Source organism: Streptomyces cavernae (genome assembly GCF_004023625.1).
GTDB lineage: Bacteria > Actinomycetota > Actinomycetes > Streptomycetales > Streptomycetaceae > Streptomyces > Streptomyces cavernae.
In genome coordinates this window covers 1-57,326 of sequence record NZ_RPDJ01000034.1, presented here as the reverse complement: position 1 = coordinate 57,326, position 57,326 = coordinate 1, and the positions used below count along the sequence as shown (strand labels likewise).

General features: G+C 71.1%; 54 protein-coding genes (1 of these 54 running past the window's edge). 30 read left to right on the top strand and 24 right to left on the bottom strand.

Annotation, left to right across the window (positions count from 1 at the left end; translation table 11 throughout):
• From EF387_RS35975 to EF387_RS35960, 5 genes are all read left to right on the top strand, one after another.
• Positions 1-1,490 carry the 3' portion of an acyl-CoA carboxylase subunit beta gene (locus tag EF387_RS35975; RefSeq protein ID WP_128380811.1) on the top strand. It extends 109 nt beyond the left edge of the window, so the window shows 1,490 of its 1,599 coding nt (coding positions 110-1,599); its start codon lies beyond the left edge, outside the window; it ends in the stop codon at positions 1,488-1,490.
• Positions 1,491-1,507: 17 nt separating this feature from the next.
• The gene (locus EF387_RS35970; RefSeq protein ID WP_128380810.1) at positions 1,508-1,717 is read left to right on the top strand and encodes an acyl-CoA carboxylase epsilon subunit; all 210 of its coding nucleotides are present in this window, start codon (positions 1,508-1,510) and stop codon (positions 1,715-1,717) included.
• 188 nt (positions 1,718-1,905) lie between these two features.
• A complete protein-coding gene (locus EF387_RS35965; RefSeq protein ID WP_128380809.1) occupies positions 1,906-2,694 on the top strand; it encodes a DUF4142 domain-containing protein in 789 nt (262 codons plus the stop codon).
• A 111-nt stretch (positions 2,695-2,805) separates the two neighbouring features.
• Positions 2,806-2,934 (top strand): morphogenic membrane protein MmpB, encoded by a 129-nt coding sequence (mmpB, locus tag EF387_RS49505; RefSeq protein WP_274388973.1) that lies wholly within the window; start codon positions 2,806-2,808, stop codon positions 2,932-2,934.
• 66 nt (positions 2,935-3,000) lie between these two features.
• The gene (locus EF387_RS35960; RefSeq protein ID WP_128380808.1) at positions 3,001-3,618 is read left to right on the top strand and encodes a Maf family protein; all 618 of its coding nucleotides are present in this window, start codon (positions 3,001-3,003) and stop codon (positions 3,616-3,618) included.
• A gap of 29 nt (positions 3,619-3,647) precedes the next feature.
• Here EF387_RS35960 and EF387_RS35955 read toward each other — a convergent pair whose 3' ends face one another.
• Complete coding sequence (locus tag EF387_RS35955) at positions 3,648-4,127, bottom strand: hypothetical protein (protein ID WP_238431890.1); 480 nt, start codon at positions 4,125-4,127, stop codon at positions 3,648-3,650.
• Between the two features lie 390 nt (positions 4,128-4,517).
• Here EF387_RS35955 and EF387_RS35950 point away from each other — a divergent pair, with 390 nt between their 5' ends.
• From EF387_RS35950 to EF387_RS35940, 3 genes are all read left to right on the top strand, one after another.
• The gene (locus EF387_RS35950; protein ID WP_128380806.1) at positions 4,518-6,290 is read left to right on the top strand and encodes an acetyl/propionyl/methylcrotonyl-CoA carboxylase subunit alpha; all 1,773 of its coding nucleotides are present in this window, start codon (positions 4,518-4,520) and stop codon (positions 6,288-6,290) included.
• Positions 6,291-6,445: 155 nt separating this feature from the next.
• A complete protein-coding gene (locus EF387_RS35945) occupies positions 6,446-7,027 on the top strand; it encodes an effector-associated constant component EACC1 (protein ID WP_128380805.1) in 582 nt (193 codons plus the stop codon).
• 3 nt (positions 7,028-7,030) lie between these two features.
• The gene (locus EF387_RS35940) at positions 7,031-7,945 is read left to right on the top strand and encodes a hypothetical protein (protein WP_128380804.1); all 915 of its coding nucleotides are present in this window, start codon (positions 7,031-7,033) and stop codon (positions 7,943-7,945) included.
• Between the two features lie 75 nt (positions 7,946-8,020).
• Here EF387_RS35940 and EF387_RS35935 read toward each other — a convergent pair whose 3' ends face one another.
• Both EF387_RS35935 and EF387_RS35930 read right to left on the bottom strand, forming a co-directional pair.
• Positions 8,021-8,995 carry a DeoR/GlpR family DNA-binding transcription regulator gene (locus EF387_RS35935; RefSeq protein ID WP_128380803.1) on the bottom strand — a complete coding sequence of 325 codons (975 nt, stop codon included), beginning with the start codon at positions 8,993-8,995 and terminating at the stop codon, positions 8,021-8,023.
• 347 nt (positions 8,996-9,342) lie between these two features.
• Positions 9,343-10,791, bottom strand: a complete 1,449-nt coding sequence (locus EF387_RS35930) for an NAD(P)H-quinone dehydrogenase (protein WP_128380802.1) — start codon at positions 10,789-10,791, stop codon at positions 9,343-9,345.
• Between the two features lie 97 nt (positions 10,792-10,888).
• Between EF387_RS35930 and EF387_RS35925 the strand changes: the two genes are divergently transcribed.
• The 6 genes from EF387_RS35925 to EF387_RS35900 all read left to right on the top strand — a co-directional run bounded on the left by EF387_RS35925 (position 10,889) and on the right by EF387_RS35900 (position 18,027).
• Positions 10,889-11,326, top strand: coding sequence for a gamma-glutamylcyclotransferase family protein (locus tag EF387_RS35925; RefSeq protein ID WP_128380801.1), 438 nt, complete (start codon positions 10,889-10,891; stop codon positions 11,324-11,326).
• Between the two features lie 133 nt (positions 11,327-11,459).
• The gene (locus EF387_RS35920) at positions 11,460-11,753 is read left to right on the top strand and encodes a type II toxin-antitoxin system RelE family toxin (protein WP_128380800.1); all 294 of its coding nucleotides are present in this window, start codon (positions 11,460-11,462) and stop codon (positions 11,751-11,753) included.
• A 229-nt stretch (positions 11,754-11,982) separates the two neighbouring features.
• Positions 11,983-12,807, top strand: coding sequence for a purine-nucleoside phosphorylase (locus EF387_RS35915; RefSeq protein ID WP_128380799.1), 825 nt, complete (start codon positions 11,983-11,985; stop codon positions 12,805-12,807).
• A 162-nt stretch (positions 12,808-12,969) separates the two neighbouring features.
• Positions 12,970-14,616, top strand: coding sequence for a phospho-sugar mutase (locus tag EF387_RS35910; RefSeq protein ID WP_128380882.1), 1,647 nt, complete (start codon positions 12,970-12,972; stop codon positions 14,614-14,616).
• 455 nt (positions 14,617-15,071) lie between these two features.
• The gene (locus EF387_RS35905) at positions 15,072-16,496 is read left to right on the top strand and encodes an FG-GAP-like repeat-containing protein (RefSeq protein ID WP_128380798.1); all 1,425 of its coding nucleotides are present in this window, start codon (positions 15,072-15,074) and stop codon (positions 16,494-16,496) included.
• 91 nt (positions 16,497-16,587) lie between these two features.
• The gene (locus tag EF387_RS35900; protein WP_128380797.1) at positions 16,588-18,027 is read left to right on the top strand and encodes an FG-GAP-like repeat-containing protein; all 1,440 of its coding nucleotides are present in this window, start codon (positions 16,588-16,590) and stop codon (positions 18,025-18,027) included.
• Between the two features lie 285 nt (positions 18,028-18,312).
• On the opposite strand, the gene EF387_RS35895 is transcribed toward EF387_RS35900, so the two are convergent.
• Positions 18,313-18,975, bottom strand: a complete 663-nt coding sequence (locus tag EF387_RS35895; protein ID WP_128380796.1) for a PH domain-containing protein — start codon at positions 18,973-18,975, stop codon at positions 18,313-18,315.
• 380 nt (positions 18,976-19,355) lie between these two features.
• Here EF387_RS35895 and deoC point away from each other — a divergent pair, with 380 nt between their 5' ends.
• From deoC to EF387_RS35880, 3 genes are read left to right on the top strand one after another with little or no spacing between them, the layout of a single operon-like run.
• The gene (gene deoC, locus EF387_RS35890) at positions 19,356-20,312 is read left to right on the top strand and encodes a deoxyribose-phosphate aldolase (RefSeq protein ID WP_128380881.1); all 957 of its coding nucleotides are present in this window, start codon (positions 19,356-19,358) and stop codon (positions 20,310-20,312) included.
• 5 nt (positions 20,313-20,317) lie between these two features.
• On the top strand, positions 20,318-21,769 hold the full coding sequence (locus EF387_RS35885; RefSeq protein ID WP_128380795.1) for an aldehyde dehydrogenase family protein: 1,452 nt from the start codon (positions 20,318-20,320) through the stop codon (positions 21,767-21,769).
• The gene (locus tag EF387_RS35880; RefSeq protein ID WP_128380794.1) at positions 21,759-22,661 is read left to right on the top strand and encodes an aldehyde dehydrogenase family protein; all 903 of its coding nucleotides are present in this window, start codon (positions 21,759-21,761) and stop codon (positions 22,659-22,661) included. Before EF387_RS35885 ends, EF387_RS35880 begins: the two co-directional genes overlap by 11 nt.
• A 105-nt stretch (positions 22,662-22,766) precedes the next feature.
• On the opposite strand, the gene EF387_RS35875 is transcribed toward EF387_RS35880, so the two are convergent.
• Positions 22,767-23,501 carry a TetR/AcrR family transcriptional regulator C-terminal domain-containing protein gene (locus tag EF387_RS35875; protein ID WP_238431889.1) on the bottom strand — a complete coding sequence of 245 codons (735 nt, stop codon included), beginning with the start codon at positions 23,499-23,501 and terminating at the stop codon, positions 22,767-22,769.
• Between the two features lie 123 nt (positions 23,502-23,624).
• On the opposite strand from EF387_RS35875, the gene EF387_RS35870 reads away from it, so the two are divergent.
• Together EF387_RS35870 and EF387_RS35865 are read left to right on the top strand one after the other, a co-directional pair.
• Entirely contained in the window at positions 23,625-24,221 is a 597-nt protein-coding gene (locus EF387_RS35870) for an NADPH-dependent FMN reductase (protein WP_128380793.1), read from the top strand.
• Positions 24,222-24,253: 32 nt separating this feature from the next.
• Complete coding sequence (locus EF387_RS35865; protein WP_238431888.1) at positions 24,254-25,783, top strand: MDR family MFS transporter; 1,530 nt, start codon at positions 24,254-24,256, stop codon at positions 25,781-25,783.
• A 105-nt stretch (positions 25,784-25,888) separates the two neighbouring features.
• Here the strand turns inward: EF387_RS35865 and EF387_RS35860 are convergent, their stop codons facing one another.
• Positions 25,889-26,296 carry a hypothetical protein gene (locus tag EF387_RS35860; RefSeq protein ID WP_128380791.1) on the bottom strand — a complete coding sequence of 136 codons (408 nt, stop codon included), beginning with the start codon at positions 26,294-26,296 and terminating at the stop codon, positions 25,889-25,891.
• 128 nt (positions 26,297-26,424) lie between these two features.
• Between EF387_RS35860 and EF387_RS35855 the strand changes: the two genes are divergently transcribed.
• Positions 26,425-27,054, top strand: coding sequence for a uridine kinase family protein (locus tag EF387_RS35855; protein ID WP_128380790.1), 630 nt, complete (start codon positions 26,425-26,427; stop codon positions 27,052-27,054).
• 299 nt (positions 27,055-27,353) lie between these two features.
• Here the strand turns inward: EF387_RS35855 and EF387_RS35850 are convergent, their stop codons facing one another.
• Positions 27,354-28,097 carry a SigE family RNA polymerase sigma factor gene (locus tag EF387_RS35850; protein ID WP_128380789.1) on the bottom strand — a complete coding sequence of 248 codons (744 nt, stop codon included), beginning with the start codon at positions 28,095-28,097 and terminating at the stop codon, positions 27,354-27,356.
• Between the two features lie 306 nt (positions 28,098-28,403).
• Between EF387_RS35850 and afsQ1 the strand changes: the two genes are divergently transcribed.
• The 5 genes from afsQ1 (at position 28,404) to EF387_RS35825 (ending at position 32,281) form a co-directional block, all read left to right on the top strand.
• Positions 28,404-29,081, top strand: a complete 678-nt coding sequence (afsQ1, locus tag EF387_RS35845) for a two-component system response regulator AfsQ1 (RefSeq protein WP_128380879.1) — start codon at positions 28,404-28,406, stop codon at positions 29,079-29,081.
• Entirely contained in the window at positions 29,078-30,625 is a 1,548-nt protein-coding gene (locus EF387_RS35840; RefSeq protein ID WP_128380788.1) for a sensor histidine kinase, read from the top strand. The genes afsQ1 and EF387_RS35840 overlap by 4 nt, the downstream gene beginning before the upstream one ends.
• Positions 30,622-31,221, top strand: a complete 600-nt coding sequence (locus EF387_RS35835; protein WP_128380787.1) for a hypothetical protein — start codon at positions 30,622-30,624, stop codon at positions 31,219-31,221. Before EF387_RS35840 ends, EF387_RS35835 begins: the two co-directional genes overlap by 4 nt.
• A gap of 154 nt (positions 31,222-31,375) precedes the next feature.
• Complete coding sequence (locus EF387_RS35830; RefSeq protein WP_128380786.1) at positions 31,376-31,954, top strand: VanZ family protein; 579 nt, start codon at positions 31,376-31,378, stop codon at positions 31,952-31,954.
• Between the two features lie 126 nt (positions 31,955-32,080).
• Entirely contained in the window at positions 32,081-32,281 is a 201-nt protein-coding gene (locus tag EF387_RS35825) for a PspC domain-containing protein (protein WP_128380785.1), read from the top strand.
• Positions 32,282-32,373: 92 nt separating this feature from the next.
• Here the strand turns inward: EF387_RS35825 and EF387_RS35820 are convergent, their stop codons facing one another.
• A complete protein-coding gene (locus EF387_RS35820) occupies positions 32,374-32,805 on the bottom strand; it encodes an ATP-binding protein (RefSeq protein ID WP_128380784.1) in 432 nt (143 codons plus the stop codon).
• A gap of 139 nt (positions 32,806-32,944) precedes the next feature.
• Positions 32,945-34,090: an adenosine deaminase gene (locus EF387_RS35815; protein ID WP_128380783.1), complete on the bottom strand. Its 1,146-nt coding sequence runs from the start codon at positions 34,088-34,090 to the stop codon at positions 32,945-32,947.
• Positions 34,091-34,203: 113 nt separating this feature from the next.
• Between EF387_RS35815 and EF387_RS35810 the strand changes: the two genes are divergently transcribed.
• The gene (locus tag EF387_RS35810; protein WP_128380782.1) at positions 34,204-34,965 is read left to right on the top strand and encodes a dienelactone hydrolase family protein; all 762 of its coding nucleotides are present in this window, start codon (positions 34,204-34,206) and stop codon (positions 34,963-34,965) included.
• A 64-nt stretch (positions 34,966-35,029) separates the two neighbouring features.
• Here the strand turns inward: EF387_RS35810 and EF387_RS35805 are convergent, their stop codons facing one another.
• Positions 35,030-35,974 carry an alpha/beta hydrolase family protein gene (locus tag EF387_RS35805; protein WP_238431887.1) on the bottom strand — a complete coding sequence of 315 codons (945 nt, stop codon included), beginning with the start codon at positions 35,972-35,974 and terminating at the stop codon, positions 35,030-35,032.
• A gap of 134 nt (positions 35,975-36,108) precedes the next feature.
• Between EF387_RS35805 and EF387_RS35800 the strand changes: the two genes are divergently transcribed.
• Positions 36,109-36,699, top strand: a complete 591-nt coding sequence (locus EF387_RS35800; RefSeq protein ID WP_128380780.1) for a TetR/AcrR family transcriptional regulator — start codon at positions 36,109-36,111, stop codon at positions 36,697-36,699.
• A 414-nt stretch (positions 36,700-37,113) separates the two neighbouring features.
• On the opposite strand, the gene EF387_RS35795 is transcribed toward EF387_RS35800, so the two are convergent.
• Positions 37,114-38,112: a LysR family transcriptional regulator gene (locus EF387_RS35795; protein WP_128380779.1), complete on the bottom strand. Its 999-nt coding sequence runs from the start codon at positions 38,110-38,112 to the stop codon at positions 37,114-37,116.
• 63 nt (positions 38,113-38,175) lie between these two features.
• On the opposite strand from EF387_RS35795, the gene EF387_RS35790 reads away from it, so the two are divergent.
• Both EF387_RS35790 and EF387_RS35785 read left to right on the top strand, forming a co-directional pair.
• Positions 38,176-39,480 (top strand): MFS transporter, encoded by a 1,305-nt coding sequence (locus EF387_RS35790; RefSeq protein ID WP_128380778.1) that lies wholly within the window; start codon positions 38,176-38,178, stop codon positions 39,478-39,480.
• Positions 39,481-39,699: 219 nt separating this feature from the next.
• Positions 39,700-40,698, top strand: a complete 999-nt coding sequence (locus tag EF387_RS35785; protein ID WP_128380777.1) for a sigma-70 family RNA polymerase sigma factor — start codon at positions 39,700-39,702, stop codon at positions 40,696-40,698.
• Here the strand turns inward: EF387_RS35785 and EF387_RS35780 are convergent.
• Positions 40,600-40,986 (bottom strand): STAS domain-containing protein, encoded by a 387-nt coding sequence (locus EF387_RS35780; RefSeq protein ID WP_128380776.1) that lies wholly within the window; start codon positions 40,984-40,986, stop codon positions 40,600-40,602. The two genes, EF387_RS35785 and EF387_RS35780, sit on opposite strands and share 99 nt — an antisense overlap.
• Before the next feature lie 19 nt (positions 40,987-41,005).
• Positions 41,006-41,590: a Uma2 family endonuclease gene (locus EF387_RS35775; RefSeq protein ID WP_128380775.1), complete on the bottom strand. Its 585-nt coding sequence runs from the start codon at positions 41,588-41,590 to the stop codon at positions 41,006-41,008.
• Positions 41,591-41,808: 218 nt separating this feature from the next.
• On the opposite strand from EF387_RS35775, the gene EF387_RS35770 reads away from it, so the two are divergent.
• Positions 41,809-42,747, top strand: coding sequence for an AEC family transporter (locus EF387_RS35770; RefSeq protein ID WP_128380774.1), 939 nt, complete (start codon positions 41,809-41,811; stop codon positions 42,745-42,747).
• Between the two features lie 12 nt (positions 42,748-42,759).
• Here EF387_RS35770 and EF387_RS35765 read toward each other — a convergent pair whose 3' ends face one another.
• The 11 genes from EF387_RS35765 to EF387_RS35715 all read right to left on the bottom strand — a co-directional run bounded on the left by EF387_RS35765 (position 42,760) and on the right by EF387_RS35715 (position 57,033).
• Entirely contained in the window at positions 42,760-43,944 is a 1,185-nt protein-coding gene (locus tag EF387_RS35765; RefSeq protein ID WP_128380773.1) for a serine hydrolase domain-containing protein, read from the bottom strand.
• A 135-nt stretch (positions 43,945-44,079) separates the two neighbouring features.
• Positions 44,080-44,751, bottom strand: coding sequence for a response regulator (locus EF387_RS35760; protein ID WP_128380772.1), 672 nt, complete (start codon positions 44,749-44,751; stop codon positions 44,080-44,082).
• The gene (locus tag EF387_RS35755; RefSeq protein ID WP_128380771.1) at positions 44,748-45,893 is read right to left on the bottom strand and encodes a sensor histidine kinase; all 1,146 of its coding nucleotides are present in this window, start codon (positions 45,891-45,893) and stop codon (positions 44,748-44,750) included. The genes EF387_RS35760 and EF387_RS35755 overlap by 4 nt, the downstream gene beginning before the upstream one ends.
• Positions 45,894-46,074: 181 nt before the next feature.
• The gene (locus tag EF387_RS35750; RefSeq protein ID WP_128380770.1) at positions 46,075-47,358 is read right to left on the bottom strand and encodes a thymidine phosphorylase; all 1,284 of its coding nucleotides are present in this window, start codon (positions 47,356-47,358) and stop codon (positions 46,075-46,077) included.
• A 107-nt stretch (positions 47,359-47,465) separates the two neighbouring features.
• Positions 47,466-47,891: a cytidine deaminase gene (locus EF387_RS48755; RefSeq protein WP_274388972.1), complete on the bottom strand. Its 426-nt coding sequence runs from the start codon at positions 47,889-47,891 to the stop codon at positions 47,466-47,468.
• A complete protein-coding gene (locus EF387_RS48750; protein ID WP_128380768.1) occupies positions 47,888-49,150 on the bottom strand; it encodes an ABC transporter permease in 1,263 nt (420 codons plus the stop codon). Before EF387_RS48750 ends, EF387_RS48755 begins: the two co-directional genes overlap by 4 nt.
• Positions 49,147-50,274 carry an ABC transporter permease gene (locus tag EF387_RS35735; RefSeq protein WP_128380767.1) on the bottom strand — a complete coding sequence of 376 codons (1,128 nt, stop codon included), beginning with the start codon at positions 50,272-50,274 and terminating at the stop codon, positions 49,147-49,149. Before EF387_RS35735 ends, EF387_RS48750 begins: the two co-directional genes overlap by 4 nt.
• Positions 50,271-52,022: an ABC transporter ATP-binding protein gene (locus EF387_RS35730; RefSeq protein WP_128380766.1), complete on the bottom strand. Its 1,752-nt coding sequence runs from the start codon at positions 52,020-52,022 to the stop codon at positions 50,271-50,273. Before EF387_RS35730 ends, EF387_RS35735 begins: the two co-directional genes overlap by 4 nt.
• A 183-nt stretch (positions 52,023-52,205) precedes the next feature.
• On the bottom strand, positions 52,206-53,264 hold the full coding sequence (locus EF387_RS35725) for a BMP family lipoprotein (RefSeq protein ID WP_128380765.1): 1,059 nt from the start codon (positions 53,262-53,264) through the stop codon (positions 52,206-52,208).
• 1,248 nt (positions 53,265-54,512) lie between these two features.
• Positions 54,513-55,601 carry a BMP family lipoprotein gene (locus EF387_RS35720; protein WP_128380764.1) on the bottom strand — a complete coding sequence of 363 codons (1,089 nt, stop codon included), beginning with the start codon at positions 55,599-55,601 and terminating at the stop codon, positions 54,513-54,515.
• 211 nt (positions 55,602-55,812) lie between these two features.
• The gene (locus EF387_RS35715; protein WP_128380878.1) at positions 55,813-57,033 is read right to left on the bottom strand and encodes a M20 family metallopeptidase; all 1,221 of its coding nucleotides are present in this window, start codon (positions 57,031-57,033) and stop codon (positions 55,813-55,815) included.
• Positions 57,034-57,326: the final 293 nt, after the last annotated feature.

The window sequence follows — 57,326 nt, the reverse complement described above, 5'->3', positions numbered from 1 at the left end:
CGGTGGAGAAGCAGCACGCGAAGGGCAAGCTCACGGCGCGCGAGCGGATCGAACTCCTGCTGGACGAGGGTTCGTTCGTCGAGCTGGACGAGTTCGCACAGCACCGCTCGACCGCCTTCGGGCTGGAGAAGAACCGTCCGTATGGGGACGGCGTGGTGACCGGCTACGGAACGGTCGACGGGCGTCCCGTGGCGGTGTTCTCCCAGGACTTCACCGTCTTCGGCGGTGCTCTCGGCGAGGTCTTCGGCCAGAAGATCGTGAAGATCATGGACTTCGCGCTGAAGACCGGCTGCCCGGTGATCGGTATCAACGACTCCGGTGGCGCCCGGATCCAGGAGGGCGTGATGGCCCTCGGCATGTACGGGGAGATCTTCCGCCGCAACACGCACGCCTCGGGTGTGATCCCGCAGATCAGCCTGGTCGTCGGGCCCTGCGCGGGCGGCGCGGTCTACTCCCCGGCGATCACCGACTTCACGGTGATGGTCGACCAGACGTCGCACATGTTCATCACCGGACCCGATGTCATCAAGACCGTCACCGGGGAGGACGTCGGCTTCGAGGAACTCGGCGGCGCCCGCACCCACAACGCCGTCTCGGGCGTGGCGCACCACATGGCGGGCGACGAGAAGGACGCCATCGAGTACATCAAGTCGCTGCTGTCGTACCTGCCGTCGAACAACCTCAGTGAGCCCCCGGCGTTCCCGGAGGAGGCGGAACTCTCCGCCACCGACGAGGACCGCGAGCTGGACGTGCTGGTCCCCGACAGCGCCAACCAGCCGTACGACATGCACACGGTGATCGAACACATCCTGGACGACGCCGAGTTCTTCGAGACGCAGGCGCTGTTCGCGCCGAACATCCTCACCGGCTTCGGCCGGGTCGAGGGCCACCCGGTGGGCATCGTCGCCAACCAGCCGCTGCAGTTCGCCGGCTGCCTCGACATCGACGCGAGCGAGAAGGCCGCGCGTTTCGTGCGCACCTGCGACGCCTTCAACGTGCCCGTGATCACCTTCGTGGACGTCCCCGGCTTCCTGCCGGGTGTCGGCCAGGAGCACGAGGGCATCATCCGGCGCGGCGCGAAGCTGATCTACGCCTACGCCGAGGCGACGGTCCCGCTGATCACGGTGATCACACGGAAGGCGTTCGGCGGCGCGTACGACGTCATGGGCTCCAAGCACCTGGGCGCCGACCTCAACCTCGCCTGGCCGACCGCGCAGATCGCCGTCATGGGCGCGCAGGGCGCGGTCAACATCCTGCACCGGCGCACGATCGCGGCGGCGCCGGAGGAGGAGCGGGAGGCGGTGCGGGCACAGCTCATCCAGGAGTACGAGGACACCCTCCTCAACCCCTACACGGCGGCCGAACGCGGCTACATCGACGCGGTGATCATGCCGTCCGACACCCGTGCGCACGTCGTCCGCGGACTGCGTCAGCTGCGCACCAAGCGGGAGAACCTGCCCCCGAGGAAGCACGGCAACATCCCCCTCTAGGCCTGCTGGGAGTCGTCATGAACATCAGGGTCGTACGGGGCAACCCGACCCCGGAGGAGCTGGCCGCCGCACTGGCGGTGGTCAGGGCACGCGCCGCGGCGGCGAGCTCCTCGCCGTCCGGCGCGGTGCGTGAGCCGGACGCCTGGGCGGACCCGTCCCGCGTCGCCCAGTCCCGCCTGCCCGCGCCGGGACCGAAGGCCTGGACGCGGACCTACTGGCCGGGCTGAGCCTTCCCCCGACCGGGGGCCGCGCCCCCTGGGCCGGCCCCCGCCGGCCGCGCCGCCCCCGCCATCAGCTCCGCTGTGCATGCCATGACCAACGCTTTGCCCGGAGCAGAGGCTTCTGAGACCCACCGCGCCCGTACCTCCGTGCGGCGCCCCCGACCGGCGGGGCGCCCGCATGCGAGGAGGGCGCCATGCGCATGTCACGGAATAGCGCCGGAACGGGCTTGGTGGTCGGCGCCATGGCGCTGACCATCGGCGCGCTCGCCTATCCGGCGATGCTCGGAATCCAGCACACGGCGAGCACCCCGAACCGCGTCATCGCCCAGACCCCGACCGGGCCGCTCACCGAGGCCGACCGCGACTTCGTCGTCAAGGTGCGCGCGGCGGGGCTGTGGGAGTTCCCGTCCGGCCTGCTGGCCCTGCAGAAGGGCACCACCGACGCCGTCAGGACCGCCGGGCAGCATCTCGTCGTCGGCCATGCAGCGCTCGACGCGGAGGCCCGCAAGGTGGCCGCCCGGCTGGGCATCACCCTGCCCAACCAGCCCTCCCCACAACAGCAGGGCTTCGTGGCGACACTCGGCGCCGACACCGGCAAACAGTTCGACAGCGACCTCGCCAACATCCTGCGGCTGACCCACGGCCAGATCTTCCCGGTCATCGCGAACATCCGCGCCACCACGCGGAACTCGCTGATCCGCGAACTGGCCGACCAGGCCAACAGCACCGTGCTCGACCACATCACGGTGACGGAGAAGACCGGCCTGGTCGACCTCGACCGGCTCCTGTTCCGGGAGACCACCCCGCCGAGGCTGCCCGACAGCGAAGTAACCCCGCCGAACCCCCCGCCGGGAGCACCCACGGCCGAATTGTCCGCACCCCCCGGCCTCTCGGTGTCTCCAGCGTCCTCCGGGTCCTCCGGGTCCTCCGGGTCCTCCGCCTCCTCCGCGTCCTCGGAAGCCTCGGGACCCACGAAGTCGTGAACGTCCTTCGAGGCCCTCTTGACCCTCAGGGCTCCAGCGTCCTCGTCCCCGCCCTCAAGTTGAGTACGCGTACTCAGGCGTACGGGCGCCCGCGGCCGGAGGATCGTTGACATGCTGTGGTCCGATCCCGAGAACGAACCCCCGGAGGAACTCCGCGACACACAGGTGATGTTGCGACGTCTGGGGATTCTCCTCGCGTTGGCCATGGTGCTCGGGATGGTCCTCCTCGGCGTGCGGTGACGGTACCTGCCCGTCGGCCCCGGTCGGCATCGGACACCCCCCGAACGGCCCCGTTACCCTGACCGCATGACCGATCAGCCGCGCCGCCGTCTCGTCCTCGCCTCCCAGTCCCCGGCCCGTCTCAACCTGCTGCGGCAGGCGGGTCTGGACCCCGAGGTGATCGTCAGCGGATTCGACGAGGACGCCGTCGCCGCCCCGACCCCCGCCGAACTCGCGCTCGCCCTGGCCGAGGCGAAGGCCTCGGTGGTGGCGGCGCGGCCCGAGGTCAAGGGAGCGCTGGTGATCGGCTGTGACTCGGTGCTCGACCTGGACGGCGAGGCGCTCGGCAAGCCCGCGGACGCCGAGGAGGCCGTCGGACGCTGGAAGGCGATGCGCGGGCGGGCCGGCACCCTGCAGACCGGACACTGCGTGTGGGACACGGCCGAAGGGCGGTACGCGTCGGGGACCGCGTCCACCGTGGTCCGCTTCGGCGAGCCGACGGACGCCGAGATCACCGCGTACGTGGCCTCGGGCGAACCCCTCCAGGTCGCCGGGGCCTTCACGCTGGACGGCCGGTCCGCCCCGTTCATCGACGGCATCGACGGCGACCACGGCAACGTCATCGGCATCTCCCTGCCGCTTGTGCGCCGCCTGCTGGGCCAACTGGGCGTCTCGATCACCGAGTTGTGGACGCCCCCGGAGTAGTGACCGGGCGGTCCGCGCGGGCCCCCCGATCAGGTGGTTGTGGGCGTCGGCGGGGTGACGGGGGCGCCCCCGTCACCGTCGCCGCTCGCGGGGACGGCGTCCGTGGGCTCCTTCCGGGCGTCGGCGTCGTACGTCATCAGGGTGAGCACGATCAGCCCGAGCACCACCATCATGAACAGGAACGCGCCCCAGCCCACCAGTCCGACCGTGAACGCGCCCAGCAGACCGTGCACCACCGCCGCGCTGATCAGCACGATGCGCCCCAGCCCGGCCGCCGGACGGTCCCGCACCGCGACACGCGCGGCGACGAAGGCGCAGAACCCGAGATAGACACCGAAGAGGGCCCCGGCGACCCAGGACCCGATCGCCATCGCGTTCGGGTCCAGCCCGGCCAGCGACATGTCCTGGCGGTCGACGACCACACCGAGGAACCAGTTCACCAGGACGAATCCCACGGCCTCCACGAGGAGCACGGCCGCCGTCAGCCACGCCACCGGTCTGCGCACCACTGGCCCCACCTCTTCCGACTCCTGCCGCCACTCCGGCTTCCCGCGGGCGCGAGCGCCGCCACACCACGTGCGTGCGAGGACGACACGCACGCTACTAACGGGTAAACCTGGGGACAAGGGTCCACGGGCGGGCAAAGAATCGTTGGGCCATTCGTAGGGATTCCACAAAGAAACGCGACGGGCCGCTGCGTGGCCTCACAGAGACCTTGACCACATCAGGGGGCTAGGGTTCCAGGGAGGAATCCTGGGCACCTCGGTGCGACAAGGGATTTCACGGGTCGAGCAAGCCTCGAATCACGCTCCGTGTGGGCAAGCTCACCATTGGGGACGGGTCGAAAGGCCATATCGACTGTCCCTAAACTCGGCTTGTTTCAAGGAGGGAGCCTCATCGTGCGCAAGGTGCTCATCGCCAACCGTGGCGAAATCGCTGTCCGTGTGGCGCGGGCCTGCCGGGATGCCGGTATCGCGAGCGTTGCCGTGTATGCCGACCCGGACCGGGACGCCCTGCACGTACGGGCAGCCGATGAGGCGTTCGCTCTCGGCGGTGACACCCCGGCCACGAGCTACCTCGACATCGCGAAGGTGCTGCAGGCGGCCCAGGACTCCGGCGCGGACGCGATCCACCCCGGCTACGGCTTCCTGTCCGAGAACGCCGAATTCGCGCAGGCGGTGCTGGACGCGGGCCTGATCTGGATCGGCCCGCCCCCGCAGGCCATCCGCGATCTGGGTGACAAGGTCGCCGCGCGGCACATCGCGCAGCGCGCCGGCGCCCCGCTGGTCGCGGGCACCCCGGACCCGGTGAGCGGTGCCGAGGAGGTCGTGGCGTTCGCCGAGGAGCACGGGCTGCCCATCGCCATCAAGGCCGCGTTCGGCGGCGGTGGCCGCGGGCTGAAGGTGGCCCGCACCCTCGAAGAGGTCCCGGAGCTGTACGACTCGGCCGTCCGCGAGGCGGTCGCGGCCTTCGGGCGCGGGGAGTGCTTCGTGGAGCGCTACCTCGACAAGCCCCGGCACGTGGAGACCCAGTGCCTGGCCGACCGCCACGGCAACGTGGTCGTCGTCTCCACCCGTGACTGCTCGCTGCAGCGCCGCCACCAGAAGCTGGTCGAGGAGGCCCCGGCGCCGTTCCTGTCCGAGGAGCAGGTCGCCGAGCTGTACCGGGCGTCGAAGGCGATCCTGAAGGAGGCCGGGTACGTCGGCGCGGGCACGGTGGAGTTCCTGGTCGGCCTGGACGGCACGATCTCCTTCCTGGAGGTCAACACCCGGCTGCAGGTGGAGCACCCGGTCACCGAGGAGGTCGCCGGCATCGACCTCGTCCGCGAGATGTTCCGTATCGCCGACGGCGAGGAACTCGGCTACGACGACCCCGAACTGCGGGGTCATTCCTTCGAGTTCCGCATCAACGGCGAGGACCCCGGCCGGAACTTCCTGCCCGCCCCGGGCACGGTGACCACGTTCGCCCCGCCGTCCGGCCCGGGCGTGCGGCTGGACGCGGGTGTCGAGTCGGGTTCGGTCATCGGCCCCGCCTGGGACTCCCTCCTGGCGAAGCTGATCGTCACCGGCGCCACCCGTGAGCAGGCCCTGCAGCGAGCCGCCCGCGCCCTGGAGGAGTTCCAGGTGGAGGGCATGGCCACGGCGATCCCCTTCCACCGCGCGGTCGTCAAGGACCCGGCGTTCGCCCCCGAACTGACCGGCTCCGACCAGCCGTTCACGGTCCACACGCGCTGGATCGAGACCGAGTTCGTCAACGAGATCAAGCCGTTCGCCTCCCCCGCCGACGCCGAGGCGGAGGAGGAGCCGGGCCGCGAGACCGTCGTCGTCGAGGTCGGCGGCAAGCGTCTGGAGGTCTCCCTGCCCGCCAGCCTGGGCATGTCGCTGGCCCGTACGGGACTGGCGGCGGGCGCGCGGCCCAAGCGGCGCGCGGCGAAGAAGTCGGGCCCGGCCGCTTCCGGGGACACTCTCGCCTCCCCCATGCAGGGCACGATCGTCAAGGTCGCCGTCGAGGAGGGCCAGGAGGTCAAGGAGGGCGACCTGGTCGTCGTGCTCGAGGCCATGAAGATGGAGCAGCCGCTGAACGCACACCGCTCCGGCACCATCAAGGGCCTCGCGGCGGAGGTCGGCGCGTCCGTCACCTCCGGCGCCGTGATCTGCGAGATCAAGGACTGAGCTGATCAAGGGCTGAGCTCCGGCTGAAGTCCGGTCGGGGTACGGCTGAAGTACGGCCTCACGACCATGAGTTGGCCCCCGGTCACCGCCGGGGGCCGACTGCGTTGCGGGGTCTATGCTTCAGGCGTCGACCGGGCATCGAACCAGGGGAGCACGTGGAATTCCTGATATCTGTGGACGGCGTTGACACGGCGGACTCGCTGCTCGGGTGGCTCCGGTCGGAGGGGAACCAGGGCGTGGAGGTCACGCCCGTCGGCCACGCGTCGCAGGATGTACCCGGCCTCGGCCACCAGTCGCAGGAGGCGCCCGGCGTCGGCGACGCGCCGCAGGAGGTGCTGGGAGTCCGGCTGTCCGGCGGGACACAGCTGGTGCCGCTCGTCCAGGCGCTGAGCACCTGGGTCCGCGCCCGGAACGCCGGCACCACGGTCACCGTGCGGACACCGTCCGGCGGGGAACTCGTCCTCACGCCCGCCGGCGTCGACTCAGCCGAACTCCAGCGCGAGGTAGCCCAGTTGGCGCAGCGGCTCGCCGCGTCGGACGGCCCGTACTCCGGTGGTCCCGTACGCCCCGCGGACAGTCCCACCACGCCCCCGCCGAGCGGGAGCCCCTCGCCCTACGGCCACACGCCCCCGGGCCCCTGGTTGCCATCGGCCGACGACTGGCCGGCGACCAGCCACACTCCCCCCGGCCCCGTCCTCGACCCTGGCGACGACTGGCCGGACAAGCAGGAGCCGTAGCCGGTGGGAGACATCGCCAAGGGCGTGCTCGGCGGGGGCTGGGCGCTGCTCGTCGGGTGGATCCTGCCGACCGCCCTCAACCTCGCCGTGTTCGGCCTCGCCGTCGCGCCCAGCCTGCACCATCCCGGCCTGGCGGATGCGCTGCGACGGGCGTCGAACGGCGACAAGACCCTGTTGTTCCTGGTCGCCGCCGTCCTGCTCGGCCTGGTCCTCAACGCCCTGCAGACCCCGCTGTACCGGTTTCTGGAGGGGTACGCGCTGTGGCCCGCCGCGGCGTACGAGCGCGGCTGCCGGGTGCAGCGCGCCCGACGTCAGCGCACGGCCGACCGACTCGCCGCCACCACCGTCACCCTGCGACGAGCCCTGCTCAGCGAGAAGCTGAGCCGTTACCCGGTCGACGACGAGCAGATCGCGCCGACCCGGCTGGGCAACGCCATCCGCCGGTTCGAGGAGTACGGCTACGACCGCTACCGCCTGGACACCCAGGTCCTGTGGAACGAGCTGACGATCGCCGCGCCGGAGGAGACCCGCCGGGTGGTCGACACGGCCCGGACCAATGTCGACTTCTTCGTGGCCCTGTTGTACGGGCACGCGGCGGTGGCACTGTGCGCGGTGGGCGCACTGGCCGCGACCCCGTCCGACGCGCTGGTTCTGCTCGTCACGGCCGGGGTTCTGGCCGCACTGGTCCCGGTCTGGTACCGCGCGGCGGTGGCGGCGACCGACGAATGGGCCGCCGCGGTGCGGGCCCTGGTGAACCTGGGGCGCAAGCCGCTCGCCGAGGCGCTGGGTCTCATGCTTCCCCAGGAGCTGGCCGACGAGCGCACCATGTGGCAGTTGGTCACCCGAATGTCCAGGCGCCCGTACGCTCCCGCCGCCGACGCGGCGTTCGCGCCGTACCGGGCCACACCCGGCGAGTGAGCGGGAGGGGCGCGTCGGTGTCGGCGTCCCGGCACCGGCACGTGCGCCCCGGAGGCGAACCGATCAGCCGGGAGATCAGCGCCTTCTGAGGTCCGCGACCCGGGCCGCCCGCTCACCCGGCGGCTGTTCACCCAGCACCGTGGAGGCGCTGCGCAACTGTGGTGCCCCGCCCGGTACATGGCCCCGGCGCGGACCCGGCAGAGCGGAGTCCCGGCGCGCCGGGCGTCCCGCCTGGACCGCGTCGCCTCCGGCGCCGCCCGTTCCGGCCACCGCTCCGGCCACCGAGATCTGCACCCCCTGATCGGCGAGGGCCTGGAGTTCGGTGCCCGCCCGGTCGTCGTGGGCGGGTGGCTCGTCGGTGACCAGACGGGTGATGACATCCGTCGGCACCGTCTGGAACATGGTGTCGGTGCCGAGCTTGGTGTGGTCGGCGAGCACCACGACTTCCGCGGCGGCCTGCACCAGGGCTCTGTCCACGCTCGCCGACAGCATGTTGGAGGTGGACAGACCGCGTTCGGCGGTCAGGCCGCTGCCGGAGAGGAAGGCCCGGCTGACCCGCAACCCTTGCAGGGACTGCTCGGCTCCGCTGCCCACCAGGGCGTAGTTGGAACCGCGGAGGGTTCCGCCGGTCATCACGACTTCGACGCGATTGGCATGGGCCAGCGCCTGAGCCACCAGCAGGGAGTTGGTGACGACGGTCAGCCCGGGCACCCGCGCGAGCCGGCGGGCCAGCTCCTGTGTGGTGGTACCCGCCCCGACCACGATGGCCTCGCCTTCTTCGACGAAGCTCGCGGCGAGGTCGGCGATGGCCGTCTTCTCGGCGGTCGCGAGATGTGACTTCTGCGGAAAGCCGGACTCCCGCGTGAACCCGCCCGGCAATACCGCACCGCCGTGCCGGCGGTCGAGGAGTCCTTCTGCCTCCAGTGCGCGCACGTCCCGCCGTACGGTCACTTCGGAGGTCTGGACGACGCGGGCGAGCTCACGGAGCGACACGGCCCCGTTCGCTCGCACCATTTCGAGGATCAATTGGCGACGTTCTGCAGCGAACACGAAACTGACAGTAACGCGGGCGACCGTCTGGTTTCAGCAGTATGCGCCGAATTACAGAAGTTGTTCGCACGGCGATACGGGAAGTGGTATAGAAGCGGACTTGCACCGTGGGTGCCGCGCACGCAGGTCATGACGTTCCGTGACCGGAGGGGATCGCCTGTCGGCCACGCCGGACCGAAGGTGACTTCTGACCCCGGGGACTCGCCCCGGCCGCGCTCGCCCTGGCCGTACCTCCCGGCCATGCTCACCCTGGCCGTGCGGGCCGACGGCCGATTACCCGCGTCAGGCACGCCCGGCCCCGTGTTCAGTCCCCGCCCGGCCCCGCGTCGGGCGCGCCCGATTCCGTGTCAGGCCTCGCCCGTTGCCTTTCGGGTGTGCAACTGCCGTGCCACCTCGGCGATCGAGCCCGACAGGGACGGGTAGACGGTGAACGCGTTGGCGATCTGCTCGACCGTCAGGTTGTTGTCGACCGCGATCGAGATCGGGTGGATCAGTTCCGAGGCGCGCGGTGCGACGACCACACCGCCGACGACGATACCGGTGCCCGGGCGGCAGAAGATCTTGACGAAACCGTCCCGGATGCCCTGCATCTTCGCGCGCGGGTTGCGCACCAGCGGCAGCTTGACCACGCGTGCGTCGATCTTGCCCGCGTCCACGTCGGCCTGGGTGTAGCCGACGGTGGCGATCTCGGGGTCCGTGAAGACGTTCGAGGAGACGGTCTTGAGGTTCAGCGGGGCCACCGCGTCGCCCAGGTAGTGGTACATCGCGATACGGCCCTGCATCGCGGCCACGGAGGCGAGTGCGAAGACACCGGTCACGTCACCGGCCGCGTACACGCCCGGAGCGGTCGTGCGCGACACCTTGTCCGTCCAGATGTGCCCGGAGTCGCGGAGCTTGACCCCGGCCTCCTCCAGCCCCATGCCCTCCGTGTTGGGGATGGCGCCCACGGCCATCAGGCAGTGCGAGCCGGAGATGACCCGGCCGTCGGAGAGGGTGACCTCCACACGGTCCCCGATGCGCTTGGCGGACTCGGCGCGCGAGCGGGCCATCACGTTCATGCCGCGGCGGCGGAAGACCTCCTCCAGCACCGCGGCGGCGTCCGGGTCCTCACCGGGCAGCACCCGGTCGCGGGAGGAGACGAGGGTGACGTGGGAGCCGAGGGCCTGGTAGGCACCCGCGAACTCGGCACCGGTGACGCCGGAGCCGACCACGATCAGTTCTTCGGGCAGTTCGTCGAGGTCGTAGACCTGGGTCCAGTTCAGGATCCGCTCGCCGTCCGGCTGGGCGTCGGGCAGCTCGCGCGGATGCCCGCCGGTCGCGATCAGCACGGCGTCGGCGGCGAGGGTCTCCTCGGAGCCGTCGGCGGCCCGGACGATCACCTTGCGGGAGCCGTCGAGGGCCTGCATGCCCTCCAGCCGGCCGCGGCCGCGCATGACCCGGGCGCCGGCGCGCGTGACGGAGGCGGTGATGTCGTGCGACTGGGCGAGCGCCAGCCGCTTGACACGCCGGTTGACCTTGCCGAGGTCCACACCGACGACCCGGGCGGCCTGTTCCAGCGGCGGCGTGTCGTCCGCGACGATGATCCCCAGCTCTTCGTACGAAGAATCGAACGTCGTCATCACTTCGGCGGTCGCGATCAGCGTCTTCGACGGTACGCAGTCGGTGAGCACCGACGCGCCGCCGAGGCCGTCGCAGTCGACGACCGTCACCTCCGCGCCGAGTTGCGTGGCCACCAGGGCCGCTTCGTATCCGCCGGGTCCGCCGCCTATGATCACGATCCGAGTCACGTACCCCATTGTCCCGCACGCCTCGGGGTGGCTTCCGCCCGGGGCGCCCCCGATGCGCCTTTGTTACTGGAGAGACGGACGGCACGGCTGTCGTACCCTCAGTGCCATGTCGCTCTACGCCGCGTACGCCGGCAATCTCGACGCGCGGCTGATGACCCGCCGCGCCCCGCACTCGCCGATGCGCGCCACCGGCTGGCTGAACGGCTGGCGGCTGACGTTCGGAGGCGAGCAGTTGGGCTGGGAGGGCGCACTGGCCACCATCGTCGAGTCACCGGGCTCCCAGGTGTTCGTGGCGTTGTACGACATCGCCCCGATGGACGAGGACTCCCTGGACCGCTGGGAGGGCGTAGGACTCGACATCTACCGCCGGACCCGGATCCGGGTGCACACCCTGGAGGGCGAGGAGCCGGCCTGGGCGTACGTCCTGAACGGCTACGAGGGCGGTCTGCCGTCCGCCCGCTACCTCGGTGAGGTGGCCGACGCGGCCGAGTCGGCGGGCGCACCGCACGATTACGTGATGGAACTGCGCAAGCGGCCCTGCTGACCGCTCGGGCGGTCTAGCCTCGTCCACGGTGCCGGCTCCGGCTTCCGGTGCGGGCTCCGGCTGCTCCGCGCCCGGCCCGGTCAGGGCCGGCCAGGGCGGCCAGGGACGGAGCCGACCACGGACGGGAGGGTCCATGACCGGCGTTACCGGCGTAACCACGTATCAGGTCTTCTACACGGAGCAGGCGGCCGCGGCCCGCGACCGGCTCGACGACCAGCAGCGCGCCTCCTTCGACAAGGGCATCGCCCTGCTCGCCCGCAACCCGTTCCCCGATCTGTCCCGGTCGATAAGCGCCACCGGCGACGACCGGACGATCCGGCTGACGCAGAACATCCTCGTCGAGTACACCGTCAGCATGGGCCGCCTGCTGATCTTCATCGTGGTGGTCTTCAACGACCGGGACGTCCTGGTCACGGAGACGGACTGAGGCACGTACGGAGAAGCGGGCCGAGCGGGGGACGGAAGCGGACCGAAGCGGACCGAAGCGGACCGAAGCGGACCGAGTAACGGCAGGACGCGGAGTGACGCGCAAGGACGCGGTGTGGACGCGCAAGGACGCCGAGTGGACGCGGGGCCGAGAAACGACAAGACAACGATCACACTCCCCTGCCTTCGTCATCTACGCGCGTAGGGCCGAACCGGCTACTCTCATGCCCGTGAACGCATCTCTTCTTCCGGACGACATCCAGGGCGACCCCCACGCCGCCGCCGACGCCGCCGCCGGGCGGCTTCGGGAACTGACGGGCGCCGAGACCCATGACGTCGCCCTCGTGATGGGCTCCGGCTGGGCCCCGGCCGTCGACGCGCTCGGTACCCCCGAGGCCGACATCCTCGTCACCGAGCTGCCCGGGTTCCCGCCGCCGGCCGTCGAGGGCCACGGCGGCAAGGTCCGTTCGTACCGGATCGGCGCCAAGCGCGCCCTGGTCTTCCTCGGCCGCACCCACTACTACGAGGGCCACGGCGTGGCCGCGGTCGCGCACGGCGTACGCACCGCCGTGGCCGCCGGGTGCAAGACCGTCGTGCTCACCAACGGCTGCGGCGGGCTGCGCGAGGGCATGCGCCCCGGCCAGCCGGTGCTGATCAGCGACCACATCAACCTGACGGCCGCCTCCCCCATCGTCGGCGCCAACTTCGTCGACCTCACGGACCTCTACTCGCCCCGGCTGCGCGCCTTGTGCAAGGAGATCGACGCGACGCTCGAGGAGGGGGTGTACGCCCAGTTCCCCGGCCCGCACTACGAGACCCCCGCCGAGATCCGGATGGCCCGCACGATCGGCGCCGACCTGGTCGGCATGTCGACGGGCCTGGAGGCGATCGCCGCGCGCGAGGCGGGCGCCGAGGTGCTGGGCATCTCCCTGGTGACCAACCTCGCCGCGGGCATGACGGGCGAGCCCCTCAACCACGAGGAGGTCCTCCAGGCGGGCCGTGACTCGGCGACCCGCATGGGATCGCTGCTGGCCCAGGTGCTGGGGCGCATCTAGCGCAGGGCCGGGGCGCAGCCGCATCCAGAGCCGGCTGGGGGCGCATCCAGCGCTCCAGCGCCGTCGAATGCTTTCGGGGTAGGCGACTTCCGTACAGATCCCGTACGGACCCCGTACACGTACGAGAAGAGAGGCTGACCTCAAGTGCAGGACGTGCAGGACGTGCAGGACGAACTCCTCGCGCGGGCCCGGGCGTGGCTCGCCGAGGACCCCGACCCGGAGACCCGCGAGGAACTCGCGAAGCTGGTCGACTCCGCGGAGTCGGGGGACACGGCCGAGCTCGCGGCGCGCTTCGCGGGGACCCTGCAGTTCGGCACGGCTGGGCTGCGCGGAGAGCTGGGGGCGGGCCCGATGCGGATGAACCGTTCGGTGGTCATCCGCGCGGCGGCGGGCCTGGCCGCGTACCTCGAGGACCAGGGGCAGGCGGGCGGGCTGGTGGTCATCGGCTACGACGCCCGTCACAAGTCCGCCGACTTCGCCCGGGACACGGCGGCGGTCATGACGGGTGCCGGGCTGCGCGCGGCGCTGCTGCCGCGTCCGCTGCCCACACCCGTGCTGGCCTTCGCCATCCGGCACCTCGGCGCGGTCGCGGGCGTGGAGGTGACCGCCAGCCACAACCCGCCCCGGGACAACGGCTACAAGGTCTACCTCGGCGACGGTTCCCAGATCGTGCCGCCCGCGGACGCGGAGATCGCGGCGCGGATCGACGCGGTGGGCGCCCTGGACGACGTCCCGCGGCCCGAGTCCGGCTGGGAGACGCTCGACGACGGCGTCCTCGACGCCTACCTCGCCCGTACGGACGCGGTGCTGGCCGAGGGTTCGCCGCGCACCGCGCGCACCGTCTACACGGCGATGCACGGCGTCGGCAAGGACACCCTGCTCGCGGCCTTCGCGCGGGCCGGCTTCCCGGAGCCGGTCCTGGTCGCGGAGCAGGCCGAGCCGGACCCGGACTTCCCGACGGTCGCGTTCCCCAACCCGGAGGAACCCGGGGCGATGGACCTGGCCTTCGCCACGGCACGCGCCGAGTCCCCGCAGCCGGACCTGATCATCGCCAACGACCCGGACGCGGACCGGTGCGCGGCGGCCGTACGGGACGGCGCTCAGTGGCGGATGCTGCGCGGCGACGAGGTGGGCGCGCTGCTCGCGACACACCTGGTGCGGCGGGGCGCGCGGGGCACGTTCGCGGAGTCGATCGTGTCGTCCTCGCTCCTCGGCCGGATCGCGGAGAAGGCCGGGCTGCCGTACGAGGAGACGCTGACGGGCTTCAAGTGGATCGCCCGGGTGGACGGTCTGCGCTACGGGTACGAGGAGGCGCTCGGCTACTGCGTCGACCCGGACGGGGTCCGCGACAAGGACGGGATCACGGCGGCGCTGCTGATCACCGAACTGGCCTCGCAGCTGAAGGAGGAGGGCCGGACGCTCACGGACCTCCTGGACGACATCGCCGTCGAGCACGGCCTGCACGCCACGGACCAGCTCGCGGTCCGCGTCGAGGACCTGTCGGTCATCGCGGACGCCATGCGCCGGCTGCGCGAGCAGCCCCCGCAGCGGCTGGCGGGTCTCGCCGTCACCAAGGCGGAGGACCTCACCCGGGGTACGGAGAAGCTCCCGCCCACGGACGGACTCCGCTACACCCTGGAGGGAGCCCGGGTGATCGTCCGGCCGAGCGGCACGGAACCCAAGCTGAAGTGCTACCTGGAGGTCGTGGTGCCGGTCGCCGCGCACGCCGACCTCCCGGCGGCGCGGGCGAAGGCCGCGGAGCTGCTGGCGGAGGTCGAGCGGGATCTCGCGGCGGCGGCGGGCATCTGACCCGCGCGAGGCGCCTCCTCGGGACACAGCCCCACGGGAGACGCCCCGTCGCGATCCTCGCGGCATAGCCCCACGCGAGACGCCCCACGCGAGATGCCCCACGCGAGATGCCCCACGCGAGATGCCCCTCGTGGCACAGCCCCTCGTGGCACGACCTCTCGCAAGGCACGTCCCTTCGCGACACGACCGACTCGCCCGTACGAGCCCCGGTCCTGGACCGATCAGTCGGCAGTCGGCAGTCGGCCCGGGACCGGGGCTCCGGCGTACTACCGACAGAACGAGCCACACCGTGGCCGAAAAGTAACCAAACGCATGTACAACCCTTGCCCCTCGACGCGGGTCTCTTGATCGCCAACCGCACGCGAACCCCCTCCCAACCACGGGTTACGCGGGCGGGGCGCTCCCCATCGACAGGGATGTCACCCCGGACATCCCGCATGCCGCAGGAGACCCGCATGCACAAGTACCTGCGTCTCGCCCTCGCGACGGCCACCGCGACCGCGCTGGCGGGCGGCGGACTGCTGACGTTCTCGGCGGTCACGGCGACGGCCGCGACCGTGGCGCCCGACGACTTCAACGGCGACGGCTACCGCGACCTCGCGATCGGCGCGAGCAACACGGACGTCGGCGGCAGGTCGGCCGCCGGGGCCGTCATCGTGCTGTACGGCTCTTCGTCCGGCGTCTCCGCCGCCAGACGGACCGTGATCACGCAGAACTCCAGCGGTGTCGCCGGTACGGCCGAGCAAGGTGACCTGTTCGGCACCAGCCTGTCCCCCGCCGACTTCAACAGGGACGGTTACGCGGACCTCGCCGTGGGCGCGGAGGGCGAGAGCATCGGCGACCGGGACGCCGTCGGCATGGTCACCATCCTGTGGGGCAGCTCCTCCGGGCTGAAGGGCGGGGTGACGGTGCCGCAGCCGTCCACGCTCTCCGAGTACGGCGGCTACTCGATGGACCTCGCGGCGGCCGACTTCAACGGCGACGGCGCGGCGGACCTGACGGTCACCGGACAGTCCCGCACCCGGCTCTACCTGGGCCCGTTCAAGAGCGACGGCACGGCGGCGAGCGCGGGCAACGTCGGCATGATCGGCTCCACGGCCGACGTCGCAGCGGGCGACCTGAACGGCGACGGCGCGGCGGAACGCGTCTACCCGTTCCGCACCGATGCCGACCCCGGCGGTCACGTGTGGTACTACCGCTGGACCGGTTCGTCGTACGCCATCACCGACATGACCAAGGCTGACGGCGACAAGGGTGCGGTGGGTGACATCAACGGCGACGGCTACGGCGACCTCGTCCTCTCCCAGCACCAGGACCCGGACGAGAACTACCCGGTGGGCCACAAGGGCGGGCAGCTCGCGATCTGGTACGGCGGCCCCGCCGGCCCCGACCTGGCGCAGACCCCGACCGTCATCCACCAGGACACCGCGGGGGTGCCGGGGGCGGGCGAGACCTACGACCGCTTCGGCGCCACGGTGAGCCTCGGCGACATCAACGGCGACAAGTTCGCCGACGTCGCGGTGGGCGCCCCGGGCGAGGACGTCGGCACCAAGCGGGACGCGGGCTCGGTCACCGTCCTGTACGGCTCCGCCTCGGGCCTGACCACGACCGGCGCCAAGACCTACACCCAGGACACCTCGGGCGTCCCGGGCGCCGCCGAGACCTACGACGGCTTCGGCGGTGCCGTCCGGCTGATCGACCTCAACAAGAACGGCCGGGCGGAACTCGTGGTGTCCGCCCCCGACGAGAACAGCAGGGGCGCCGTCTGGATCCTCGGCGGCACGAGCGCAGGCGTGACCACGACCGGCGCGAAGAGCATCTCCGCACTCGACGTCTCCCTCACGACGGCGTCCAACTTCGGTACGGAGCTTGCGGAGTAGGCCGGAGGACGACCACCGGCACACCCCCCACCCCGCCCCACTCCTTCTCCTCGCCTTCTCCTTCGCCTTCTTCTCGAGCCCAAGGAACCCGATGCGCATCCGCTCCGCCACGACGGCCGCGGCCCTCCTCGCGGCCGTCGGGGTCCCCCTCACCCTGACCGCCTCCTCCGTCGAGGCGGCGACCCCGGCGGTCCCGTACGACTTCAACGGCGACGGCTACCGCGACCTGGCGATCGGCGCGCCGGGCGCCACGGTCGCCGGGCAGTCGAAGGCCGGTGCCGTGTCCGTGGTCTACGGCGGCTCCGCCGGCGCCGACCCGGCGAAGTACCGGCTCATCACCCAGAACACCTCCGGCGTCCCGGGCGGCGCCGAGGCCGGTGACGCCTTCGGCACGGCGGTCGCCTCCGCGGACCTGAACACCGACGGCTACGCGGACCTGGTCGTCGGCGCCCCGGGCGAGGACGTCTACGGCGACACCAACGACGGCACCGTGGTCATCGTGTGGGGCGGAGCTGCCGGCCTGTCCGGCGCACGCACCCTCGTCAACTACAACCCCAGCGACATGGACCGCTACGGCCAGGCCATGACCGCCGGCGACTTCGACGGCGACGGGGACGACGACGTGGCGGTGGGCGGCACCGGCCGCTTCCCCCTCGGGATCGTCGAGGGACCGTTCGCCAAGTCCGGCGATTTCACGGGAGGCAGAGGCACGAGCTTCTTCGACACCTCGTACGGCGTCGAGTACCTCTCCTCGGGCGACGTGCTGGGCACGGGCTCCGACGCCCTGATCATCCACAGCCGCACCAAGGGCACCGACGACGCCGTCACCGCGTTCGCCGACGCCCGGATCTCCAACTTCACCGACTGGCTGGAGTTCCTGCCCGCCGGCTACGTCTCCTCCGTCGCCGACGTCAACGGCGACGGCCACGCGGACATCGCGATCGGCAACCACCGTGAGACCTCCGCCGACCCGTCCGGCGCCCTGGGCGGCGCGGTCGCGCTCGTGTACGGGGCGCCAGAGGAGGCGTTCACCACGTCCTTCACCACCCGCACCCTGACCCAGGCCACGTCCGGAGTCCCCGGGAGCGCCGAGTCCGGCGACCGGTTCGGCAGCGGGGTCGCCCTGGGGGACCTCAACGGCGACGGGTACGCGGACCTCGCGGCGGGCGCGTCGCATGAGTCGATCGGCGGCGCGGGCGGCACCGGCACGGTGACCGTGCTGTACGGCCGCGCCACCGGCCTCACCACGGCCGGCGCGGCCACCCTGTCCCAGTCCACCTCCGGCGTCCCCGGCACCTCCGAGGACGGCGACCACTTCGGCGCCCGCGTCCTGCTCGCCGACACGTCGAAGGACTCCCGGGCCGACCTCGCCGTCACCGCACCGGACGAGAACGCGGGCGACGGCGCGGTGTGGACCCTGCGCGGCACCACGAGCGGCCCGACGACGAGCGGCGCGAAGAACTTCGGCCCGACCACGGTCGGCGTCTCCACCACCGGCTCCCCGACCTTCGGCGCGGCCCTCGGCAGCTGAGCCATCGAGCCGACCGGCCAAGGAACCCGAGCCCCTCGACGGCCGGGCCGCCGAGCCATCGAGCCGACCGGCCAAGGAACCCGAGCCCCTCGACGGCCGGGCCGCCGAGCCGGAGGCAGCGGGAACCCGAACGCCCCGGTGGCCGGGCCGCTCCACCGGACGGAGCCGAGCCCGGGCGCTCCAGTCCCCCTCCTGGGAGAGGCCGGAAGCTCCGGTCCTGGGGAAGACGGGCGCTCAGCCCCCTCCTGAGGGAGGCCCGGGCGCTCAGGCCCCCAGGGGATCCGGTCAGCCCGTCGCGATGAGGATCACCAGCAGGACCGCCCCGGCCACGGCCGGGGCGGCGACCTCGTACGCCCAGCGCACGGTCGGCTCGCCCTGCGACGTCGGCGCCGCCGCCCGGGACTCCTTCAGCTCGCCCAGTTCGTCCATGATCTGGTCCGCCTGGGCGCGGATGGGACCGTCCGCCGGGGCCATCCCGTCAGCCTCGGCCCGGTTCTGTCGGCGTGTCGCCTTCTTGCGGGCGCGCAGGGACACGGGAATGGCCCACAGCTGGTACTTGGCTCCGGCCGTGTCCAGCACCTCGTTGGAGTAGCCGGACCGGAACGACTCGACCGTGGCCCAGGGCAGCTCGACCACCCTGAAGGGGTTGCGGATGCGCAGCCGGTCCTCGTTCGCGAACACCGCCGGCCGCAGCGTGAACGCCGTGATCAGCGGCACCATCAGCAACATGGCCGCGAGCGCCAGCCACGGCACCCGCCCGTCCCCCGCGACGAGCGCGTCGATCCCGAGCCACCCGACCAGGCCGAGCAGCAGCACGCCGCCCGCGATCCCCGCGGGCGAACGGTAGATCCTGTCCCGGGACGCCGTCTGCGACGAGGACGAGGACGCCGGGGATGACGGAGAGGACGAGGAGTCCGAGGGGGGTGGCTGAGGGTCCGGGGTCGTCATGACGCCGATTCTGCCCGACGCCGGAACGGCCCCCTGCGGCAGCATCCCGCGAACCCGACCCGGCACCCGCTGCCACCGGAAGCCGTCGCCCGGCCCGGCACCCTTCCGCCGGAAGTCGACGCCCCACCCCCTTCCACCGGAAGCCGTCGCCTCCGGCCTCGTCCACCGGAAGCCGACGCCCCACCCGGCGCCCTCCACCGGAAGCCGACGCCCCACACCGCCCCCTCCACCGGAAGCCGACGCCCCACACCGCCCCCTCCACCGGAAGTCAGCACCCCCCGGCCCCCTTCCACCGAAAGCCGACCCTCCGCCCAGGCACAGCGCAGCGCAACGCTCCCCTGTACAGCCGCTACGCGCGTAGATATGCTCATCTCGTGACCATGCCCACCACTGCAAACGCAGCACCCGCTCTCGCCGACGTCACCACGTCCGACAGCACTCTGCGCCGCTTCCTCCACGGACTGCCCGGCGTGGACGCGGTCGGGCTGGAGGCGCGGGCCGCCTCGCTCGGTACCCGTTCGATCAAAACCACGGCCAAGGCGTACGCCATCGACCTCGCCATCTCGATGGTCGACCTGACGACGCTGGAGGGTGCGGACACCCCCGGCAAGGTTCGCGCGCTGGGCGCCAAGGCCGTCCACCCGGACCCCACGGACCGCACGACGCCCGCCACGGCGGCCGTCTGCGTCTACCCGGACATGGTGGCGACGGCCAAGGAGGCCGTGGCAGGCTCCGCCGTCAAGGTCGCCTCCGTCGCCACCGCGTTCCCGGCCGGCCGCGCGCCCCTCGGGGTGAAGCTGGCCGATGTGCGCGAGGCGGTCGCCGCGGGTGCCGACGAGATCGACATGGTCATCGACCGCGGCGCCTTCCTCGCGGGCCGGTATCTGAAGGTGTACGAGGAGATCAGGGCCGTGAAGGAGGCGAGCGGCGCCGCCCGCCTGAAGGTCATCTTCGAGACCGGTGAGCTCTCCACGTACGACAACATCCGCCGCGCCTCCTGGCTCGGCATGCTCGCCGGGGCGGACTTCATCAAGACCTCGACCGGCAAGGTCGCCGTCAACGCGACCCCGGCGAACACCCTCCTCATGCTGGAGGCGGTGCGCGACTTCCGTGCGCAGACCGGCATCCAGGTGGGCGTGAAGCCGGCCGGCGGCATCCGCACGTCCAAGGACGCGATCAAGTTCCTCGTCCTCGTCAACGAGACGGTCGGCGAGGACTGGCTGGACAACCACTGGTTCCGCTTCGGCGCGTCCTCGCTGCTGAACGACTTGCTGATGCAACGTCAGAAGCTGGCCACCGGCCGCTACTCCGGACCCGACTACGTGACGGTGGACTGATCCCCATGGCATCCCCCAAGGCATCCGCATTCGAGTACGCACCCGCGCCGGAGTCCCGCTCCGTCGTCGACATCGCGCCCTCGTACGGCCTGTTCATCGACGGCGAGTTCACCGAGGCGGCAGACGGCCGGGTCTTCAAGAGCATCAGTCCGAGCACGGAAGAGGTCCTCTCCGAGGTCGCCCAGGCGGGCGAGGCGGACGTCGACCGTGCGGTGCGCGCCGCGCGGAAGGCGTTCGAGAAGTGGTCGGCGCTGCCCGGATCCGAACGCGCCAAGTACCTGTTCCGCATCGCCCGTATCGTCCAGGAGCGCAGCCGGGAGCTGGCCGTCCTGGAGACGCTGGACAACGGCAAGCCCATCAAGGAGACGCGGGACGCCGACCTGCCCCTGGTCGCCGCGCACTTCTTCTATTACGCGGGCTGGGCCGACAAGCTGGACCACGCCGGTTTCGGACCGTCCCCGAAGCCGCTGGGCGTGGCCGGACAGGTCATCCCCTGGAACTTCCCGCTGCTGATGCTGGCGTGGAAGATCGCCCCCGCTCTGGCGACCGGCAACACGGTGGTGCTCAAGCCCGCCGAGACGACGCCTCTGTCCGCGCTCTTCTTCGCCGACATCTGCCGTCAGGCGGGCCTGCCCAGGGGTGTCGTCAACGTCCTTCCGGGATACGGCGACACGGGTGCCGCGGTGGTCGCGCACCCGGACGTGAACAAGGTCGCCTTCACCGGTTCCACGGCCGTCGGCAAGGAGATCGCGCGGACCGTCGCGGGCACCCGCAAGAAGCTCACCCTGGAACTCGGCGGCAAGGGCGCCAACATCGTCTTCGACGACGCCCCCGTCGACCAGGCCGTAGAGGGCATCGTCACCGGCATCTTCTTCAACCAGGGCCAGGTCTGCTGCGCGGGCTCCCGGCTCCTGGTGCAGGAGTCGATCCACGACGAGCTGCTGGACTCCCTGAAGCGCCGCCTGTCGACGCTCCGCCTCGGCGACCCCCTGGACAAGAACACGGACATCGGCGCGATCAACTCCGCCGAGCAACTGGCCCGCATCACCGCGCTCGCCGAGCAGGGTGAGGCGGAGGGCGCCGAGCGCTGGTCCCCGGCCTGTGAACTGCCCTCGTCCGGCTACTGGTTCGCGCCGACGCTGTTCACGAACGTCACCCAGGCCCACACCATCGCCCGTGACGAGATCTTCGGCCCGGTCCTGTCGGTCCTGACCTTCCGTACGCCCGAGGAGGCCGTCGCCAAGGCCAACAACACCCAGTACGGGCTCTCCGCCGGCATCTGGACGGAGAAGGGCTCCCGCATCCTCGCCGTGGCGAACAAACTCCGGGCGGGTGTCGTCTGGTCCAACACGTTCAACAAGTTCGACCCGACCTCGCCGTTCGGCGGCTACAAGGAGTCGGGGTTCGGCCGCGAGGGCGGTCGTCATGGCCTGGAGGCGTACCTCGATGTCCGATAAGACCGAAAAGACCGAGCGGCTGTCCGTCTTCAAGACCTACAAGCTGTACGTCGGCGGGAAGTTCCCGCGTTCCGAGAGCGGCCGGGTGTACGAGGTGACCGACTCGAAGGGCAAGTGGCTGGCCAACGCGCCGCAGTCCTCCCGCAAGGACGCCCGTGACGCGGTCGTCGCCGCGCGCAAGGCCTTCGGCGGCTGGGCGGGCGCGACGGCGTACCTCCGCGGCCAGATCCTCTACCGCGTCGCGGAGATGCTGGAGGGGCGCAGGGACCAGTTCGTCCGTGAGGTCGCCGACGCCGAGGGTCTGTCCAAGTCCAAGGCGGCCCTTCAGGTGGACGCGGCGATCGACCGCTGGGTCTGGTACGCGGGCTGGACCGACAAGATCGCCCAGGTGGTCGGGGGCGGTAACCCGGTCGCGGGCCCGTTCTTCAACCTCTCCACCCCGGAGCCGACGGGCGTGGTCGCGGTCCTCGCGCCCCAGGAGTCGTCCTTCCTGGGCCTGGTCTCGGTGATCGCCCCGGTGATCGCGACCGGCAACACTGCCGTCGTGATCGCCTCGGAGCAGTCCCCGCTGCCCGCGCTCTCCCTCGGCGAGGTGCTGGCCACCTCCGACCTGCCGGGCGGCGTCGTGAACGTCTTGTCCGGCCGCACGGCGGAGATCGCGGCGCCGCTCGCCGCGCACCAGGACGTCAACGCCATCGACCTCACGGGCGCCGACGAGGTACTGGCCAAGGAACTGGAGATCGCGGCGGCGGACAACCTCAAGCGGGTCGTCCGTCCACAGGCTGTGGATTACTTCGGCCCGCCCGGGATCGAGCGCCTCACTGCCTTCCTGGAGACGAAGACGGTCTGGCACCCCACGGGGTCGCTGGGGGCGTCCGGGTCGTCGTACTGAAGCTGCGGGTCCGCCCCGCCCGCACACCACCGGCCCGTACAGCTCGAAGCCCCGGCGTTCCTCCCCGTCCAGGAGGAACGCCGGGGCTCGCGCTCGGGGCACGCGTCACAGGCCGAGGCGGGCCGCGATGCCGTCGAGCAGACAGTCGAGTCCGGTCTCGAACTCCCAGGCGGCGTCGTCCTTGCGGGCCGCGTGCTCCGCGTATTTGCGGTACGTCGGATAGCGGCCGGTCCCCATCAGGTATCGCATCTGCGGTGCCAGTCCGCGCCTGGTCTCGTCCGGGCTCCACCAGCCGTGCTCCTCCATGTACTGCCGCAGGACGACCTCGGACCGGGCCGCGCCGTACACATAGGCGGTGACCGCGCGGAAGGCGGCCATCATCACGTCGACGTCGAGGCCGAGGCCGTCGAGCGCGGCCAACTGCCGCTCCGCCACGGCCAACCGCCTCGGCGTGAGCGCGAAGAGCGGCGCCGGCATCGACCCCAGCCAGGGATGTCGCAGCGTCATCTCCCGGGTCTGCACCGCGAAGCTCCGCAACACCTCACGCCAGTCGGTCACCTCGTCCGGAACCGACAGTTCGGCGGAGACCCGGTCGACCATCAGCGCCCACAGGTCGTCCTTTCCCGAGACATGCCGGTACGCGGCCATGGGCGCGACCCCCAACTCCTTGGCCAGACGGCGCATCGTGACAGCGCCGACGCCCTCCGCGTCCGCGACCTCCACCGCGACGGCGGCGATCTTCTGCGGGGACAGGGCGACACGGGCCGCCGGAGCGGGGCGGTCCATGCGCTCCCAGATGGTCACCTCCGCGGCGTTCGCATCCTTCTTCTGAGTTGCCACAGCCGGAACACCTCTCCCTAGCGGTGGCGTACATCGTATCCCTCAGTAGACGGCGTACACGCTCGCTGTGTACGTTGTACGCGTCTCGATACGCCGTACACAGACCGTGATACCGAGGTTCCCATGACCGACACCACCGCACCCCTCCGCGTAGCCGTCCTCGTCGGGAGCACCCGCGAAGGCCGCTTCGCCCCCGTCGTCACCGACTGGCTCACGGCCCACCTCGCCCAGCGCGACGACATGACCGCCGATGTCGTGGACCTGGCCGAGAGCCGACTGCCCACCGTGTTCCCGGCGTTCGGCCAAAACCTGCCGCCCGGCAGCGCGGACCTGCTCGCCGGAGTGTCACCGCGCCTGGCCGCGGCGGACGCCTTCGTCCTCGTGACGCCCGAGTACAACCACAGCTTCCCCGCGTCCCTGAAGAACGCCATCGACTGGCACAACGAGCAGTGGCACGGCAAGCCGGTCGCCTTCGTCTCCTACGGAGGCCTGTCGGGAGGCCTCCGCGCGGTGGAACAACTCCGCCTCGTCATGGCCGAGTTGAACGCCACGACCATCCGCAACACGGTCAGCTTCCACGACGCCTGGAGCCGCTTCGACGAGTCCGGCGCCGTCAAGGACCCCGCCGCCGACACCGCGGCGAAGGCGCTGCTCGACCAACTGGCCTGGTGGGGGCACGCCCTGCGCGACGCCAGGGCCGTTCGCTCGTACGTCGCGTGAGCCGGCGGCGCCCGGAAGATCTGAGGGGAATCGTGAAGCGACGCACGGACGAGAGCCCGCCCGCAGCGACCGACGGGGTGGCGACCGGCGCACCGCCCTCCCGGCTCGTCATCCTCGGCCTGCTGCTCGGCATCGTGCTCGCCACGCTCGACGGCACCATCGTGGGGACCACGCTGCCCACGATCGTCGGCGATCTGGGCGGACTGAAGCACCTCTCCTGGGTGGTGACGGTGTACCTGCTCACCACCGCCGTCTCCACTCCCATCTGGGGCAAGGCCGGCGATCTGTACGGCCGCAAGGGCACCTATCTGGTCTCCATCGGCTTGTTCCTCGGCGGCTCGGTGCTGTGCGGACTCGCCCAGGACATGGGGCAGTTGATCGCCTTCCGGGCCGTCCAAGGGCTCGGCGCCGGCGGCCTCTTCGTGGGGGCGCTCTCCCTCATCGGGACCCTGCTCACCCCCGCCGAGGCCGGCCGCGCGCAGTCGCTCATCGGGGTGCTGCTGCCCGCCGCCACGATCGGCGGGCCACTGCTCGGCGGATTCCTCACCGATCAGCTCGACTGGCGTTGGGTGTTCTACGTCAACGTGCCGGTCGGCGCCGTGGCGCTGGCGATCATCGCGCTCGGCGTCCATGTGGACGCCCCGCGCGCCAAGGCGCGGATCGACGTCGCGGGCGTCGGACTCCTCACGGCCGGCATCCTCGCCCTCACCCTCCTGTCGAGTTGGGGCGGAACGACCTACGACTGGACCTCGCCGCAGATCGTCACCCTCGCCGTGATCGGCACGGCCGCGCTCACCGCGTTCGTCCGCGTGGAGCGGCGCGCACCCGAACCGGTCATCCCGCCACGCCTCTTCCGCGACCGCAACTTCACGCTCGCGCAGGTACTGAGCTTCGCGACGGGCGCGGCGATGCTGGCGGCGGCGAGCTATCTGCCGCAGTACATGCAGTTCGTGCAGGGCATGTCGTCGACCCGGAGCGGGCTGTACCTGGTCCCGCTGATGCTCGGCATGATCGGCGCGCAGCTGGCCATCGGGCGGCGGGTGAGCAACGGCGGCCGGTACCGGATGTACCCGATCGCCGGCGGCGCCATGGCGACGGTGGGCGCCCTCGCGCTGCTGACGCTCGGCGTCGGCACCTCGGCGGGCCTGCCCTCGGCGGTGACGTTCGTCCTGGGTGTCGGGGTGGGCTGCCTCATGCAACCGTCGATGCTGATCACCATGAACAGCGCCGAGCCCCGCGACATGGGCGCTGCGAGCGCCACGACGACCCTGCTGCGCACCATCGGAGGCGCGCTCGGCGTCGCGGTCCTCGGTTCCGTCTACACGGCCCGGATGGCGGCCTCCCTCTCCGAGAGCCTGGGCCCGGACGGCGAGCGGCTGACGGGAGGCGACCTCACCCCGGCGCTGCTCCTGGACCTGCCCGCCGCGACCCAGGACGCGTTCCGGGAAGCCGTCACGCACGGCCTGCACGGCGTCGCCCTCGGCACGGCGGCCCTGTGCGCCGTCGTCTTCGCGACGTCGTGGCTGATCCGGGAGGCACCGTTGCGCGGCCGGGCCGAGTAGCCACACCAAGGGAGAAGGCCCTACGGGGGCCTTCTCTCCCGGAAGTTCTCCTCCGCCGGTCGCGCCGAGCACTCCGCCTCTATCGGCTCGACCGGCCCAACCGGCTCAACCGGGCAGCAGACCGGTCGCCCGGCCCAGCCCCGGAACACTCCCCAGGGACTCGGCCTGCGCCACCGGCCTCGTCACGTCACGCGAATCCACGGGCCGGAAGTCCGCGATCTGGGTGCCGACGCCGTTGTCCAGCGGGTCGACGCCCGTGCCCGCGAGCGGGTTGGGCTTGAGGTCCGCCGCGGGGCCCGCGACGTACCGGACGTTCCCGGTGAGCGCCTGGAGTCCCGAACGGGGGTCGGTGGAGCCGGGCGAGGCCGCGGGCCGGACGCCGCTCCCGTCCGCCGCGACCGCGGTGTCCGCGAAGGCCGTGCCGGCCCCCGCGCCGAGGGCCATCCCGGCGGTGGTGACGGCCAGTGCTGCGCGCCGGACGGCAGGGGACGAGTGGGCCGAGTGTCGTGCCATCGATGGGACCACTTTCTGGTACTGAGGGTAATCGGAAGGAAACACAGGGTAGTTGAGATGTGATGTGCGCTCCACCAGGGAACCGCCGTCTCGTGCGGGAGCCCCGCGATGCCTCACACTGGACTCTCGTGAGTTCACATCCCTCGACACCGACCCGGGTCGTCCTGCTGTCCGGCCCGTCCGGCTCGGGCAAGTCCCTTCTCGCCGCCCGCTCCGGCCTGCCCGTGCTGCGGCTCGACGACTTCTACAAGGAGGGCGACGACCCCACGCTGCCGCTGGTGGCGGGGAGTTCGGACATCGACTGGGACCACCCGCTGTCCTGGGACGTGGAGGCGGCCGTGGCAGCGATCGGGGAACTGTGCCGCACGGGCCGTACGACGGTGCCCGCGTATGACATCTCCCTCAGCGCGCGCACCGGTGCGGAGACCCTGCACGTCGGGCACACCCCGCTGTTCGTCGCGGAGGGCATCTTCGCCGCCGAGATCATCGGGCGTTGCCGGGAGTTGGGCCTGCTGGCCGACGCGCTGTGCCTGACCCGAGGCCCGGTCGCCACGTTCCGCCGCCGTTTCCTGCGCGATCTGAAGGAAGGCCGCAAGTCGGTGCCGTTCCTGCTGCGCCGCGGCTGGCGGCTGATGCGCCTGGAACGCACGATCGTGGCACGACAGACCGAACTCGGCGCTCACCCCTGCGACATGGATGAGGCCCTGGAACGCCTGGCGGCGGCCACCTCCGGACGGTGCGTGCAGGCGGCCGCGTAACCGAGGCTGGGCAAGGACACGAAAACGGGACTGGACGGACCCCCCGGCCCTCCAGTCCCGCTTCCTTGTTCCCCCGTGTTACTTGCTTCCCCCGTGTTACCCACTTCCCCCGTGGTTTTCCTGCTCCCCCGTTTCCTTGCGCCCCCCGGTTCTGCCAACTCACCCCCGTGGGTCCCCCGACCCCCGTTGGCTTCCGGTACCGCTCCCCCGTTGTCCCCCCGGTACCGGTTCCCCTTTTCCCCGTTCCCCCATTGCCGTCCGCCGCCTCCCCCCAGAGTGACGGACGCCCCCCACATCCCTCAGGCGACGAGCTCCCCGAAGGACTCCTCCTCGTCACGGCCGAAGCTGAGGACCTCGTCCTCGCGCAGCCGGCGGAGCGACCGCCAGATGCTGGACTTCACCGTGCCGACACTGATGTCGAGGATCTCCGCGATCTCCGGGTCGGTGCGGCCCTCGTAGTAGCGCAGGACCAGCATCGTCCGCTGGAGCTCGGGCAGCCGGGCCAGCGCCTGCCACAGGACGGCGCGCAGTTCGGTGCCGCGCATCGCGTCCGTGTCGCCGGGCGTCTCCGGCAGCTCCTCGGTCGGGTATTCGTTCAGCTTGCGGCGGCGCCACGCGCTGATGTGCAGGTTCGTCATCGTCCGCCGCAGATATCCCCCGACGGCGGCCTTGTCACTGATCCGGTCCCAGGCCTTGTAGGTCGAGAACAGCGCGCTCTGCAGCAGGTCCTCGGCCTCGAAGCGGTCCCCGGTCAGGTGGTACGCGGTGGCGTACAGGGAGGCGCGGCGCTCCTGGACGTAGGCGGTGAACTCCGCCTCCGACACCGAACGACGCTCCCCCGAGACCTCCCTGTACGCAGCTCCCCCGTGAGCTCCCCCGCTGGCGCTTCCCCCCGTGTGCGTGTCAACCACCGTCATGTACACGGTGTGCTGACGCCCGGTACCGCGAGCGCATCCGCGGCCGACACCGGACTTCTCCGTACCCCGCATGTCGTGGAGCCGCGTGACAACCGCGCCAGTGCTGGTGCTGTGCAGCGTGTCCATCTCGCGCCCCCCGTCGTGGAGTTCCGGTTCCTCGGTGCTTCCTTGCTTGTGCCGAAAAGCTTGCCCGGGCCACTTCATGACGGTGTCCGCCGACTGTCACAGACGTGTCACAGGGGTTCCTCCCCGGCGTGGCACAGCATGACCACAGAGAAGCGTCGTACGGCTACGCAGCGGCGTTCAGGGGCGCGGCGGCACCCGCGGCGGACGTGCGGGAGGGCCTCCGAAGACGGGCCGCGAACGGACTGCAGCGCATGGGAGCGCTCCAACAGTCGAAACACCACCGTGCCATGCGCCAGAATGACGTTCGTGCCTTCCCTGTTGCTGATCGAGGACGACGACGCCATCCGGACGGCCCTGGAGCTCTCACTGACGCGCCAGGGACACCGCGTGGCCACCGCTGCCACCGGCGAGGACGGTCTGAAACTGCTGCGTGAACAGCGGCCGGATCTGATCGTCCTCGACGTGATGCTGCCCGGCATCGACGGATTCGAGGTGTGCCGCCGCATCCGGCGCACCGACCAGCTGCCCATCATCCTGCTGACCGCGCGCAGCGACGACATCGACGTGGTGGTGGGCCTGGAGTCCGGCGCCGACGACTACGTCGTCAAACCCGTGCAGGGTCGGGTCCTGGACGCCCGGATCCGTGCCGTGCTGCGGCGCGGGGAGCGCGAGGCCAATGACTCGGCGACCTTCGGCAGCCTGGTCATCGACCGGGCGGCGATGACGGTCACCAAGAACGGCGAGGACCTGCAACTGACGCCCACCGAGCTGCGGCTGCTGCTGGAGCTGAGCCGTCGTCCCGGACAGGCGCTGTCCCGCCAGCAGTTGCTGCGGCTGGTCTGGGAGCACGACTACCTCGGCGACTCCCGGCTCGTCGACGCCTGTGTGCAGCGGCTGCGCGCCAAGGTGGAGGACGTGCCGTCCTCGCCCACGCTCATCCGCACGGTCCGCGGGGTCGGCTACCGGCTGGACAGTCCTCAGTGAGCGAACCGCACGACAAGTCCCGCGGCCCGGCCGCAGTGCGCAAGGCGATCCTGTCCGGTCTGCGCTTCACCAGTCTGCGGCTGCGTCTGGTCGTGGTCTTCGCGCTGGTCGCGCTCACCGCCGCGGTGTCGGCGTCGGGCATCGCGTACTGGCTCAACCGCGAGGCCGTCCTCACCCGCACCCAGGACGCGGTACTGCGTGACTTCCAGCAGGAGATGCAGAGCCACGCGAGCGCGCTGCCGCTGAACCCGACACAGGACGAACTGCAGCGCACCGCCGTGCAGATGGCCAACAGCAGCCAGCGCTTCAGCGTGCTCCTCATCGCCGAGGACCCGGACGGCAACGTCGTCGTCGGCAATTCCGACCTGGACACCTTCACCCGCGAGGACGTTCCCGCCTCGCTGCGCAAGGCGGTCAACAAGGAGCAGCCGCTGTCGTCGAACAACAAGGCCGCCTACCACCTGTACTGGCAGCGGATCGTGGTGAACGACACGCCCTACCTGGTGGGCGGCACAAGGGTGATCGACGGCGGACCGACCGGTTACATGCTCAAGTCCCTGGAGCAGGAGGCCAAGGACCTCAACTCCCTCGCCTGGTCACTGGGGATCGCCACGGCCCTCGCCCTGGTCGGCTCGGCGCTGCTCGCGCAGGCCGCGGCCACCACGGTCCTCAAGCCGGTGCACCGCCTGGGCACGGCGGCCCGCCGGCTCGGCGAGGGCAAGCTCGACACCCGGCTGCGGGTCTCCGGCACCGATGAACTCGCCGAGATGTCACGGACGTTCAACCGTGCGGCGGAGGCGCTCGAGCAGCGGGTCGCGGAGATGAGCGCCCGCGAGGAGGCGTCCCGTCGCTTCGTGGCGGACATGTCCCACGAACTGCGCACCCCGCTGACGGCCATCACGGCGGTCACCGAGGTCCTGGAAGAGGAACTGGACGCCGAGACGGGCAGCGTGGACCCCATGATCGAGCCGGCGGTCCGTCTGGTCGTCAGCGAGACCCGCCGCCTGAACGACCTGGTCGAGAACCTCATGGAGGTCACCCGCTTCGACGCGGGCACGGCGCGTCTCGTCGTCGACGACGTGGACATCGCCGACCAGATCACGGCGTGCATCGACGCCCGCGCCTGGCTGGACGCGGTGGAACTGGACGCCGAACGCGGCATCACCGCGCGCCTGGACCCGCGCCGCCTCGACGTGATTCTCGCCAACCTGATCGGCAACGCGCTCAAGCACGGCGGCTCGCCGGTGCGCGTCTCGGTGCGCACGGAGGACGACGACCTGCTCATCGAGGTCCAGGACAACGGCCCCGGCATCCCCGAGGACGTCCTGCCCCATGTCTTCGACCGCTTCTACAAGGCGAGCGCCTCGCGCCCCCGCTCCGAGGGCAGCGGTCTCGGTCTGTCGATCGCCCTGGAGAACGCGCACATCCACGGCGGCGAGATCACCGCGGCCAACGCCCCCAAGGGGGGTGCGGTGTTCACCCTGCGCCTGCCCCGTGACGCCTCCCCGCTGATCGCCGGGACCCGAGAGGAGGACTCCCGATGAGCGTCCGCCGTCTTCTCCCCGCCCTGCCCCTGCTGGCCGTTCTCCTCAGCGGGTGCGGAATCCGCGCCACCGAGGTCCCCACGGACTTCGGCCCGGCCCCGTCCCGGGTGCCCTGCTCGCTCCCGGGCCCCGATCTCACCACCCAGTCCTCCGGGGGTGTCCCGGTCCAGATCTTCCTGGTCTGCTCCGCGCAGCTCGTGACCGTCGAGCGCACCGTCACCATCCCCTCGGGCAATCCGGCCACCGACCGGGTACGGGTGGCCCAGGCTCTGGTGGACGAGCTCGCCGAGACACCCACGGCGTTGGAGAAGCAGGCCCGGTACACCACGGCGGTGCGCAGCGGCATGACGGTCTCCTCCCCCCGCTCCGGCGACCCCGCCGACGCCCTCCGCCTCAGCACCCCGCCGGGAAACCTGTCCTCCTACGCCCTGGCCCAGCTGGTCTGCACCCTCGCGGGCTCGGCAGCGGCCTCGGACGACGGCACGGTGACCCTCGGCGGCCCCGACGGTGGTGCGCTGCGCCGCTACGAATGCACGGACGACGTCCGCACCAGCCCCGGCAGCAAGCCCGTCACCTCCACGGAGGTCAAAGGGTGACGCCCGGGTGACCGAGGCGGGGGCGTCCCCGGCACCCCGTGCCCGGCTGTCACCCACTGCCCGGGGCGGACATGTGGCGCACCCCTCACCCACAAGTGAGATCCCCGCACCCGCCACCGGAACCGATCCCACCGACGCCCGCGTCTTGGGGGTCGTGCAGCGTCAAGGCAAGAGCAGCGGCAGCGGCGGCAACACCAGCGCCGCGATCCGCCTTCGTGTGGCAGGAGCCGCCCTCCTGGTCGCGCACCTCCTGCTCGTCGGCTGGATCACTCTGCGTCCCCTGGACGTGCCCTGGGTCAGCGCCCCTAACCTGCGCCCCTTCGCCGGCATAAGGGCCGACCTGGCCATGGGCCCCGCCACCGCGGCCCGCCGCATGGGCGAGGGGCTGGCACTCCTCGCCCCCTTCGGCGTTCTGCTCCCCGCGGTCGGCGGCAGACTCGTCACCTCACCCATCGGCTCCCTGATCCGCACCACCGCCGCCGGCGCGCTGCTCTCCCTCGCCATCGAACTGCTGCAGACGGGCGTCCCGGGACAGGTCGTGGACGTCGACTCGCTGATGCTCAACACCGTCGGCGTGGCCCTGGCCCACCTCGCTGTCGTCCCGGCCGCCCGCGCCCGCCTCCGCCGCCGGGCGGAACGCGCGGAGAACGAGCGCCGCAGCGAAGCCGTCCACAGGGAGGAAGCGGCTCAGGGTCCGACCCCGACGATTCCCAGGGTCGGGATAGCTCCGTAGAGGGACGCTTCGCCCCCTTCGCCGCCGTAGCGTTGATTGCAACGAGAAGGCAGACATGCCCGGACAGCCCGAAAAGATCGGGTGACCCGGAAAGTCCCTCCCTACGGTTCGCGAAGGAGCCAAACCATGACCGCCCTTGCCCGCCCCACCAACGGACGGATGATCGGCGGAGTGTGCGCAGCGCTGGCCCGGCGCTTCGGCACCTCCGCGACCACGATGCGTGTGATCTTCCTGGTCTCCTGCCTGCTGCCGGGCCCGCAGATCCTGCTCTACATAGCCCTGTGGATCCTGCTCCCCTCGGAGAACAAGACCCGCACGGCCTGGTGAGGTCCGGTCCGGCGAGGTCGAGGAATCCTCGCCGGACGCCGGTGGGGCGCGCCCCCCAGGGCGCGCCCCACCACTGTGTGAACCGCCGCGAGTCAGCCGATCGGCAGCCCGTTGACGGGCAGGCCCTGCGTGGGCAGCCCCTGGGTCGGCGGGCCCTGGGTGACCACATCCTGCACGGGGGGCAGCGGCTGCGTGGGCAGGCCCTGGGTGGGCAGGCCCTGCGTGGTCACGTCCTGCACGGCGGGCAGCCCCTGAACGGGCAGCCCTCCGAGCAGTCCGGTCACGGGAGCCGCGGGCCCTCCGACTGCCGCGGGCCCTTCGACGGCGGCGGCACCGGCACCCGCGGCAGGCAGCGTCTCGGCGATGTTCCCCGCCGGCAGCGCGTCGGCGACGGAGCCGACCGGAGCGGGGACGTCGGGCACGGCGGGTACGGCGGGCGCGGCGTTCGCGGCACCGGCGCCCGCGGCGGCGAAGGCGGCACCGAGCGCGGCGACACCGAGGGTCTTGGCAGCAGACTGCTTCATTTAAATGCGTCCTTGGGATGCGACGGGCAATGCAGAGCGGTCCAAGAACGTAATCAGGAGCCAGCGCTCCCGCAAACACCGAAAAGGCGGCCGAAGCATCACTCCGACCGCCTCCGGGGCACCGCTAAACCGCTTCAGCTCACTCCGCCTCCGCCACGGAACCCCTGGTGGACGCGGTCTGCCGGAAGAGCCACTGGGATTTCAGCTCCGCATAACCGGGCTTGATCACGTCATTGATCATGGCCAGCCGTTCATCGAAAGGAATGAAAGCTGATTTCATAGCATTGACGGAGAACCAGGCCATGTCATCGAGCGTGTAGCCGAATGCGTCGACAAGGTGCTCGAATTCCTGGCTCATGCTCGTTCCGGACATGAGCCGGTTGTCCGTATTGACGGTGGCCCGGAAATGCAGCCGGCGCAGCAGCCCGATGGGGTGCTCGGCGTACGAGTCCGCGGCTCCGGTCTGCAGGTTGGAGCTGGGGCACAGCTCCAACGGGATGCGCTTGTCCCGCACGTACGAGGCGAGCCGGCCGAGCTTCACCGAGCCGTCCTCGTGCACCTGGATGTCGTCGATGATGCGGACCCCGTGCCCGAGCCGGTCCGCGCCGCACCACTGGAGCGCCTGCCAGATGGACGGCAGCCCGAACGCCTCGCCGGCGTGGATCGTGAAGTGGTTGTTCTCGCGCTTCAGGAACTCGAAGGCGTCCAGGTGCCGGGTGGGCGGGAACCCCGCCTCGGCACCGGCGATGTCGAAGCCGACGACGCCCAGATCCCGGTAGCGGTTGGCCAGTTCGGCGATCTCCAGGGCACGTGCCGCGTGCCGCATGGCGGTCAGCAGAGCACCCACCCGGATCCGGTGCCCGTTCTCGCGGGCCCGCCGCTCCCCTTCCCGGAACCCTTCGTTGACGGCCTCGACGACCTCCTCGAGGGTCAGCCCCCGCTCCAGGTGCTGCTCGGGCGCGTAGCGCACCTCGGCGTAGACGACTCCGTCCTCGGCGAGGTCCTCGGCGCACTCGGCGGCGACCCGCACGAGCGCCTCGCGGGTCTGCATGACGGCGCAGGTGTGCGCGAAGGTCTCCAAGTACCGTTCCAGGGAACCGGAGTCGGCGGCCGCGCGGAACCACACGCCGAGCTTGTCCGGGTCGGTCTCGGGAAGCCCCTCGTACCCGCTCTCACGGGCGAGGTCGACGACGGTCCCGGGACGCAGTCCTCCATCGAGGTGGTCGTGCAGCAGGACCTTGGGAGCCTGGCGGATCTGTTCCGCGTTGGGGGTGTTACTCGTCATTTCCGCACCCTAATCCCTACGCGCGTAGATCACCGCGTCCAGGGCCACGCCGATACCCAATGGTGACCCTGCGTACGGGTGGCGTACACCATCCCTTCTGACACTGTTCTGTCATGCCACAGCAAGCGACACCCGCGCGCACGGCCCGACTCGGGCGGCCGATCGGTCCAGAACTTCCGGCGGTGAGTGGGGTGGTGCTGCTGCTGCCGGGCGGCGACGAGGTATCCGAGCGCCGCCCCTCCCCACTCCTCGCGACCGCTTCCGTCCTCGCGCTCGGCCGCCGCCTCGCCCGGGCGGGCCGTGCGGAGGGGCTGGCGGCGCACGTGGTGCACTACCGCTACCGCGGCTGGAACGGCAGTGAGGCGCACCTCGCGCGGGATGCCCAGTGGGCGGCGGACGAGATCGTACGACGCTACGGCGACGTCCCGGTCTGTCTCGTAGGAGTCGACATGGGAGGCCGCGCGGCGCTGCACGCGGCCGGTCACACCGCGGTCAACTCGGTTCTCGCCCTTGCTCCCTGGCTGCCGGAGGAGGACGTGGCGGCGGCACCCGAACCGGTGAAGCAGCTCGCCGGGCGCCGGGTTCTGATCGTCCACGGCACGAAGGACGAGCGGACCGACCCGGAGCTCTCCTTCCACTACGCCGCCCGCGCGAAGAAGGCGAACCGCGACATCTGCCGCTTCGAGGTCCACTCCGACGGGCACGCCCTCCACCAGTACCGCTCCGAGGTGCACGCGCTCGCCGAGAACTTCATCCTCGGCACGCTCCTGGGCCACGCCTTCTGCCGCCCCCTCCAGGACGCCCTGGCCGCCCCGCCTCCCCTGGGCCTGCGCATGCCCCTGGCCTCGGGCTTCAGCAACAACTCACACCGCTGAGGCGAACTCGCCGCTGAGGCGCGACCCCGGTACCGCCGGGGACCGAGCCACCGGAAGGGCTCCGCTACTTGCTCTCGACCCGCCCCATCGGATCGGGAGCTTCCTCCAGCGCGGAGAGCGCCGCGGACCAGCTGGGGTCCTCGGGGTGGAGAGCGCTGCGCAGGAAGGCCCATGTGAGCTGCTGGACCAGAGCGACTCGTGCGGGACTCTCGTCGGTCGTTTCGGCGACGTTGTACCCAGGAATGCCACCGAGCGAGTGTTCCGCCCCGAACAGGGTCAGCAGGCTCTTGGCCCCCGGGCTCAGGAAGTACGGGTCGGTGAACCAGTCCGGCCCCCGGACGGACAGATGGGACTTGTCCTGATCGCCCGCGACCACGAGAGCCGGTGTGGTCATGCCGTCGAAGGACGGGCTCATGAAGGGGAAGTGCTCCGCCGCGAACGGAGAGAGGTCGTCTCCGCCCCGACCGGTGCAGGAGAGCAGCACACCCGCCGTGACCCGCGGGTCGGACATGTCCTCCCCCGGTACGCCGTCGGAATCGAGGACTCGCGCGCCCAGCAGCGTGCTCGCCGTCTGAGCCCCCCAGGAGTGTCCGGCCACGGCGATGCGACTCCGGTCGAGGCGCCCGCCGAGGCCCGGCACGGCGGCTTCCAGGACATCCAGCTCGTCGATGACGCGCTTGAGGTCCTCGATCCGGAAGCGCCAGATCCGTGGCGTACGGGGGTCGTCGGCGGGTACCCCGAGCGTCCTCGAGTCGAGGTGGGTGGGCTGCAGGACCACGAAGCCGTGCGCGGCCCAGAAGTCGGCCAGCGGGGCGTAGCCGTCCATCGACCAGCCGTAGCCGTGCGAGAAGACGATGACGGGCAGGTCGCGCCCGGTCGTGGGCGCGGAGACCCGGACCTGGAGATCCGTACCGCGGCCCGGTGCGGGCAGGACGACCGGCTTCACGGATACGACCGGAGTGGGCTCGCTCGCGATCAGGCGAGTGTTCGCCGTGGTTGATTCGGGCATGGGTGTGCCTTCCATTAGCGCATGCTTGGCCCTGGGGCCCGTGCTCTGGCATCATGAACAAGCGGAACCTCGTTCCGGAACAACGATACGGAACGCCGTTCCGTTTAGCAAGATCGGTTGCGGAGGGACTCGCGGTGAACGACAGCGGCGACGGCTCGGGGCGCGCGGCCCAGTCCAAGCGGGCGGACGCCCGGCGTAACAAGGAGACCCTGCTCGACGCGGCCGCCGCGGTCTTCGTCACGTCGGGCGTGGAAGCGCCGGTACGCGACATCGCGGCCAAGGCGGGCGTCGGGCTGGGCACGATCTACCGCCACTTCCCGACGCGAGCGGACCTCATCATCGCCGTCTACCGGCACCAGGTGGAGGCCTGCGCGGAGGCCGGTCCGGCCCTGCTGGCGAGCAGCGCGACTCCGTACGGCGCGCTGGGGCAATGGATCGACCTCTTCGTCGATTTCCTGGTCACCAAGCACGGACTCGCCGCCGTGCTGCGGTCCGACGACGCCGGCTTCGAGGCGCTGCACACCTACTTCCTCGACCGGCTCGTGCCCGTGTGCGCCGAGCTGCTCGAGGCCGCAGCCACCGCCGGAGAGATCCGTTCCGACGTCGATGCCTACGCCCTCATGCGCGGCGTCGGGAACCTCTGCATCGGCGCGGACGGCGATTCCCGCTACGACGCACGCCGGCTGGTCGAACTCCTCATCGCGGGACTGCGCCGACCGCACTGATCCGCACCGACCGCCGCCCGGGCACCTGACGCAGGTCGCCCCCGGCCACGACCAGCGCCAAGCGCGGCCCCTCGGCAGCTTGGCCGGCTCCCCGGGCAGGCGCTTCCCCCACCGCGCACCAGCACCCCGCACAATCGCCGCGCACCAGCGCCCCGCACAAGCCGCCGACCCCGCGGGCAGCGGAGCTCTCGGAAGCTCGGCCGGCTCCCCCCGGCAGACGCTCCCCCACCGCGCACCAGCACCCCGCACAATCGCCGCGCACCAGCGCCCCGCACAAGCCGCCGACCCCGCGGGCAGCGGAGCTCTCGGGAACTCGGCCGGCTCACCCCGGCAGCAGCTTGCCCCGCCGCGCACCAGCACCCCGCACAAGCCGCCGACCCCGCGGGCAGCGGAGCTCTCGGGAACTCGGCCGGCTCACCCCGGCAGCAGCTTGCCCCGCCGCGACAGCAGGAATCGCCGGAACGCCGCCACAGGCACGGTGTCCGGGTGTCCCTGCAACCACGCCACGCCGATCTCCCGCACCGCCCGCGGAGCCGTGACCGTCAGTTCCACCACCCCGGGCCGCGGCACGGCGGGCGGGGGCAGCAGCGCCACCCCCAACCCCGCCGCCACCAGCCCGCGCAGCGTCTCCGCCTCCTCGCCCTCGAAGGCGATCCGCGGCCGGAAACCCGCCTCCTCGCACAGGTTGTCCGTGATCCGCCGCATGCCGTAGCCGGGCTCCAGCGTCACGAACATCTCCTCCGCCGCCTCGGCCAGCCGCACCCGCCTCCGCGACGCCAGCCGGTGGTCCGCCGGCACGACCAGGCGCAGTTTCTGTTCGTCCAGCCGGCGCGCCACGAGATCCGGAGCGTCCGGAACCGGAGAGGTCAGGCAAAGGTCTAGCTCCCCGGCCCGCAACCGTTCGATCATCGCCTCGCCGTAGTTCTGCACCAGACTGAACCGCACCCGCGGATGATCGACCCGGAACGCCCGGATCAGCTCGGGCACGGTCTCCGACCCCATGGTGTGCAGAAAACCGAACGCGACCTTCCCGGACGTCGGATCGGCATCAGCCCGCACCGCCTCCGCCGCCCGCTCCACCTCGCCCAACGCACGCTCCACGGAGGCGAGGAACGTGTGTCCGGCCGGGGTCAGCGCCACCGCCCGCCCGCGCCGGGCGAACAGTTCCACCCCCAGGTCCTGTTCCAGCCGCACCAGCGCCCGGGACAGGGTCGACTGCGGAACCTGCATCTCCTGCGCGGCCCGCGTCACATGCTCGGTCCGCGCGACTCCGGCGAAGTGGGCGAGCCGTGGCGCGAGCACGGCCGACCACGACTCGGGGTCCAGTCCGGCGGCCGAACGCGCGGTGTCTCGTAGATCACTGTTTGTGGAAGGGTTCGCCTTACGCCCCGACGACCTCTGCTCATGCACCATGGGAACGATTATCTCGATTCCATGCATTGGACGGATGAAAGCTGCCGCGCCTACGTTCGAGGCATGTCTCCCGCCAGTAGCGGGGCGTCCGCCACCCGCACGGACGCCCGCACCACCACCTCCCGCACCACCACTTCCCGCAGGGTTTCCACCCCTGTCGACGACCGCATGGCACCCGGAGGCCCCGGCTACCGCCGGATGAGCCTCGCCCTGTTCCTCGCGGGAGTCGCCACCTTCGCCCTGCTCTACTCGACGCAGGCGCTGCTCCCGCTGATCTCCGCCGACTTCGGCGTGAGCGCGAGCGCGGCGAGCTGGACGGTGTCGGCGGCGACCGGCGCACTGGCCCTGTTCGTCCTTCCCCTGAGCGCGGTGTCGGAGCGCTTCGGCCGGCGTACGTTGATGACGGCGTCGCTGGTGATCGCCGTGGCCGTCGGCCTCCTCGTCCCCTTCGCGCCCTCCCTCGGCGCGCTGATCGCACTGCGCGCGGTGCAGGGCGCGGCGCTCGCCGGACTTCCGGCGTCCGCGACGGCGTATCTCGCCGAGGAGGTCCGCCCCAAGGCGCTGATCACCGCTATCGGCCTGTTCGTGGCGGGCAACAGCGTCGGCGGGATGAGCGGCCGGGTGATCACCGGCTGGATCGCTCAGGAGTGGGGCTGGCGTGCCGCGGTCGGCGTGCTCGGAGTGGTCGCGGTGGCGTGCGCGGTCGCGTTCCGCGCGCTGCTGCCCGCGCCGCGCCACTTCACGCCGGGCTCCCCGCGCCCGCGCGTCCTGGCACGCACGGTCCGCAACCACCTCTCGAATCCTCTCCTGTGCCGTCTGTACGCGATCGGCGCCCTGTTCATGACGGTGTTCGGCGCGGTGTACACGGTGATCGGCTACCGGCTCACCGAGGCCCCGTTCTCGCTCCCGCAGGGCATCGTCGGCTCGGTCTTCCTGGTCTATCTGGTCGGCACGGTCTCGGCATCGGCGGCGGGTCGGCTGGTGGGCCGCCTCGGCCGCCGGGGCGCGCTCTACCTGGGCGGGGCGACGGTCGTCGTGGGTCTGCTGCTCTCCCTGGCCGACTCGCTCCCGCTGGTCCTGCTCGGTCTGGTGCTGATCACGTCGGGCTTCTTCGCGGGCCACGCGGTCGCCTCGTCGGCCGTCAGCCACACGGCGAAGGAGGGCCGCGCCCAGGCGTCGGCGCTGTACCAGTCGGCGTACTACATCGGATCCAGCGCGGGCTCCACGCTCGGGGCGGTGGCCTTCCACGCGGGCGGCTGGGCCGGGACCGCCGGGCTGGGCATGCTCGCGGTGGCGGGCGTCGTGACGATCACGGTGTTCGGCTCCCGGGCGGCACGCGTGCGGCGCCGGCACCTGGCGGCGGCCTGACGGCCAGGTGACCCGGAGTTGGCCCATGGGGGCGCGGCCGCGGAGGCCGCGCCCCCGTTTCGCGTTCTGCCTGCGCGTTCGTCCGCTCCGGAGGCCATTGTCAGTGGGCTGCGGTAGCTTCCGAAGTGCCGGCGGAGGTCGGCATCACAAGGACGTCAGGGGCGTCAGGGACGTCAGGAAGCGTCACGAACGCAGCAGCAGCCACAGGGGTGGGTTGGCATGAGCGAAGGTACGGTCACGACGGCGGACCTCGACATCCGGTTGGAGAAGCACCGGGTCGAGCTGACGGGGTACTGCTACCGCATGCTGGGCTCGTCCTTCGAGGCGGAGGACGCGGTGCAGGACACGATGGTGCGCGCCTGGCGTTCGTACGACCGCTTCGAGGGCCGCTCCAGCCTGCGGTCCTGGCTGTACCGGATCGCCACGAACGTCTGTCTGGACATGCTGAACGCGGGCAACAGGAGGGCGCGTCCGATGGACCTGACCGAGTCGACCCCGCTCGCTCAGGCCGCGCTCGCCCCCCGTCCGGACAACGTGTGGCTGGAGCCGATGCCGGACGCGCGCGTGCTGCCGACGGTCGACGATCCGGCGGAGGCGGCCGTCGCGCGGGAGTCGGTGCGGCTGGCGTTCGTCGCCGCGCTGCAGCAGCTCCCCTCCAAGCAGCGGGCGGTGCTGATCCTGCGGGAGGTGCTGGCGTGGAAGGCGAGCGAGGTCGCCGAGCTGCTGGACACCTCGGTGGCGTCGGTGAACAGCGCGCTGCAGCGGGCCCGGGCGACGCTCGCGGAGCGGCAGGGCGAGGGTGCCGAGGCCGCTGTCTCGGATCCGCTGGACGAGGAGCAGCAGAAGCTGCTGGAGCGCTATGTGGCGGCCTTCGAGGGGTACGACATGGCGGCGCTGACGACTCTGCTGCATGAGGACGCCGTGATGACGATGCCGCCGTTCGACCTGTGGCTGCGCGGCACGGACGACATCACGGGCTTCATGACGACGCTGGGTGCGGCCTGCGCGGGCTCCCGGCTGATGCCGGTGAACGTCAACGGCATGCCGGGCTTCGCCCAGTACAAGCCGGACCCGGACAGCGGGGGCTACACGGCGTGGGCGGTGCAGGTGCTGGAGATCTCAAAGGGCCGCATCACCGGGTTCCACTGCTTCCTCGACACGGCGCGCTGGTTCCCGCTCTTCGGCCTGCCCCTCCAACTCGAAGCGGAGACCGACTAGTTCGAGCAGCGTATGCAGGGCCGGGGTGGCGCCCCGCAGCCGTATGCGGCCTCCGGCCCGGCGCGCGGTGAGTTCGAGCCGGGCGAGCAGGTCGACGACGGCGAGCCCCGGCGGCCCGAGCCCGGCAACGTCACACACCACGGCTCCGGCCCCGCCGGCCTTCATCAGCGTCCGCAGGTCGTCGCAGAGTCCCGGCACCTCGTCGCGGGTGACGGGGCGGGCGAGCACGAGTACGGGGGGTGTTGTCGCGTCCACGTACGGTAGACCGAGCGGACGGGCACAACTCATCGGGGCGGCTGTGCGGCCCTTACTTGGCGGGGAACTCGCTGGTGTCGATCACGAGGTCGAAGGGGGCGGGCAGTTTGATGGGTTCGCCGAATTTGACAGTGCTCAGGACTCTGTAGACACCGCCCTTCGGCTGGCCGTAGAGCGTCACTGTGGGACCGCGCTCGGCCCACCGGTCAACGAGGAGGTACAAGGGGACTCCAGCAGCCGCATAGCCAGTTGGCTTGCTGACTCGATCGTGACGGGCGTTGGACTTCGAAGTGATCTCGACGGCCAGCTCGGCCATGCCGGCCGGGATGTGAGTGGCCTCCCCCTCACCGTCCAGCTCCCGCACCACCACGAGGTCGGGGATGAACATGCCCAGCCGCGACGGCACTGCGACAGCCAGGGTCTGGCAGACCTCCCACTCCTCGGGAATCACGGAGAGCAGACGGCGGTGGATCCTCGAGGCGATCACGTTGTGGCCGGACGCGGGAGCAGGTGACACGGTGATGATCCCCTCGATGATCTCCACCTTGCTGCCCTCAGGCCATTCCATCCCCTCCCAGAACCGGACGAGGTCGTCCCAGCTCTGGTCGGGCTCCTGGCTTACGGTGAGTGCCCTCACGGCGGTTCTCCCATCGGTGCGTCACCGATCCCAGCATGCCGAACGGGACCGAAACGGGTCCACTGATCCCATTCACCCGAAAGTGCCTCCCCTGGCCACCATGCCCATCATCCGGGATCACATTGACCCCGCGCCCTCCATCCCCGGAAAGTTGGATGTATGGCGCATGAAGATACCGACGATCACATATCTGAACAGCTCCTCCATGAGGAGGCCGAGTGCAAGGCGTTCTGACCGGGTTCGCGGTCATCGCCGTGGTCATCGGGGTCGGATATGTGATCGGGCGACGCGGGTATCTCGGCGAGAACGGGCGGGAGGTGCTCACCAAGCTCGCCTTCCATGTGGCCTCCCCCGCCCTGCTGTTCGTCACCCTCGCGCGGGCCGACCTGTCCGTGATCTTCTCCAGTCGGCTGCTCGTCACCGCGCTCAGCACGGCCGCCGTGGCGGGGGTCTTCGTCGCCGTGGGTGTCGTCCGCCGCTGGGGTCTCGGGCGCGTCACCATCGGCGCGCTCTGCTCCAGCTACGTCAACGCGGGCAATCTCGGCATCCCCATCGCCGTGTACGTGCTCGGTGACGCCTCGCTCGTCGCGCCCGTGCTGCTGTTCCAGGTCATCGCCATCACACCGATCGCGCTGACCGTCCTCGATCTCGCCGAGGCCAGGCAGAACGCGAGCGAGGGCCGGAAGACACCGCTCTGGCAGCGGCTCGGCGCGCCCCTGCGCAATCCCATCGCCGTGGGCTCGCTCTCCGGTGTGCTCGTCTCCGCCACCGGGCTCCACGTACCCGGGCCGATCATGGACCCGCTCACCCTCATCGGGAACATGTCCGTCCCCGCCGTGCTGCTGGCCTTCGGTATCTCCCTGTGCGGCAGCACCCTCCCCGGGCGCGGCTCCGACCGTCACCCGGTGCTGCTGTCCGTCGCACTCAAGGCCGTCGGTCAGCCCCTCGTCGCCTGGGCGCTCGCGAGTGGTGTGTTCGGGCTGCGCGGCGCGCCCCTGTTGGACGTCGTCGTGACCTCGGCGTTGCCCGCCGCGCAGAACCTGTTCACCTACGCCTCCCAGTACCGCGCCGGAGTGGTCCTCGCCCGGGAGGCGATCCTGCTGTCGACCATGCTGTCCGTGCCGGTGCTGGTGGTGGTGGCGGCCCTGCTGGGGTGAGCGCGGCAGGACTCACTTCTTCAGTGCCGCGAGGACGATCGGGAGGTTGCGCGGGTTGCCGTTCTTCGACTTGGCGTTCGTCGAATTGACCGAGTAGACCAGGGTGCGGTCGATGCGCCCCTCGGCGTCGAGCGTCGCTCCGATTCCGCTCGCGTAGCCGTAGCGTTCGCCGGACTTGCCGTAGCCCACGGTGCCGTCGGGGAGGACCGAGCGGGTCAGGCCCATGGTGTACGAAGCGGGGTCGGTGCTGCCGTACATGGTGATGCGCTGCGGGACTTCGAGCATGTGCCGCAACTGGGCACGGGGGACGATCCGGCCGCTGAACAGCGCCGTGGTGAAGCGTTCCAGGTCGGCGGCGGTGGAGATGATGTCGCCGGCCGCCCAGCCCGCGGAGACGTTCCACTCCGTGACGTCGACCAGGCCCGAATCGGTGCGCTGGTAGCCGCGGTTGTGCGGACCGGCGATCCGCGGGTCCGCACCGGGGTAGGAGGTGTGGCGCAGCCGGAGCGGGTCCAGGATGCGGCGCTGGACCTGGTCCTCGTAGGAGCAGCCGGTCACCTTCTCGATCAGCAGACCGAGCACCGTGTAGTTGATGTTGAGGTAGTGCTGTGCGGTGCCCGGGTCGAACTCGAGCCTCTTCGCCGTGGACGACGCGACCAGCTCCAGCGGAGTGGTGCTGTCGAAGCGGGCGGCGTACTGGGCCGCGAAGCTGTCGCCGGGGCCGTCGGCGGGCTGAAGTCCGCTGGTGTGATTGAGGAGTCGGGCGACGGTGATCGGCGGGTAGTGGGACGGGAACAGGTCCGGGAGGTGGTCCTGCACGGGGGAGTTCAGGTCCAGTCTCCGCTCGGCGACGAGCTGGAGTACGACGGCCGCCGTGAAGACCTTCGTGATGCTGCCCGCGCGGAACCGGCCGTCCGCGAGGGCCGCGCGGCCGGAGGTGATGTCGCGGACGCCCGCGACCCCGTGCCAGGTGCCGTCCGTGCCGCCCACGCGGATGACCGCGGCGGTGGCGTCGTCGGCGGGCAGGCCGGCGATGGTCTGCCGCAGGGCGGCCTCGTCCAGGGTGGACGCGGGAGCCGTCACGGCCGGTGCGGTGCGCGCCGCGGCCGGGGCGGCCACGGCGGGGGCGGCTGCCGCTCCGGCCGCCACGGTGAGGACGACGGCGGCGGACAGGGCGGTACGGATGTATGCCTTCAACTCTGCGCTCCAGAAGGTGAGTCGGTCCTGTTGACGACTCCCATCCTGTTGATCAGGGGCATATGACGGATCGCCGGAGCGAGCGATCTCTGCCCGTCCGCTCCTCCCCCGCGCGGGGGAGTACGCCCTGAGACGTCACTGCCCGGCGCTTACCAGCCCGGTTTCGTACGCGCAGATGACCGCCTGGATGCGGTCCCGCAGCCCCAATTTCGCCAGCACATTGCTGACGTGGGTCTTGACGGTGTGTTCGCTGACGACCAGTTCCACGGCGATTTCGGCGTTGGACAGCCCTCGGCCGAGCAGGTGCAGCGTCTCCCGCTCCCGCGCGGTGAGCGCGTCCAGCCGCTCGGAGGGCTCCGGTCCCACGGACCGCTCGCGGGGGCGCCGTACGAAGTCCGCGACCAGCCGGCGGGCCACCGAGGGAGCCAGCAGCGAGTCGCCCGCGGCGACCACCCGTACCGCGTGGACCAGGTCGTCCCGGCGCACGTCCTTGAGCAGGAACCCGCTCGCCCCCGCGTACAGCGCCTCGTGGACGTAGTCGTCGGAGTCGAAGGTGGTCAGCACCAGCGCCCGGCAGTCCGACTCCGTACCGGCGCAGATGACCCGGGTCGCCTCGATGCCGTCCATCAGGGGCATCCGGATGTCCAGCAGAGCCACGTCGGGGTCGTGGCGGCGCACCGCCTCCACCGCCGCCGCGCCGTCCCCGGCCTCGGCGACCACCTCGATGTCCGGCTGCGCGTCCAGGATCATCACGAAGCCGCTGCGCACCAGCTCCTGGTCGTCGGCCACCACCACACGGATCGTCAACGTCCCACTCCCAGACTCACGAAGACCTCGAAACCCTTGCCGCCGGGGCCGGGCCCGATGCGGGCCGTGCCGCCGTGCGCGGCCGCGCGCTCCCGGATGCCGACCAGGCCGTGACCGTTACCACGGCCGTGACCGTTACCACGGCCGTGGCCGTGGCCGTCCCGGGAAGCCGAGGTGCCCGGCCCCCGGCCGTCGTCGGTCACGGTGATGTCGACCGTGTCGCTGCCGTAGTCGAGCCGTACCGAGACCCGGTCGGCGGCGGCGTGCTTCACCACGTTCGTCAGCGCCTCCTGGACCACCCGGTAGACGGTGGCCTCGATGTCCAGGGGCAGCGACCGTATCGGGCCGCTGGTGTCGTACGAGACCGTCAGCCCGCTGCCCTCGACGCGCTCCAGCAGTGCGGGCAGCGCGGTCACCGAGGGCTGCGGCTCGCGCGGGTCGGCTGCGTCCTCGCGTAACACCCCCAGCATCCGCCGCAGTTGCACCATGGCCTCCCGCCCGGTCCCCGCGATGGCGTCGAACGCCGCCTCGGCCCGCTCCGGCGCCGCCCGTACGGCCACCGGTCCGGCCTCGGCCTGGACCACCATCAGGGCGACCGAGTGCGACAGCACGTCGTGCATCTCCCGGGCGATGCGGGCCCGTTCACGGACCACGGCCTGCTCGGCCGCCCTGCGCTCGGCCTCCGCGGCGAACGCCTGCCGGGTGCGGGTGAGGGTGCCCAGCGCATACGCCCCGAAGAACGTGAACAGAGAGAACAGCAGCTCCCTGGCCTGCCCGGTGTTGAACGCCACCGTGACCACGATCGCCGGCACGCCCACCGCGATCACCGCGATGCGCTGCCGCAGCGTGGACAGCATGGCGACGGTGTACACACCCACCAGACCCGCGTACGGCAGCGGCTGGCCCGGGCCGTCCAGCGCGGCCCGGTAGAGCACCTGCAGTCCGGTGATCACGAACAGCACCGTGACCGGCGCCCGTCTGCGCCACACCAGCGGCAGCACGCCCAGGCTGGTCACCGCGTAGGAAATCCAGGTCGCCTCGGGCAGCCGCGGATCGCGCGGTACGACGAACGGCATGGTCACCGCGAGCTGCACCAGCAGGGTGATCCCGACATCGACGGCCAGCGGATGCCAGGACCTCATCCACCGCACCACACCCGCCCCGTGCCCAGGCCGGACCATGCCGGCCCCGCGCCCAGGCCGCACCACACCAGCCTCGTGGCCAGGCCGCACCCCAGGTGCACCGCGCCCAGTTCGCGCCACACGTGCCCCGTCCCCAGGCACCGAACCCCCGTTCCAGCCCGCCCGGCCCGTCACCGCGTGGTCAGTCGATGCGCTCCAGCACGATGGGCCCCGCCGTGAACTCCGTCTCCGCGGCCCCGACATCGTACGCACCTTCGAGCGCCTGCAGGGCGTACTCGAAGCGCTCGGGGGTGTCCGTGTGGAGGGTGAGCAGGGGCTGACCCGCCGTCACCGTGTCGCCCGGCTTCGCGTGCAGTTCGACGCCCGCCCCGGCCTGCACCGGGTCCTCCTTGCGGGCGCGGCCCGCGCCCAGGCGCCAGGCCGCGACCCCGACGTCGTAGGCGTCGAGGCGGGTCAGTACACCTGAGGCCGACGCCGTCACCACGTGCTGTTCGCGGGAAGTGGGCAGGGGTGCGTCCGGGTCGCCGCCCTGCGCGGCGATCATCCGGCGCCAGACGTCCATCGCGGACCCGTTCGCCAGGGCCTCGGCGGGGTCGGCGTCCTTCAAGCCCGCCGCGTCCAGCATCTCCCGGGCCAGGGCGAGGGTCAGCTCCACGACGTCCGCGGGGCCGCCGCCCGCCAGGACCTCCACGGACTCGCGGACCTCCAGCGCGTTGCCCGCGGTCAGGCCCAGGGGGGTGGACATGTCCGTGAGCAGCGCGACCGTCTTCACGCCGTGGTCGGTGCCCAGACCGACCATCGTGGACGCCAGTTCGCGCGCGTCCTCGATCGTCTTCATGAACGCGCCGGTGCCGGCCTTCACGTCCAGGACGAGCGAGCCGGTGCCCTCCGCGATCTTCTTCGACATGATCGAGGAGGCGATCAGCGGGATGGCCTCGACGGTGCCGGTCACGTCCCGCAGGGCGTAGAGCTTCTTGTCTGCGGGGGCCAGGCCGTCGCCCGCCGCGCAGATCACCGCTCCCGTGGTGTCCAGGACGCTCAGCATTTCCTCGTTCGACAGCAGGGCACGCCAGCCGGGGATCGACTCCAGCTTGTCGAGCGTGCCACCGGTGTGGCCGAGTCCCCGGCCGGACAGCTGCGGGACGGCCGCGCCGCAGGCGGCGACCAGCGGGGCCAGCGGCAGGGTGATCTTGTCGCCGACGCCGCCCGTGGAGTGCTTGTCGGCGGTCGGGCGGGACAGCGAGGAGAAGTCCATCCGCTCGCCGGAGGCGATCATCGCGGCGGTCCAGCGGGCGATCTCCCGGCGGTTCATCCCGTTGAGCAGGATCGCCATGGCGAGCGCGGACATCTGCTCGTCGGCGACCTCGCCGCGGGTGTACGCGTCGATGACCCAGTCGATCTGCTCGTCGCCGAGTTCGCCGCGGTCCCGCTTGGTGCGGATGACGGAGATGACGTCCATGGAAATCCCTAAGCCCTGGAGAACTGGAGAACTAGAAAAAGAGAAAGGTGTGCGGCCCTCCTGCCCCCCGGCCGGGAGGGCCGCACACGAGTCGTGTCACGTGAGGTGGACGACTACTTGAGGTGGTCGGCGCCGAACGCCTGCGGCAGCATCGCCGACAGCCGCAGGATCCCCTCGGGGGTCTCCAGCAGCAGGTCGGGGCCCCCGAACTCGTGCAGCAGCTGACGGCAGCGCCCGCACGGGACGAGGATCTCGCCGCGCCCGTCCACACAGGTGAAGTGGGTGAGCCGACCGCCGCCCCCGAGCTGCAGCGCGGAGACCAGGCCGCACTCGGCGCACAGCCCGAGCCCGTACGAGGCGTTCTCGACGTTGCAGCCGGAGACCACCCGGCCGTCGTCGACGAGGGCCGCGGCGCCGACCGGGTAGCCCGAGTACGGGACGTACGCGTGGGACATGGCGTCCCGCGCCGTCTCGCGGAGGGCGTCCCAGTCCACGTGCGGGGCGCCCGCCCCGGACGTGGACTCGGAGCCGGAGGTCACTTGCCCTGTCCCTTCCGGTACGGCATGCCGTCCGCCTTCGGCATCCGCAGGCGCTGCGCCGACAGCGACAGCACCAGCAGCGTGACGACGTACGGGGTGGCGGTGACGACCTGGTTGGGGACCTCGTCGGTGGCGAAGAACCACACGAACATCAGCGCGGAGACGGCGCCGGTGATGATGGCCGGCACGATCCGCTTCTTCCACAGCAGGTACAGCGCGCCGACCACCAGCAGGATCGCGATGAGCAGCAGAAGCGCGTGGACGTTGGTGCCGCCGCCGCGCAGCTTGAGGCTGTCGGTGTAGCCGAAGAGGCCGGCGCCCAGGGCGAGTCCGCCGGGCATCCAGTTGCCGAAGATCATCGCGGCGAGACCGATGTAGCCGCGGCCACCGGTCTGGCCCTCCAGGTAGATGTTGGAGGCCACGATCGACAGGAACGCGCCGCCGAGGCCCGCGAGTCCGCCGGAGACGACCACGGCGATGTACTTGTACTTGTAGACGTTGACGCCGAGGGACTCGGCGGCGACCGGGTTCTCGCCGCAGGAGCGCAGGCGCAGTCCGAAGGAGGTGCGCCACAGCACCCACCAGCTGGCCGGGACCAGGGCGACGGCGACCACCGTGAGCGGCGACAGGTCGGTGATCAGACCGCCGACCAGGCCCGCGATGTCGGAGACGAGGAACCAGTGCTTCTGGTTGAGGGTCTCCAGCCAGCCGGACAGTCCGGGCACGTCGAACGTGCCGAGGGAGTCGATCGGCGGGGACTGCTTGGAGGTGCCGCCCTCGGCGTTCTCGAAGGTGAACGTCGAGAGGTAGCGGGTGGCGCCGAGCGCCAGGATGTTGATCGCCACACCGGAGACGATGTGGTTGACGTTGAAGGTGACGGTGACGATCGCGTGCACCAGTCCGCCGAGCGCTCCGCCGATGATGCCGAAGGCGACACCGGTCCACGGGCCCCACTGGTAGCCGGCCCAGGCGCCGAACCAGGTGCCGAGGATCATCATGCCCTCGAGGCCGATGTTCACGACGCCCGCGCGCTCGGCCCACAGACCGCCGAGCCCGGCGAGGCCGATCGGCACGGCGAGCCGGAGCGCGGTGGACATCTGTCCGGTGGAGGTGATGCCGTCCGCGTCGGTGATCAGCCGGACGACGGAGGTGAGGACCAGTACGCCCGCGATGATCAGCAGGACGACGGGGAGGGAGACGCGGCGGCGGCCCGGGGCGGGCTTCGGCGCCGTGGGCTTGGCGACGGTCGTGGTGCTCATCGGGCCGCCACCTCCTTCTCGGTGTGGTTGTCGTCGTTGGTGGCGGCAGCGGCGGCGGCCAGTTCCTCGCCGACCCGGTGCTGCTGGCGGCGCAGGCCCCAGACGCGGACGGCCTCGTAGGAGACTACGACCGCGAGCACGATCAGGCCCTGCATGATCACTGCGATCTCCTTGTCGTACCCCACGTAGTCGAGGGCCGGGGAGGCCTTGTCGAGGAAGGCGATCAGCAGGGCGGCGAAGGCGATGCCGACCGGGTTGTTGCGGCCGAGCAGGGCGATGGTGATGCCGGTGAAGCCGAGGCCGGTCGGGAAGGACAGGCTGTAGGTGTGGGCGTCGCCGAGCAGGATCGGCATGCCCGCGAGACCCGCGACACCGCCGGAGATCAGCATCGCGGTGAGGACCATCCGCTTGGCGTCCACTCCGGAGGCCGCGGCGGCGGTCTCGGAGGCGCCGGTGGCGCGCAGGTCGAAGCCGAACCGGGTGCGGTTGAGGACCAGCCAGTACAGCACGCCCATGAGGACGGCGATCAGGGTGAAGCCGTAGATCTCGCCCGCGGCGCCCATGTCGATGCCGGGGAACCAGCCGGACTTCTTCATCTCGCCGGTGGTCTGGTTGTTGCCGAGCGGCACACCCCAGACGGAGGTGAGGGTGAGGTAGCCGATGAGGCTGGTGGCGATCGCGTTGAGCATGATCGTGGCGACGACCTCGCTCACCCCGCGGGTGACCTTGAGGACGCCCGCGATACCGGCCCAGAACGCACCGGTGAGCATGGCGACCAGCATCAGGAACGGAATCTGCAGGACGGCCGGGAGGTCGACGTGCGCGCCGACCACCGCGGTCATCATCGCGGCGAGGCGGTACTGGCCGTCGACGCCGATGTTGAACAGGTTCATCCGGAAGCCGACTGCCACCGCGAGGGCGGCCAGGTAGTACATCCCGGCCTGGTTGATGATCAGCACCTGAATGTCGGAGAACGTCGCCTGCTCGAACATCAGGCTGTACGGCTCGATCGGGCTCTTGCCCGAGGCGATCAGCACGACCGAGGTCAGCGCCACCGCCGCGATGAGCGCGATGACGGGTCCCGCCACCGCGAGGAGCACCCGCTCCCTGTCGAACTTTTTCATCGGGCCTCGTCCTCCGGGGCGGCTTCTTCCGCGTCTTCGGCGTCTTCAGCGTCTGCAGCGTCTTCGGCGGGCTCCTGCTCGACGTGCTCGAGGTGCCCGGTGGCGGCACCGGTCATGGCGGAGCCCAGCTCCTCCGGAGTGACGGCGGCCGGGTCGGCGTCCGCGACGAGCCGGCCGTTGTATATCACGCGGAGGGTGTCGGACAGGCCTATGAGCTCGTCCAGGTCGGCGGAGATCAGCAGGACGGCCAGGCCCTCGCGACGGGCGTCGCGGATGTGATCCCAGATCGCGGCCTGTGCGCCGACGTCCACACCGCGGGTGGGGTGGGCGGCGATCAGGAACTTCGGCCGGTGGCTCATCTCGCGGCCGACGATCAGCTTCTGCTGGTTGCCGCCGGAGAGCGAGGCGGCGGTGACGTCGATGCCGGGGGTGCGGACGTCGTACTCCTCGACGATCCGCCGGGTGTCGGCCTGCGCGCCCGCGGGGTCGAGCCAGAACGCCCGCTTGCCCTTGGTGTTGGGCTTCTCGGTGACATGGCCGAGGATCCGGTTCTCCCACAGCGGGGCCTCGAGGAGGAGGCCGTGGCGGTGGCGGTCCTCGGGGATGTAGCCGATGCCCTGCTCGCGGCGTTTTCGGGTCTGCCAGGCGGTGATGTCCTCGCCGAGGAAGGCGATGGAGCCGGCGTCGGCGTTCTTCAGGCCGATGAGCGCGTCGATCAACTCGGTCTGGCCGTTGCCCTCGACACCGGCGATGCCCATCACTTCACCGGCGTGGATGGTGAAGGTGACGTCGTCGAGGACGCGCCGCACCTGTCCGCCCACGGACCCCTCGGCGACCGGACCGCCGCCGGTGATGCCTCCGGCCGCGCCGCCCGCCGGGTCGGCGACCTCGGCGGGCGCACCGAGCTCGCCCAGGGAGGCACCGCTCGCGTAGACGGTGAGGCCCTTGACCTCGATGACGGGCTTGTCGGTGACGGTGGACTCGGCGGTCTCCGGGGTGGGCAGTTCGCTGCCGACCATCAGTTCGGCGAGCTGACGGGGGGTGGTCTCGGCGGGGACGGCCGTGCCGACCGTGGTGCCGCGGCGGATGACCGTGATCTCGTCGGCGACCGACAGCACCTCGCCCAGCTTGTGCGAGATGAAGATGACGGCGAGGCCCTCGGCCTTCAGCTCGCGCAGGTTGGCGAAGAGGGCGTCGACCTCCTGCGGGACGAGCACCGCGGTGGGCTCGTCGAGGATCAGGATGGTCGCGCCTCGGTAGAGGACCTTGAGGATCTCCACACGCTGCCGGTCGGCCACGCCGAGGTCCTCGACGAGGGCGTCGGGGCGCACACCGAGCCCGTACCGGTCGGAGATCTCCTTGATCTTCCTGCGGGCCGCGCCGCCGATGCCGTGCAGCTTCTCGCTGCCGAGGACGACGTTCTCCAGGACGGTGAGGTTGTCCGCGAGCATGAAGTGCTGGTGCACCATGCCGATGCCGCGGGCGATGGCGTCGGCGGGGCTGTGGAAGGACACGGGCTCGCCGTCGACCGCGATGGTGCCCTCGTCCGGCTTCTGCATGCCGTAGAGGATCTTCATCAGGGTCGACTTGCCGGCGCCGTTCTCGCCGACGAGGGCGTGCACGGTGCCCTTGCGGACGGTCAGATGGATGTCGTGGTTGGCGACCACGCCGGGGAACCGCTTGGTGATCCCCGTCAGCTCCACCGCGGTGGACTGAGCGGTGGGCGGAGGGCTGCTGGACGCGTCGATGGCGCACTCTCCTTGGAAAAGGGGCCAACCTACGCGCGTAGCGCCCCTGCTTCAACTGCTGGTGCGGAGGTGAGGTTTTCTTCTTGACACTCCGCCGCGCGAACGGGGCGCGCGGAGGCCATCCTCCCCACACCCCGTTTTCGCGACCGTAACGCTGCCATTACAACGTCAACATGGCCATGCTCAGGACGTCTTGACCTTGATCGTGCCGTTCTCGATACCCTCCGTGGCAGTCTTCAGGGCTTCCTGGAGCTTCGTGTTGTCCTTGAACACCGGGTTGGAGTCCGCGAGGCCCACGCCGCCCGTCTTCAGGGAGGCGCGCACCACGCCGGTCGCAGGCTTGCCCTCCTGGACCGACTTGGCGAGGTTGTACACCGCGCCCGCCACGTCCTTCAGCGCCGAGGTCAGGATGTACTGCTTGTACGCCTTCAGCGCGTCCTGGTTGTACTGGTCGGAGTCCACGCCGATGGCCCACTTCTTGGCGGTGGCCGCGGCCTCGATCACGCCCTGACCCGACAGGCCCGCGGCGTGGTACACCACGTCGGCACCGTCCTCGATCTGGCCCTGGGCGGCCGTCTTGCCCTTGTCGGGGCTGGAGAAGCCGCCGTCCTCGGCCTTCTCGGTGAGGAACTGCGAGAGGACCTTCACCTTGGGGTTGGTGTCCGCCACACCCTGCTTGAAGCCCGCCTCGAACTTGTGGATGAGCGGGACGTCCACGCCGCCGATGAAGCCGACGGTCTTGGACTTGGTGGTCAGCGCCGCGGTGACGCCCGCGAGGTAGGACGCCTCCTCCTCGTGGAAGACGAGGTCGGCGACGTTCTTCTCCTGGACCGTCTCGTCGTCGACGATGCCGAAGGTGACGTTCGGGAAGGTCTTGGAGGCTTCCTTGACGGCGGGCGCGTAGGCGTAGCCGACGCCGATCACCGGGTTGTAGCCGGCCTTGGCGAGCTGCCCGAGGCGCTGCACCTTGTCCGCGTCGGACTCGCCGTCGCTGGGCTCGACCGCCTTCTGGCCGTAGCCGAACTCCTTGGCGGCCTTCTCCATGCCGGCGGTGGCGGCATCGTTGAAGGACTGGTCGCCCTTTCCGCCGACGTCGTACGCGAGGGCGACACCCTTGCTGCTCTTGCCGTCGCCACCGCCGCCGCCGGCGGCCTCGGACGACGTGCCGCCACAGGCGGTGAGGGAGGCGGCAAGGGTAGCGGTCGCAACGGTCGCAACCGCGATACGGGAGACCCGGCGCATGGAACAATGACTCCTTTGTGCAAGCGCCTGATCGAGGCGCACGTTCCGGCGCAGCGTAACGCGCGTAGACCTGTGGGAAAAACCCTTCTGTCCGGTCCGTTACCGACCTGTGGCCGGTGTTACCGACCAGTTCACCGCCCCCACTCACACACGCGCACGCCCCTTCCGAGCGGCAAAGGGCGCACGACCTGCGAAGGCGCCCGGGGGCGGGGCCGGGAGGGCCGGGAGCAGGCCGGAGGGGTGGGGGCCGGGTGTTCCGGAGGGGCGGGGGGTCCCGCTGTTCGGAGGGGCGCAGCCGGGAGGGGCGGTGGCCGGGCAGGGGCGGGAACCGGGAGGGGCGGGAACCGGGCGGGAGCCGGGAACCACGGAGGAGCCCGGAGGGGCGGCGGCCCAGGTCCCCCGGAAAGCCGGGAGCCCGGAGACCCGGGAGCCCGGAGACCAGGGAGCCCGGAGAGCCGGAGACCCAGCGGTCACGAGGGCGGGGCCGGGACGACCGGAGCCCGAAGGCGGGGGCAGCCCGGAGAGGCGGATGCCCAGGTGCCCCAGAGAGCCGGGAGCCCGGAGAGCCGGGGGCCGGGAAGCCCGGAGGCCCGGGACCGGGAAGCCCGGAGAGCCGGAAGCCCAGAGGGCCGGAAGCCCCGGAGACCCGCAGGTGGGAGCACGGAGGGGCTGCCTTCCGGAAGCCTGGTGCCCCGGGAGCCTGAGCCCGGAGGCCGGAGGCCCGTCCGGGCTGTGGCCTGGTGCCGGCTCCGGTATTGCGCGGGTTGGGTGGTCATGTCGGGGTGTGCCCCCGCGGGGGCACACCTGCGTCGCGGTCCGACTGGGCAGCGCCGGGCTGGTTCGGGCGTCGGCCCCGTGGGGCTTCGGCCCTGAGGGGCCGCGGCAGCGGCCCCGTCAGGACCTGCGTGCTACGCACGGGGCGTCGGTCCCGTCGGGCGGGGTGCCTGGCCCGTAGAAACACCGGCTCGTCAGAGCCACCCGGCCCATCAGAGCAACCGGCCCCTCGGGCAGACCCAACCCATCAGAGCAACCGGCCCCTCGGGCAGACCCAACCCATCAGAGCAACCGGGCCCCCGGGCCACCCGACCCATCAGAGCAACCGGGCCCCCGGGCCACCCGACCCATCAGAGCAACCGGGCCCCCGGGCCACCCGGACGGGCCGTCGAACAACCGCCCCGGGCCGTCGGTACAACCCGCCCCGGGCCACCCAGGCCCGACGGACAGGGGCCCGGTGACGGGCCCCGCCGGCTACTCCGTCTTGACCGTGACCTTGCCGCTGACGATGTCTTCCTTGGCCTTCTCCACGGCGTCCACGACGTCGGTCATGGCCTTGTACTTCGGGTTGGAGTCGGCGAAGCCCACGCCGCCGGACTTCAGGTCGCCGCGCTGCTCGCCGGTGAGCGGCTTGCCCTCGACGACCGACTTGGTCAGGTTGTAGACCGCGCCGCCGACGTCCTTGAGCGCCGAGCCGAGGATCCAGTCCTTGTACTTGGCCAGCGCCTTCTGCTTGTACTGGTCGGAGTCGACGCCGATCGCCCAGACCTTCTTGGCGCCGGCCTCCTGGATCACGCCCTGACCGGACAGGCCCGCCGCGTGGTAGATGACGTCCGCGCCGGCCTCGATCTGGCCGCTCGCGGCCTCCTTGCCCATGCTCGGGCTGGAGAAGCCACCGTCCTCGGGCTTCTCGGTGAGGTAGCGCTTCTCGATCTTGATCTTGGGGTCGACGGACTGGGCACCCTGGACGAAGCCCGCCTCGAACTTGTGGATGAGCGGGATGTCCACGCCACCGATGAAGCCGACGTGCTTCGCCTTGGAGGCCTTCGCCGCGGCGACACCGGCGAGGTAGGAGGCCTGCTCCTCGGCGAAGACCATGTCGGCCACGTTGGGAGCCTGGACCTGGTTGTCGTCGATGACACCGAACGTGATCTTCGGGTACTTCGGGGCGACTTCCTTGACGGCGGGGGCGTAGATGAAGCCGACGCCGATGATCGGGTTGTAGCCGGCCCTGGCGAGCTGCTCCAGTCGCTGCACCTTGTCCGCTTCGGACTCGCCGTCGCTGGGCTCGAGGTCCTGGCCGCCGATCTTGAATTCCTTGGTGGCCTTCTCGAAGCCGGTGTAGGCGGCGTCGTTGAAGGACTGGTCGCCACGGCCGCCGATGTCGTAGGCGAGGCCGATGCCCTTGCCCGAGTAGGCGCCGGAGGAGGACGAGGACCCCGCGGTGGCGTCGTCCTGCGCCGACTCGCTGCTGGTCTTGCCGCACCCGGCGGCGGCGAGGACGACCACCGTCGCGGCGACAGCCGCTTGGGTGAGCCTGAATCTCCGAGATATGCGACGCACGAGAGTTCCCCTTACACAATCCCCAGAGCGCCGTTGCCGACGCCGACTGCAGCGGACAGTAACGCGCGTAGACGTCGAGGGGAACGGGGTTGCTCCCGGACGTTATCGATTCGTGCCGACCTCGAGTTACGAACCGCTGCCGACGGTTACGGCGCGGTGAAGCGGTACGGCAAAAGGGCCGGAAACCGGCCTTTTCGCCGCATGACCGGGGTCAGCTCGACAGCGTGTGGAGGAATGCCGTCGCCGTGAAGAGCTCCACGCCCACCGTGATCGCCGTCTCGTCGACGTCGAAGTCGCCCTGGTGCAGATCCCGGGAGACATGGTCTCCGGGGTCACGGACGCCGAGGCGGGCCATGGCGCCGGGGACGTGCTCCAGGTACCAGGAGAAGTCCTCGCCCCCGAGGCTCTGCTCGGTGTCCTCGATGGCGTCCACCCCGCGGCGGGACGCCATCGCGGCGTACAGCAACTCGGTGACGACCTGGTCGTTCACGACCGGCGGGACCCCGCGGATGTAGTTGATCTGGGACTTGGCCCGGTAGAGGTTGGCGATCTCGTCGATCGCCGCGTGCACCAGGTCGGGAGCGGCCTCCCAGGCGGCGAGGTTCAGGCAGCGCACGGTCCCGGACAGCTCGGCGTGCTGCGGGATGACGTTGGGCGCGTGGCCCGACTCGATACGGCCCCAGGTCACCGAGAGACCGGAGCGCGCGTCGACCCGGCGGGCGACCACCGCGGGCACGTCCGTGACCACGCGCGCCGCGGCGGTGACCAGGTCGGTGGTGAGATGCGGGCGCGCGGTGTGGCCGCCGGGGCCGTCCAGGGTGACCTCGAGGCGGTCGCAGGCGGAGGTGATGGGCCCGTAGCGGAGGCCGATGCGCCCGGCGTCCACCTTGGGGTCGCAGTGCACCCCGACGATCCGCCCGACCCCCTCCATCGCGCCTTCCTTGATGACCTCCGGTGCTCCGCCCGGCAGCACTTCCTCGGCGGGCTGGAAGATCAGCCGTACGGCGTTCGGCAACAGGCCCTGGCGGTGCAGGTCGGCGAGGACCAGGCCGGCGCCGAGCACGACGGTGGTGTGCACGTCGTGGCCGCAGGCGTGGGCACGGTCGGGCACGGTGGAGCGGTAGGCGCAGCCGATCTTGGTGTCCGGGATGGGCAGCGCGTCGATGTCGGCGCGCAGCGCGAGCATGGGGCGGTCCGGGTCCGGTTCGCCGATGTCGCAGATGAGTCCGGTGCCGATGTCGAGCACGCGGGGGGCCAGACCGGCCCGCTCGAGGCGGCCCTTGATCGCCGCGGTGGTGCGGAACTCCTGGTTGCCGAGTTCGGGGTGCATGTGCAGGTCGCGGCGGAACGCGATGAGCTCGGCGCGCAGTGCCTCCGGCAGGGCGCCGGGGAGCTCATCCCCGGGGAGGTCGGCCTCGGACTTTCGGGACATCAGCTTGTTCACCCTTTGAAGGGTAGGACGACAGACGGCTCGCTTGACCCACGATCAACAAAAGTTCAGCCCGTCAGACGAAGAAAAACGGCGGCACGCCGCATGAAGATCGGCACGAGTGGGTAAACTCGCCCGCCCTTCGGACTGACGGGAATCCGGAAGAACCGGTGGTGAACGTGGGCCCGGACTCCACGGATACCACGGAGGCCGGGCCTTATGCGGATCAGTTCATCTGTCGGGACGCGGGGGGCGGCCGACGCGGTGCGGGGGCGCGGCGGGGGGGCGGCACGTGG

Coding starts and splice junctions, on each gene's coding strand:
- EF387_RS35970 (WP_128380810.1), top strand. CDS start 1,508: ATGAACATCAGGGTCGTACGGGGCAACCCGACCCCGGAGGAGCTGGCC.
- EF387_RS35965 (WP_128380809.1), top strand. CDS start 1,906: ATGCGCATGTCACGGAATAGCGCCGGAACGGGCTTGGTGGTCGGCGCC.
- mmpB (WP_274388973.1), top strand. CDS start 2,806: ATGCTGTGGTCCGATCCCGAGAACGAACCCCCGGAGGAACTCCGCGAC.
- EF387_RS35960 (WP_128380808.1), top strand. CDS start 3,001: ATGACCGATCAGCCGCGCCGCCGTCTCGTCCTCGCCTCCCAGTCCCCG.
- EF387_RS35930 (WP_128380802.1), bottom strand. CDS start 10,791: ATGGGGTACGTGACTCGGATCGTGATCATAGGCGGCGGACCCGGCGGA.
- EF387_RS35925 (WP_128380801.1), top strand. CDS start 10,889: ATGTCGCTCTACGCCGCGTACGCCGGCAATCTCGACGCGCGGCTGATG.
- EF387_RS35920 (WP_128380800.1), top strand. CDS start 11,460: ATGACCGGCGTTACCGGCGTAACCACGTATCAGGTCTTCTACACGGAG.
- EF387_RS35905 (WP_128380798.1), top strand. CDS start 15,072: ATGCACAAGTACCTGCGTCTCGCCCTCGCGACGGCCACCGCGACCGCG.
- EF387_RS35900 (WP_128380797.1), top strand. CDS start 16,588: ATGCGCATCCGCTCCGCCACGACGGCCGCGGCCCTCCTCGCGGCCGTC.
- EF387_RS35895 (WP_128380796.1), bottom strand. CDS start 18,975: ATGACGACCCCGGACCCTCAGCCACCCCCCTCGGACTCCTCGTCCTCT.
- deoC (WP_128380881.1), top strand. CDS start 19,356: ATGCCCACCACTGCAAACGCAGCACCCGCTCTCGCCGACGTCACCACG.
- EF387_RS35885 (WP_128380795.1), top strand. CDS start 20,318: ATGGCATCCCCCAAGGCATCCGCATTCGAGTACGCACCCGCGCCGGAG.
- EF387_RS35880 (WP_128380794.1), top strand. CDS start 21,759: ATGTCCGATAAGACCGAAAAGACCGAGCGGCTGTCCGTCTTCAAGACC.
- EF387_RS35870 (WP_128380793.1), top strand. CDS start 23,625: ATGACCGACACCACCGCACCCCTCCGCGTAGCCGTCCTCGTCGGGAGC.
- EF387_RS35860 (WP_128380791.1), bottom strand. CDS start 26,296: ATGGCACGACACTCGGCCCACTCGTCCCCTGCCGTCCGGCGCGCAGCA.
- EF387_RS35850 (WP_128380789.1), bottom strand. CDS start 28,097: ATGGACACGCTGCACAGCACCAGCACTGGCGCGGTTGTCACGCGGCTC.
- EF387_RS35835 (WP_128380787.1), top strand. CDS start 30,622: ATGAGCGTCCGCCGTCTTCTCCCCGCCCTGCCCCTGCTGGCCGTTCTC.
- EF387_RS35825 (WP_128380785.1), top strand. CDS start 32,081: ATGACCGCCCTTGCCCGCCCCACCAACGGACGGATGATCGGCGGAGTG.
- EF387_RS35820 (WP_128380784.1), bottom strand. CDS start 32,805: ATGAAGCAGTCTGCTGCCAAGACCCTCGGTGTCGCCGCGCTCGGTGCC.
- EF387_RS35815 (WP_128380783.1), bottom strand. CDS start 34,090: ATGACGAGTAACACCCCCAACGCGGAACAGATCCGCCAGGCTCCCAAG.
- EF387_RS35810 (WP_128380782.1), top strand. CDS start 34,204: ATGCCACAGCAAGCGACACCCGCGCGCACGGCCCGACTCGGGCGGCCG.
- EF387_RS35805 (WP_238431887.1), bottom strand. CDS start 35,974: ATGCCCGAATCAACCACGGCGAACACTCGCCTGATCGCGAGCGAGCCC.
- EF387_RS35795 (WP_128380779.1), bottom strand. CDS start 38,112: ATGGTGCATGAGCAGAGGTCGTCGGGGCGTAAGGCGAACCCTTCCACA.
- EF387_RS35790 (WP_128380778.1), top strand. CDS start 38,176: ATGTCTCCCGCCAGTAGCGGGGCGTCCGCCACCCGCACGGACGCCCGC.
- EF387_RS35785 (WP_128380777.1), top strand. CDS start 39,700: ATGAGCGAAGGTACGGTCACGACGGCGGACCTCGACATCCGGTTGGAG.
- EF387_RS35780 (WP_128380776.1), bottom strand. CDS start 40,986: ATGAGTTGTGCCCGTCCGCTCGGTCTACCGTACGTGGACGCGACAACA.
- EF387_RS35755 (WP_128380771.1), bottom strand. CDS start 45,893: ATGAGGTCCTGGCATCCGCTGGCCGTCGATGTCGGGATCACCCTGCTG.
- EF387_RS48750 (WP_128380768.1), bottom strand. CDS start 49,150: ATGAGCACCACGACCGTCGCCAAGCCCACGGCGCCGAAGCCCGCCCCG.
- EF387_RS35735 (WP_128380767.1), bottom strand. CDS start 50,274: ATGAAAAAGTTCGACAGGGAGCGGGTGCTCCTCGCGGTGGCGGGACCC.
- EF387_RS35725 (WP_128380765.1), bottom strand. CDS start 53,264: ATGCGCCGGGTCTCCCGTATCGCGGTTGCGACCGTTGCGACCGCTACC.
- EF387_RS35715 (WP_128380878.1), bottom strand. CDS start 57,033: ATGTCCCGAAAGTCCGAGGCCGACCTCCCCGGGGATGAGCTCCCCGGC.